The sequence below is a fragment of the Albimonas pacifica genome (genome assembly GCF_900113695.1).
In the GTDB taxonomy this organism is placed as follows: domain Bacteria; phylum Pseudomonadota; class Alphaproteobacteria; order Rhodobacterales; family Rhodobacteraceae; genus Albimonas; species Albimonas pacifica.
The window spans coordinates 1-54,963 of the sequence record NZ_FOQH01000005.1; the positions used below are offsets into that span (position 1 = coordinate 1).

Annotated in this window: 52 protein-coding genes (1 of these 52 only partly in view); 12 read left to right on the plus strand and 40 right to left on the minus strand. The window is 73.7% G+C overall.

What is annotated here, in order from left to right; genetic code table 11:
* The 7 genes from BM064_RS11100 to BM064_RS11130 form a co-directional block, all read right to left on the minus strand.
* On the minus strand, positions 1 to 260 hold a 260-nt coding region (locus BM064_RS11100), incomplete at its 3' end, for a transposase (RefSeq protein WP_092859859.1).
* A gap of 221 nt (positions 261 to 481) precedes the next feature.
* A complete protein-coding gene (locus tag BM064_RS11105; protein WP_092859860.1) occupies positions 482 to 1,642 on the minus strand; it encodes an acyl-CoA dehydrogenase family protein in 1,161 nt (386 codons plus the stop codon).
* Between the two features lie 47 nt (positions 1,643 to 1,689).
* Positions 1,690 to 2,013, minus strand: coding sequence for a Zn-ribbon domain-containing OB-fold protein (locus BM064_RS11110; RefSeq protein WP_092859861.1), 324 nt, complete (start codon positions 2,011 to 2,013; stop codon positions 1,690 to 1,692).
* Positions 2,010 to 3,155, minus strand: a complete 1,146-nt coding sequence (locus BM064_RS11115; RefSeq protein WP_092859862.1) for a thiolase family protein — start codon at positions 3,153 to 3,155, stop codon at positions 2,010 to 2,012. Before BM064_RS11115 ends, BM064_RS11110 begins: the two co-directional genes overlap by 4 nt.
* Positions 3,152 to 3,529: a MaoC family dehydratase gene (locus BM064_RS11120; protein ID WP_092859863.1), complete on the minus strand. Its 378-nt coding sequence runs from the start codon at positions 3,527 to 3,529 to the stop codon at positions 3,152 to 3,154. The genes BM064_RS11115 and BM064_RS11120 overlap by 4 nt, the downstream gene beginning before the upstream one ends.
* Before the next feature lie 11 nt (positions 3,530 to 3,540).
* Positions 3,541 to 3,981 carry a hotdog family protein gene (locus BM064_RS11125; RefSeq protein WP_092859864.1) on the minus strand — a complete coding sequence of 147 codons (441 nt, stop codon included), beginning with the start codon at positions 3,979 to 3,981 and terminating at the stop codon, positions 3,541 to 3,543.
* Positions 3,978 to 6,107, minus strand: a complete 2,130-nt coding sequence (locus tag BM064_RS11130) for an acetate--CoA ligase family protein (protein ID WP_092859865.1) — start codon at positions 6,105 to 6,107, stop codon at positions 3,978 to 3,980. Before BM064_RS11130 ends, BM064_RS11125 begins: the two co-directional genes overlap by 4 nt.
* Positions 6,108 to 6,338: 231 nt before the next feature.
* Between BM064_RS11130 and BM064_RS11135 the strand changes: the two genes are divergently transcribed.
* A complete protein-coding gene (locus BM064_RS11135; RefSeq protein ID WP_177236217.1) occupies positions 6,339 to 7,223 on the plus strand; it encodes an SMP-30/gluconolactonase/LRE family protein in 885 nt (294 codons plus the stop codon).
* A 58-nt stretch (positions 7,224 to 7,281) separates the two neighbouring features.
* On the opposite strand, the gene BM064_RS11140 is transcribed toward BM064_RS11135, so the two are convergent.
* The 7 genes from BM064_RS11140 to ssb all read right to left on the minus strand — a co-directional run bounded on the left by BM064_RS11140 (position 7,282) and on the right by ssb (position 14,729).
* Positions 7,282 to 7,908 (minus strand): hypothetical protein, encoded by a 627-nt coding sequence (locus BM064_RS11140; RefSeq protein WP_092859867.1) that lies wholly within the window; start codon positions 7,906 to 7,908, stop codon positions 7,282 to 7,284.
* 138 nt (positions 7,909 to 8,046) lie between these two features.
* Complete coding sequence (locus BM064_RS11145) at positions 8,047 to 9,351, minus strand: TRAP transporter large permease (protein WP_092859868.1); 1,305 nt, start codon at positions 9,349 to 9,351, stop codon at positions 8,047 to 8,049.
* A 733-nt stretch (positions 9,352 to 10,084) separates the two neighbouring features.
* Entirely contained in the window at positions 10,085 to 10,669 is a 585-nt protein-coding gene (locus BM064_RS11150; protein WP_092859869.1) for a TRAP transporter small permease subunit, read from the minus strand.
* Positions 10,666 to 11,751 (minus strand): C4-dicarboxylate TRAP transporter substrate-binding protein, encoded by a 1,086-nt coding sequence (locus BM064_RS11155; RefSeq protein WP_092859870.1) that lies wholly within the window; start codon positions 11,749 to 11,751, stop codon positions 10,666 to 10,668. Before BM064_RS11155 ends, BM064_RS11150 begins: the two co-directional genes overlap by 4 nt.
* Complete coding sequence (locus BM064_RS11160; RefSeq protein WP_092859871.1) at positions 11,718 to 12,494, minus strand: TetR/AcrR family transcriptional regulator; 777 nt, start codon at positions 12,492 to 12,494, stop codon at positions 11,718 to 11,720. Before BM064_RS11160 ends, BM064_RS11155 begins: the two co-directional genes overlap by 34 nt.
* Positions 12,495 to 12,927: 433 nt before the next feature.
* Complete coding sequence (locus BM064_RS11165; RefSeq protein WP_092859872.1) at positions 12,928 to 14,136, minus strand: NAD(P)/FAD-dependent oxidoreductase; 1,209 nt, start codon at positions 14,134 to 14,136, stop codon at positions 12,928 to 12,930.
* Positions 14,137 to 14,168: 32 nt separating this feature from the next.
* A complete protein-coding gene (ssb, locus tag BM064_RS11170; protein WP_092859873.1) occupies positions 14,169 to 14,729 on the minus strand; it encodes a single-stranded DNA-binding protein in 561 nt (186 codons plus the stop codon).
* 231 nt (positions 14,730 to 14,960) lie between these two features.
* Between ssb and ppk2 the strand changes: the two genes are divergently transcribed.
* The 4 genes from ppk2 to coaD all read left to right on the plus strand — a co-directional run bounded on the left by ppk2 (position 14,961) and on the right by coaD (position 20,534).
* Entirely contained in the window at positions 14,961 to 15,992 is a 1,032-nt protein-coding gene (gene ppk2, locus BM064_RS11175; protein WP_245779128.1) for a polyphosphate kinase 2, read from the plus strand.
* A gap of 295 nt (positions 15,993 to 16,287) precedes the next feature.
* Positions 16,288 to 19,167, plus strand: coding sequence for an excinuclease ABC subunit UvrA (gene uvrA / locus BM064_RS11180; RefSeq protein ID WP_092859874.1), 2,880 nt, complete (start codon positions 16,288 to 16,290; stop codon positions 19,165 to 19,167).
* A 140-nt stretch (positions 19,168 to 19,307) separates the two neighbouring features.
* Positions 19,308 to 19,742 carry a CBS domain-containing protein gene (locus tag BM064_RS11185; RefSeq protein WP_092859875.1) on the plus strand — a complete coding sequence of 145 codons (435 nt, stop codon included), beginning with the start codon at positions 19,308 to 19,310 and terminating at the stop codon, positions 19,740 to 19,742.
* A 282-nt stretch (positions 19,743 to 20,024) separates the two neighbouring features.
* Positions 20,025 to 20,534: a pantetheine-phosphate adenylyltransferase gene (gene coaD, locus BM064_RS11190; protein ID WP_092859876.1), complete on the plus strand. Its 510-nt coding sequence runs from the start codon at positions 20,025 to 20,027 to the stop codon at positions 20,532 to 20,534.
* 18 nt (positions 20,535 to 20,552) lie between these two features.
* Here the strand turns inward: coaD and BM064_RS11195 are convergent, their stop codons facing one another.
* Positions 20,553 to 22,943 carry a putative bifunctional diguanylate cyclase/phosphodiesterase gene (locus BM064_RS11195; RefSeq protein ID WP_092859877.1) on the minus strand — a complete coding sequence of 797 codons (2,391 nt, stop codon included), beginning with the start codon at positions 22,941 to 22,943 and terminating at the stop codon, positions 20,553 to 20,555.
* Positions 22,944 to 23,261: 318 nt separating this feature from the next.
* On the opposite strand from BM064_RS11195, the gene BM064_RS11200 reads away from it, so the two are divergent.
* A complete protein-coding gene (locus BM064_RS11200; RefSeq protein WP_218161035.1) occupies positions 23,262 to 23,750 on the plus strand; it encodes a peptidylprolyl isomerase in 489 nt (162 codons plus the stop codon).
* 55 nt (positions 23,751 to 23,805) lie between these two features.
* On the opposite strand, the gene BM064_RS11205 is transcribed toward BM064_RS11200, so the two are convergent.
* Positions 23,806 to 24,336, minus strand: a complete 531-nt coding sequence (locus tag BM064_RS11205) for a hypothetical protein (protein ID WP_245779129.1) — start codon at positions 24,334 to 24,336, stop codon at positions 23,806 to 23,808.
* A 574-nt stretch (positions 24,337 to 24,910) separates the two neighbouring features.
* Between BM064_RS11205 and queA the strand changes: the two genes are divergently transcribed.
* A complete protein-coding gene (gene queA / locus BM064_RS11210) occupies positions 24,911 to 25,972 on the plus strand; it encodes a tRNA preQ1(34) S-adenosylmethionine ribosyltransferase-isomerase QueA (RefSeq protein ID WP_092859879.1) in 1,062 nt (353 codons plus the stop codon).
* 78 nt (positions 25,973 to 26,050) lie between these two features.
* On the opposite strand, the gene BM064_RS11215 is transcribed toward queA, so the two are convergent.
* Entirely contained in the window at positions 26,051 to 27,430 is a 1,380-nt protein-coding gene (locus BM064_RS11215) for a calcium-binding protein (protein ID WP_177236218.1), read from the minus strand.
* Positions 27,431 to 27,767: 337 nt separating this feature from the next.
* On the opposite strand from BM064_RS11215, the gene BM064_RS11220 reads away from it, so the two are divergent.
* From BM064_RS11220 to lpdA, 3 genes are all read left to right on the plus strand, one after another.
* Positions 27,768 to 29,153 (plus strand): MFS transporter, encoded by a 1,386-nt coding sequence (locus tag BM064_RS11220; RefSeq protein ID WP_092859881.1) that lies wholly within the window; start codon positions 27,768 to 27,770, stop codon positions 29,151 to 29,153.
* A 177-nt stretch (positions 29,154 to 29,330) separates the two neighbouring features.
* Positions 29,331 to 29,909, plus strand: a complete 579-nt coding sequence (locus BM064_RS11225; protein ID WP_092859882.1) for a DUF924 family protein — start codon at positions 29,331 to 29,333, stop codon at positions 29,907 to 29,909.
* Between the two features lie 167 nt (positions 29,910 to 30,076).
* Positions 30,077 to 31,471 (plus strand): dihydrolipoyl dehydrogenase, encoded by a 1,395-nt coding sequence (gene lpdA, locus BM064_RS11230; RefSeq protein ID WP_092859883.1) that lies wholly within the window; start codon positions 30,077 to 30,079, stop codon positions 31,469 to 31,471.
* Between the two features lie 156 nt (positions 31,472 to 31,627).
* On the opposite strand, the gene BM064_RS11235 is transcribed toward lpdA, so the two are convergent.
* From BM064_RS11235 to BM064_RS11275, 9 genes are all read right to left on the minus strand, one after another.
* A complete protein-coding gene (locus BM064_RS11235; RefSeq protein WP_092859884.1) occupies positions 31,628 to 32,320 on the minus strand; it encodes a VIT1/CCC1 transporter family protein in 693 nt (230 codons plus the stop codon).
* Positions 32,321 to 32,722: 402 nt separating this feature from the next.
* Positions 32,723 to 34,759 carry a penicillin-binding protein 2 gene (gene mrdA, locus BM064_RS11240; protein ID WP_143103308.1) on the minus strand — a complete coding sequence of 679 codons (2,037 nt, stop codon included), beginning with the start codon at positions 34,757 to 34,759 and terminating at the stop codon, positions 32,723 to 32,725.
* On the minus strand, positions 34,756 to 35,331 hold the full coding sequence (locus BM064_RS11245; protein ID WP_092859885.1) for a hypothetical protein: 576 nt from the start codon (positions 35,329 to 35,331) through the stop codon (positions 34,756 to 34,758). The genes mrdA and BM064_RS11245 overlap by 4 nt, the downstream gene beginning before the upstream one ends.
* The gene (gene mreC, locus BM064_RS11250) at positions 35,328 to 36,332 is read right to left on the minus strand and encodes a rod shape-determining protein MreC (RefSeq protein ID WP_092859886.1); all 1,005 of its coding nucleotides are present in this window, start codon (positions 36,330 to 36,332) and stop codon (positions 35,328 to 35,330) included. Before mreC ends, BM064_RS11245 begins: the two co-directional genes overlap by 4 nt.
* Before the next feature lie 467 nt (positions 36,333 to 36,799).
* A complete protein-coding gene (locus BM064_RS11255; RefSeq protein WP_092859887.1) occupies positions 36,800 to 37,771 on the minus strand; it encodes a SphA family protein in 972 nt (323 codons plus the stop codon).
* A gap of 275 nt (positions 37,772 to 38,046) precedes the next feature.
* On the minus strand, positions 38,047 to 39,087 hold the full coding sequence (locus tag BM064_RS11260; RefSeq protein ID WP_092859888.1) for a rod shape-determining protein: 1,041 nt from the start codon (positions 39,085 to 39,087) through the stop codon (positions 38,047 to 38,049).
* Positions 39,088 to 39,600: 513 nt separating this feature from the next.
* Entirely contained in the window at positions 39,601 to 39,960 is a 360-nt protein-coding gene (locus BM064_RS11265; protein WP_092859889.1) for an antibiotic biosynthesis monooxygenase family protein, read from the minus strand.
* Positions 39,957 to 40,226: an NIPSNAP family protein gene (locus BM064_RS11270; RefSeq protein WP_092859890.1), complete on the minus strand. Its 270-nt coding sequence runs from the start codon at positions 40,224 to 40,226 to the stop codon at positions 39,957 to 39,959. The genes BM064_RS11265 and BM064_RS11270 overlap by 4 nt, the downstream gene beginning before the upstream one ends.
* A 153-nt stretch (positions 40,227 to 40,379) precedes the next feature.
* Positions 40,380 to 41,159 carry an IclR family transcriptional regulator gene (locus tag BM064_RS11275; RefSeq protein ID WP_092859891.1) on the minus strand — a complete coding sequence of 260 codons (780 nt, stop codon included), beginning with the start codon at positions 41,157 to 41,159 and terminating at the stop codon, positions 40,380 to 40,382.
* Between the two features lie 179 nt (positions 41,160 to 41,338).
* On the opposite strand from BM064_RS11275, the gene BM064_RS11280 reads away from it, so the two are divergent.
* Entirely contained in the window at positions 41,339 to 42,535 is a 1,197-nt protein-coding gene (locus tag BM064_RS11280; RefSeq protein WP_092859892.1) for a CaiB/BaiF CoA transferase family protein, read from the plus strand.
* Between the two features lie 23 nt (positions 42,536 to 42,558).
* Positions 42,559 to 43,725, plus strand: a complete 1,167-nt coding sequence (locus tag BM064_RS11285; protein WP_092859893.1) for an acyl-CoA dehydrogenase family protein — start codon at positions 42,559 to 42,561, stop codon at positions 43,723 to 43,725.
* Positions 43,726 to 44,043: 318 nt separating this feature from the next.
* Here the strand turns inward: BM064_RS11285 and BM064_RS11290 are convergent, their stop codons facing one another.
* The 14 genes from BM064_RS11290 to phnG all read right to left on the minus strand — a co-directional run.
* On the minus strand, positions 44,044 to 44,793 hold the full coding sequence (locus tag BM064_RS11290) for a gamma-glutamylcyclotransferase (protein WP_092859894.1): 750 nt from the start codon (positions 44,791 to 44,793) through the stop codon (positions 44,044 to 44,046).
* A 16-nt stretch (positions 44,794 to 44,809) separates the two neighbouring features.
* Positions 44,810 to 45,172 (minus strand): DMT family protein, encoded by a 363-nt coding sequence (locus tag BM064_RS11295; RefSeq protein ID WP_092859895.1) that lies wholly within the window; start codon positions 45,170 to 45,172, stop codon positions 44,810 to 44,812.
* A 67-nt stretch (positions 45,173 to 45,239) separates the two neighbouring features.
* A complete protein-coding gene (locus BM064_RS11300; protein ID WP_092859896.1) occupies positions 45,240 to 46,004 on the minus strand; it encodes a 2-keto-4-pentenoate hydratase in 765 nt (254 codons plus the stop codon).
* 29 nt (positions 46,005 to 46,033) lie between these two features.
* Positions 46,034 to 46,690, minus strand: a complete 657-nt coding sequence (locus tag BM064_RS11305) for a glutathione S-transferase family protein (protein WP_177236219.1) — start codon at positions 46,688 to 46,690, stop codon at positions 46,034 to 46,036.
* Positions 46,687 to 47,820, minus strand: a complete 1,134-nt coding sequence (locus BM064_RS11310; protein ID WP_092859898.1) for an alpha-hydroxy acid oxidase — start codon at positions 47,818 to 47,820, stop codon at positions 46,687 to 46,689. The genes BM064_RS11305 and BM064_RS11310 overlap by 4 nt, the downstream gene beginning before the upstream one ends.
* A gap of 326 nt (positions 47,821 to 48,146) precedes the next feature.
* Positions 48,147 to 49,319: an alpha-D-ribose 1-methylphosphonate 5-triphosphate diphosphatase gene (locus BM064_RS11315; protein ID WP_092859899.1), complete on the minus strand. Its 1,173-nt coding sequence runs from the start codon at positions 49,317 to 49,319 to the stop codon at positions 48,147 to 48,149.
* Positions 49,316 to 49,885 (minus strand): phosphonate metabolism protein/1,5-bisphosphokinase (PRPP-forming) PhnN, encoded by a 570-nt coding sequence (gene phnN, locus BM064_RS11320; RefSeq protein ID WP_092859900.1) that lies wholly within the window; start codon positions 49,883 to 49,885, stop codon positions 49,316 to 49,318. Before phnN ends, BM064_RS11315 begins: the two co-directional genes overlap by 4 nt.
* The gene (gene phnL, locus BM064_RS11325) at positions 49,885 to 50,586 is read right to left on the minus strand and encodes a phosphonate C-P lyase system protein PhnL (RefSeq protein WP_092859901.1); all 702 of its coding nucleotides are present in this window, start codon (positions 50,584 to 50,586) and stop codon (positions 49,885 to 49,887) included. The genes phnN and phnL overlap by 1 nt, the downstream gene beginning before the upstream one ends.
* Positions 50,587 to 50,812: 226 nt before the next feature.
* Positions 50,813 to 51,613: a phosphonate C-P lyase system protein PhnK gene (gene phnK / locus BM064_RS11330; protein ID WP_092859902.1), complete on the minus strand. Its 801-nt coding sequence runs from the start codon at positions 51,611 to 51,613 to the stop codon at positions 50,813 to 50,815.
* Positions 51,610 to 51,960 carry an NIPSNAP family protein gene (locus BM064_RS11335; RefSeq protein ID WP_092859903.1) on the minus strand — a complete coding sequence of 117 codons (351 nt, stop codon included), beginning with the start codon at positions 51,958 to 51,960 and terminating at the stop codon, positions 51,610 to 51,612. Before BM064_RS11335 ends, phnK begins: the two co-directional genes overlap by 4 nt.
* Positions 51,957 to 52,862, minus strand: a complete 906-nt coding sequence (locus tag BM064_RS11340; protein WP_092859904.1) for an alpha-D-ribose 1-methylphosphonate 5-phosphate C-P-lyase PhnJ — start codon at positions 52,860 to 52,862, stop codon at positions 51,957 to 51,959. Before BM064_RS11340 ends, BM064_RS11335 begins: the two co-directional genes overlap by 4 nt.
* Complete coding sequence (locus tag BM064_RS11345) at positions 52,859 to 53,974, minus strand: carbon-phosphorus lyase complex subunit (protein ID WP_092859905.1); 1,116 nt, start codon at positions 53,972 to 53,974, stop codon at positions 52,859 to 52,861. The genes BM064_RS11340 and BM064_RS11345 overlap by 4 nt, the downstream gene beginning before the upstream one ends.
* 3 nt (positions 53,975 to 53,977) lie before the next feature.
* Positions 53,978 to 54,577, minus strand: coding sequence for a phosphonate C-P lyase system protein PhnH (gene phnH, locus BM064_RS11350; protein ID WP_092859906.1), 600 nt, complete (start codon positions 54,575 to 54,577; stop codon positions 53,978 to 53,980).
* On the minus strand, positions 54,574 to 54,963 hold the 3' portion of the coding sequence (gene phnG, locus BM064_RS11355; RefSeq protein ID WP_425426162.1) for a phosphonate C-P lyase system protein PhnG. It continues 81 nt past the right edge of the window; only the last 390 of its 471 coding nucleotides appear in the window; the start codon falls outside the window, past its right edge — the gene reads right to left on this strand; it ends in the stop codon at positions 54,574 to 54,576. Before phnG ends, phnH begins: the two co-directional genes overlap by 4 nt.

Consider the following 54,963-nt stretch of genomic DNA (forward strand, 5'->3'; position numbering starts at 1 on the left):
TTTAGAAAGTCGATCTCCAGCGCCTGGCGACCGACCAGGCGTTCCAGCGCGGCGATCCGCGCCTCGTAGCCGGAGAGCAGCTCGGCGGCCACCTCCTCGTCGTCGAAGGCGCCCGTCTCCGCCTTCTCGACCCAGACGCGGACCAGGTTCCGCGAGAGATCGTGGCGGCGCGACAGGGCGTGCAGGGTCTCGCCGGCATGATACTCGGCGACGACTTGGCGCTTGAATTCGGTGCTGTGGCTGCGATGGCGTCTTGGCATGGACCTTCCTCATCGGAAAGCCCGCCCCCGGTCAATTCAGACCCGGCCGACCTGCCCACTCCGAGGGGCGCACTCCAACGGGCCACCCCGAAACGAACATTGGGTCCTTCCTCGCCCCCCGGGCCGGCTCGCCCGCCCTTGCGGCCGCGCGCGCGGGCCGGACCGACGACAAGGCCGCGGCCCCTGGCGGAGCCGCGGCCCGAGGCGCGCAGGCGCTGCGATCAGAAGCTGCGGGGCAGGCCCAGGACGTGCTCGGCCACGTAGCTCAGGATCAGGTTGGTCGAGATCGGGGCCACCTGGTAGAGGCGCGTCTCGCGGAACTTGCGCTCGACGTCGTATTCGGCCGCGAAGCCGAAGCCGCCGTGGAACTGGATGCAGGCGTTGGCGGCCTCCCAGCTGGCGTCGGCGGCGAGGAGCTTGGCCATGTTCGCCTGCGCGCCCATGTCGACGCCCATGTCGAAGCGCTTGGCGGCCTCGAAGCGCATCAGATCGGCGGCCGAGGTGTTCACGTAGGCCCGCGCGATCGGGAACTGCACGCCCTGGTTCTGGCCGATGGGGCGGTCGAAGACGATCCGCTCCTTCACGTAGTCGCCGACCTTGTCGATGAACCACCAGGCGTCGCCGATGCACTCGGCCGCGATCAGGGTGCGCTCGGCGTTCAGGCCGCCGAGGATGATCTTGAAGCCCTTGCCCTCTTCGCCGATCAGGTTCTCTTCGGGGATCTCGAGGTTGTCGAAGAACAGCTCGTTGGTCTCGTGGTTGACCATGTTGCGGATGGGCTTGACCTCCATCCCCTTGCCGATGGCGTCCTTCAGGTCGACCATGAACACCGACAGGCCGTCGGACTTCTTCTTGACCTCGGACAGAGGCGTCGTGCGCGCCAGCAGGATCATCAGGTCCGAGTGCTGGACCCGGCTGATCCACACCTTCTGCCCGTTGACCACATACTTGTCGCCCTTCTTCACGGCGGTGGTCTTGAGCTTGGTGGTGTCGGTGCCGGTGGTGGGCTCGGTGACGGCCATCGACTGCAGGCGCAGCTCGCCGGTGGCGATCTTGGGCAGCCAGCGGGCCTTCTGCTCGTCCGAGCCGCCGCGCAGCAGCGTGCCCATGTTGTACATCTGCCCGTGGCAGTGGCCGGCGTTGCCGCCCGAGCGGTTGATCTCTTCCATCACGATGGTGGCTTCGGTGAGGCCGAGGCCGGAGCCGCCGAACTCCTCGGGGATCATCGCGGCCAGCCAGCCGGCGTTGGTCAGCGCGTCGATGAACTCCACCGGGTAGGTGGCCTTCTCGTCATGGTTGCGGTGGTATTCCGCGGAGAACTCGGAGCACAGCGCGCGCAGGGCCTCGCGCAGGTCGGCGTGCTGGTCGGCTTCGAAGGGCATGTCGGGTCCTCGTGGCTGAGGGGCGCGGGGTCTCGCGCCGAGGGGGATCAGGCGGGTCTGAAGAGCGGGATCTGGCGGCCGGCGATCCGTTCCATCCGGCCCCGCAGGGGCGAGCCGATCTCGGCCTCGTCGGACAGATGCGCCATGATGCGCGGGCCTTCCTCAAGGTCGGCCAGCGCGATGCGATAGGGGACCAGCGCGCGGAAGGTCTCGTCCGGGGCGCGGGTCACGACGGTGGCGGAGAACAGCGTGGCGCGGCCGGAGGCCCGGAAGGCCTCGGGCTCGCCCCCGCAGGACGGGCAGCGCCGGCGCGGAAACGCCCAGGTCTTCGCGCAGGCGCGGCAGCGTTGCAGCTCGATGCCGGAACTCATGAGACGCGCTCCATCACCAGGGTGACGTGGGACGACAGCACCCCGCCGTCGCCGTGGTATATCGCGTGGGCGGGCTCGGAGGCGATGGCGCGCGCGCCGGCGCGGCCGGTCATCTGGGCCCAGGCCTCTGCCATGTGCGCCATGGCGCCCGCCACCCCGCAGTGCCCGTAGGAGAGCAGCCCCCCATGGGTGTTCAGCGGCAGCGCGCCGCTGCGCGCAAACCGCCCGCCGGCCGCATCCTGCCCGGCCTTGCCCGGGGCCGAGACCCCCAGCGCCTCCAGCAGCAGGGCGAGCGTCACGGTGAAGCTGTCGTAGACGGCCAGATAGCCCATGTCGCCGATCGTGCGCCCCGCCCGCTCCAGCGCCTTCGCCGAGGAGATGCGGGCGCCGAGCGCCAGGTCGTCGGGCGCCTCGGACAGGTGCTGGTGGGTATGCGCCTGCGCCGCCCCGATCAGCTTCAGGGACGCCCCCGGACCCGGCTCGGCCGAGAGGATCACCGCGCCGCCCCCGTCGGAGATCGGGCAGCAGTCCATCAGCTTGAGGGGCGTGGCGATGGGCTTGGAGGCCAGCACGTCGGCGACCGAGAACGGGTCCGCAAGGTGAGCGCCGGGGGTCTGCGAGGCATGACGGCGCATCAGCACGGCGAGCTCCGCGAGATCCGCCTCCGTCGCCCCCGTCTCGTGCAGGTAGCGCGCGGCGCCGAGCGCGTAATAAGCGGGGATGGTGGCCCCCAGCGGCGCCTCGCCGACGGGGTGCCCGACCTGGGCCAGGGTCTGGACGGCGGCGTCGCGGGACATGCCGGTGAGGCGGTTCTCGCCCGCCACCACCAGGACGTTGCGCGCCTCGCCCGAGCGGATCGCCATGTCGGCGACCATCAGCATGGCCGCCCCCGTGCCGCCGCCGAGCTGGACGGCGTGGGCGTAGGCGGGGCGGATGCCGAAGTCCTCGGCGAAGACCGTGGACAGCATCAGGTGCGGGTGCGTGGTGGCGTAGCCGCAGATCAGGCCGTCGATGTCGCTCCGCTCCATCCCCGCGGCGTCGAGCGCCGCCTGGGCGGCGTCGCCCATCAGGGACAGGGCGGACGAGCCCTCGATCCGTCCGAAGGGGGTGACGCAGGCCGCGCGGACGAAGCTCGCGCTCATGCGGAGGCCGCCGTGATCGTCCCCTCCAGCGTCCGGGTCCCGTCGGGCAGGGTCACCCAGATGTCGTAGGTTCCGGTCTCGGGGTCGGTCAGCTGGCCGCCGGCGGTCAGGGTCTGGCCGACGGGCATCGGGCGCGAGAAGCGGATCTTGAGGGAGGCCAGGTCGACGTCGGCGCCGAACGTGCGCTCGCAGGCCTCGATGGCGAGGTTCAGCGCCATGGTGCCGTGGGAGATGCACTGGCCGAAGATCGACTGGGCGGCGAATTCCGGGTCCACGTGGATCGGGTTGAAGTCGAAGGTCAGCTCGCCATAGGCCTGCGCCGTGTCGGGGGAGGTGGCGAGCTCCAGCGGGGCGATGGTGTCGGGAAGGGACATCGGTTCGCTCCTCACGCGGCCCAGATGGACAGGATCTCGCCCGACAGGACCTTTGCGTCCCCCCCGGACTCGGCGTCGAACATCTCGACGCCGAGCGTCAGCCAGCGGCGGTCCTTCTTGAGCTCCTTCTTCACCACGGTGAAGCGGGCGGTCAGGACGGCGCCGACCTTCGGCTTGCCGAAGAAGGTCAGGGTCTGGCCGGCGTGGACGTTCCCGGGCGGGCGGGGCTGGATGGCGCGGATGTAGGCCTCCATCATCGCCGCGACCGCGAGGCCGCGCGGGGCGGGCTCGCCCGGCTGCGCCTGCGGGCCGCCGTAGAGGCCGGCCCAGAGGGCGGCGCGCTCGTTGTTCAGCTCCACCGCGACCTCGGCCATGGGCTCGCCTTCGGGGAACTCGGCGAAGGTCCAGGGCGTGTCCTTGAGGGCGGGGCCCATCAGGTCGGTTCCGCTCATTCGTCGTCCTCTCGGTTGCGGGGCTCTATCAGGGCGTCGAGCGCCAGCACGCCCGAGGGCGTGACCAGCAGCGGGTTGATCTCCAGGCTCTCGAAGCCGTCGGGGTCGGCGGCGGCGAGCGCGGAGAGGCGGCTGATCGCCTCGGCCGCCGCGGCCACGTCCACCGGGGGCTTGCCGCGGGCGCCGTGCAGCAGGGGCGCGCCGCGCAGCCCGTTCAGGGTCTTGAGGGCCTGGGCGGGGGTCAGCGGCGCCAGCTCCACCGCCACGTCCTTCATCACCTCGGTGAAGACGCCGCCCAGCCCGATCAGCATCACCGGGCCCATCACCGGGTCGCGGCGGGCGCCCACGATCAGCTCGACGCCCTCGCCGGCCATGGGGCCGACCAGCAGCCCCTCGATGCGGGCGTGGGGGGCCCTGGCGCGCACCGTCTCGAGCATCTCGCGCGCCGCGGTCTCCATCTCCATCGGGGGGACGTTCAGGCGCACGCCGCCGACCTCGGTCTTGTGGGCGAGGTCGGGGGAGACGATCTTCAGGACGCAGGGAACGCCCAGGCGGGCGGCGGCTTCGGCGGCCTCCTGCGGATCGGCCGCCAGCGTCTCGTCGGGGATCGGCACGCCGGCGCGCGCCAGCAGGCGCTTGGCGGCGAGCTCGGAGAGGGGCCCGGCGGGCAGGGCCACGCCCTCGGGCGGCGCCGGGGGCGTCTCCTCGGGGGCGTCGAAGGCCTCGGCGAAATGGGCGAGCGCGCCCATGGCATGGATGGCGCGGGAGGGGTCCTCGAAGGTCATCATGCCCAGGGCCTCCCACGACTCCATCACCGCGGCGTCGCCCTGGCAGATCATCGCGAACGGGTGGTCGACGTCGCCGTCGAGCCCGGCCAGCAGCGCCTCGCGCAGCTTCGGCCCGACGACGGGAGAGGCGGTCCACGAGGTGAAGAAGGCCGCCGTCATGTCGTAGCCGCCCTCGCGCCGCAGCACGGCGGTGGCCGACGTGACCTTGGAGAAGTCGTTCAGCACGCCCGCGGTGATGTCCACCGGGTTGCGGGCGGAGGCGAGGGGATTGGTCTCCAGCACCGCCGCCTGCGCGGCTTCGGGCATCGGCGGCAGGGACAGCCCCACGTCCTCGGCCGCGTCCGCGATCAGCACGCCGGCGCCGCCCGAGACGGTCAGCACCCCCAGCTTGCGCCCCTTGGGCAGGGGCGCGCGGGAGGTGGCGTAGAGGATGTCGAGCATCTCCTCGGTGGTCTTCGCCCTCAGCGCCCCGAACCGGCGAAGCGCCGCATCGAAGCTCGCGTCGGAGCCTGCCAGCGAGGCGGTGTGCGAGGCCGCGGCCTGCGCCCCCACCGCCGAGCGGCCGACCTTCATCACCACCACCGGCTTGCGGGCCTTCCGCGCCGCCTCCAGCGCCCGGAACAGCGCGGGGCGGTCGTTGACGCCTTCCATGTAGACGCCGATCACGTCGATCTCGTCCGAGGCCGCCATCCAGCCGATGCACTCGGGCGCGGTCACGTCGGCCTCGTTCCCGGTCGAGACCCACTGGCGCACCCCGATGCGGCGGTCGCGGGCCATGTTCAGCAGATGCGTGCCGTAGGCGCCCGACTGGGTGACGAGGCCGACGCGCCCCGGCACGGGCATGGCCGCCTCGATCCCCGAGGTGAAGGTCGGGCAATGCCCGGTGGCGGCGTTGAACAGGCCCAGGCAGTTGGGGCCCAGAAGGCGGACGCCATGCTCGCGCCCGATGGCGAGGATCTCGTCCTGCAGCGCAGGGCCGTCGCCGCCGATCTCGGCGAAGCCGGCGGTGAAGATCACCGCGGCCTTCGCGCCCTTGGCCGCGCAGTCGCGCAGGGCCTGGGGGACGCCGGGGGCGGGGATGGCGAGCAGGGCGAAGTCGATGGGCTCGGGGATCGAGGCGACCGAGGGCCAGGCCTTCACGCCCTGGATCTCGTCGCGGTTGGGGTTCACCGGGTAGAGCGCGCCCTCGAACCCCGCGCGCAGGGCGTAGGCGATGGGCCGCCCGCCGATGCGCTGGGGGTCGGCCGAGGCGCCGATCACCGCCACCGCGCGCGGGGCGAACAGGGGGGCCAGCGATGAAAGGGGCTGGGCGGGGCGGGTCGCGCCGTCGTCCGGCATCCGTCGTCTCCTCCTATGGCCTGTCCGGCTCCGCGGGGCAGGGGCCGGCGCGGCGCTGGTCCCCCGGCCTCTGGCGGGCCGGTTCAGGGCGCGGCGGGTCGTCAAGCGCGCCGCGAATTCCGCTTGGCGAAACCGCTAGCATGAGATCGCCGCTTTGCAAAGCGCTCCCCGCCGGGTTCAATGCGCGCAGAATGCATACCGGTCAACCGGTCAGCGGGAGGAGAGAGACGCATGACCCAACACGTGCCCGAGGATGTCCAGGTCGAGGACGCGAGGGTCGAGGCCGACGGCCTCGGCTTCCCGGAGGGGCCCGTGGTCCTGCCCGACGGGGCGGTGGCCTTCGTCGACCTCGCCGACCACTGCATCCGCATCTGGGACAAGGGCGCGGCGCGGGTCCTGTGCGAGGTTCCGGGCTCTCCCAACGGGATGCGCCTGGGGCCGGACGGGGCGCTCTACGTCGCCAACAACGGCGGGCTGTGGCCGGGCAAGGGCAGGATGGACTTCGCCGATCCCCAGTATCCCGGCTGCATCCAGCGGGTGACGCTGGACGGCCGGTGGGAGGTCTTCGCCGACGGCTACGGCGACGCCTCCCCCGCCCCCAACCGCCCCAACGACCTGGTCTTCACCCCCGAGGGCGACATCGTCTTCACCAACCCCCAGAACTGGGAGATGATCGTCGAGGATCCGGCCGAGCCGTTCCGCGGCGGGCAGCTCTGCCTCGCGCGCAGGGACGGCTCGATCGAGGTCCTGGCCCAGTGCACCGGCATGCCCAACGGCATCGGCTTCCATCCCGACGGCTCGCTGGTGGCGGGGATGACGATCGCCCACCACTACCTGAGGTTCGCCTGGGCCGGCGGCGCGGCGCTGGGCGAGCCGGAGCTCTTCGTGCAGATGGACGCCCGCTTCCACCCCGACGGGATGGTGTTCCACGAGGGGCGGCTCTACGGCGCCGGCTCCGCCGGCAACCGGCTGGTGGCGGCCGAGGCGGACGGGACCGTGGCGAAGGTCCTGAACTTCGGCCGCTCGACCCAGCCCACCAACTGCTGCGTGCGCGAGGACCGGCTTTGGGTGACGCTGGGCAAGGCGGGGTCGCTGGTCTCGATCCCGCTGCCCTGAACGGCGCGGGGCGGGCCTCGCCGGCCCGCCCCCTCTTCGTCGCGCCCGCAGGCCGGTCTCAGGCGGCGCGGCGCCGGCGCAGCGCGGCGAGGCCCATGAGGCCCCCGGCCAGCAGCGCCCCCGCCGCCGGCAGCGGCACCGGCGAGGCGGCCGCGACGCCGGCGTATTCGCCCAACTCGTTGAACTCCTCGGAGAAGATCGTGAGCTGCGCCAGGTTGACCACCCCGTCGCCGCCGCAGCAGGGCGCGCCGTCGGTGTAGGGCTCGTGGCTCAGCACGGCGTCGACGGTCTGGAACTCGACCGCGGAGCCCGGCGGACCATCCGGCGAGATCATCTGGTCGCTGTAGAAGGTCAGGCCGAGGCCGCCCGCGATCTCGAAGATCAGGACGCCGGTCGCGTCGCGGTCGCCGATCAGGTCGACCTCGGTGAAGCTGAGCGCGCCGTCGAGGTAGTCGAGTTGGATCGACAGGTCGGTCATCGCCGAGAAGGGCGTGAAGCCCAGCGTCGGCGTGCCGTCCCAGCTGATCCGGCCGACGCCGACCACGTCCTCCTCCACGATCTGACCGTCGAGGACGGAATCGTAGAACAGGTCGAAGGCGGCGAGGGCGGAGGCCGAAGGGACCGAGGCGAGAAGGGCGGCGGCGGCGAGGGAGCCGGCGAGGAGAGGCGAGCGAAGCGCACGCATGTCGGAAATCCTGATGACTGATCGACGCAATACGTCGGGGAACGTCGAATCCTATCGATCGGCGGGCGCCCGCCGGTCAAGCCTCATCCTGCGGCCAACCGGCTATGACGTAACGGCATTTCGCGGGCGCCGCAGACCTCAGAGCAGGGCGGTCGCGAGCCAGGGGAAGGCGAAGACCAGCGCCATCGCCAGCACCATGGTCAGCGCGAAGGGCGCCGCGCCGATGAAGATGTCGCCCAGCGTGATGGTTCGGTCCTCGAGGTTCGACTTGATCACGAAGCAGGCGACGCCGAGCGGGGGCGTCAGCAGGCCGATCTCGACCGCGATGATGGTGACGATGCCGAACCAGACCAGATCGACGCCGAAGGTCTCGATCACCGGCAGCATCAGCGGCAGCAGGATCAAGAGGATCGAGGCGCTGTCGAGGATCGTGCCCAGCAGCACGATCATCACCAGGTAGAGGATCAGCACCCCGTCGAGGCCCAGGTTCAGCCCCTCCAGCAGCCCGTTCATCGCGCGGGGCAGGCCGGTCAGCGCCAGCAGGCGCGAATACATGTGCGCGCCGATGATCAGGAAGGTGATCGAGGCGGTGACGTGCCCGGTCTCGACCAGCATCTCCCAGAAGCCGCGCGCGGTGAGGCGGCGCTTGACGAGCGCGATCACGAGGGCGCCCAGCGCGCCGACGGCCCCGGCCTCGGTCGGCGTGAAGACGCCGCCGTAGATGCCGCCGAGCACCAGCACGATCAGGGCGAGGACGGGCAGCGACCGGGTCGCCATCTCGGCGCGCCCCATGATGCGCAGATCGGCGTTGGAGGGACGCCCGACGAAGCGGGGCGCGAAGGTGGCGAGGCCCAGGATCAGCAGCGCGTAGAGCAGCGCCAGCAGCAGCCCCGGCAGGATGCCGGCGGTGAACAGCGCCCCGATGGAGGATTCGGACAGGATCCCGAACAGGATCAGCAGCAGCGAGGGCGGGATCAGCATCCCCAGCACCGAGGAGCCCGCCACCACCCCGACCGAGAAGCGGGGCGTGTAGCCCTGGCGGATCAGCTCGGGCACCGCGATGCGGGTGAAGACGGAGGCCGAGGCGATGGAGGTGCCGTTGACCGCCGCGAACACGGCGTTGGCGAAGACGGTGGCGATGCCGAGCCCCCCGCGCAGCCTGCGGAACGCCTGGCCCGCGACGTCGAAGACGTCGCGCCCCATGCCCGAGACGCCCACCAGCACCCCCATCAGCACGAAGAGCGGGATCACCCCGAAGGAATAGCGCGCCACCGAATCCAGCGCCGCCTGGCCGAGCAGCGCCCCCGCCACCGCGATCCTGCCCTTCACCAGCCACACGCCCAGGAAGCTGACCGCCATCAGGCAGATCGAGACATGCATCCCCGTCTGGATCAGCACCAGGATCAGCAGGATGGAGGCGAGGCCGATCTCGACGTTGCTCATGGGCGGCATTTCCGGACGTGCGGCGGAGGGAGAGGGACGGGGGATCGTGCGGGCAGGCCTCGCCGGGAGCGCCCGGGGGCGGGCCTCCCGCCGCGGCGACGGAGACCGCCTCTGCGTCGGCCGCGGGTCGCGTCCGGCTCGCCCGGGCGGGCCCTGCGACGCGCCTGCTGCAGGCCCCGCGCGGCGAACTCCGGCGCGGCTCGCCCGCGGCCGCGGGGAGGCGCCGCGGCAGGCGTCCCGCCCGGCGCGAGCGGCGCGCCCGCGGCGCCGGGCCGGCGCCGCGCCCGGGGGAGGCGTTTCCGGGGGCGGGGGGCGGAACGGACGCCGCAGGCGGGGCCCGGCCGCAGGCCGGGCGCGCGGCGCGCGCCGCGCTCTGCAGGATCCGCCCCGGAGGGGTCTGCCCGGGGGCGTGCCGCCTCGGCCCGCCGCGGGAGACGGCGCCCCCCGGCGCCGGCCTCGCCGCGCGCCGCGGGCCTGACGCCCGCCCCGAGCCGAGCGCCGGACGCGGCGCCTCCGGGCGCCGGCTGCGCCGGCCGCGCCGCGTCGGGCCGAGCGCGGGGGGAAGCCGCCGCGCCCGCGGCGCGGGGCGGGCGGGGCGCCGGGTGGCAGGGGCGCCCGGCGGGCGCAGGCGATCCGGGGCGCCCGCCGGGCGCAGGAGAGCCGGGGCGCCCGGCGGGCGCAGGGGGGACGCGGCGCCCGGCCGGCGCCGCGGCTCGGAGCGGGCGGGGCGGGGTCACGGGGCGCGGCCCAGCCGGGCGGCGCGGGCGTGGGCGGCGGCGAGCAGCAGGAACTGCAGCGCCGCCAGCACCGCTCCGGCCAGCACGCAGACCGCGAAGGGCCAGGCGGGAAGCTGCAGGATGCCGTAGAGCCCCACAGTCTCGTCGTCGGCGATCGAGTCCACGATCTTGGGCCAGACGTAGCGCACCAGCACCGCCAGCATCGCCGCGCCCGCGAGATGGTGGACCGCATCCAGCGCATCCGCCCACCGCGGGCTGCGCCGGCGCAGGCGACCGATCAGCATGTCGGAGCGGATCGAGCGCCCCTCGCCCACCGCATGGGCGAGCTGCAGGAACACGATCGAGACGATCCCCGCCGAGACGATCTCCGCTGTCGCGGGGAAGGGCTTTCCGAAGAAATACCGCCCCCCCACGTCGAGGTTGATGATCGTCATGATCGCCACCGTCCCCAGCGTGCCCGCCACCGCCAGCGCCGAGGAGACCCGGCCGAGCCATCGCGCCGCCGCCCAGGGACGGGGCGGGAGGGCGTCGGGGCCCGCGCTCTCCTCGACCGCGGCGGCCTGCCCGGCCGCCTGGCTCATTCCTGCGACCAGTCGCGGGCGTGCTCGATCCCCGCCTCGCGGCTCAGGCGCATGTAGGTCTCGAGCGTCTTCGTCCCCGACAGCCCCTTGGCGTCGAGGGCCTTCGCCCACTCCATCGCCACGTTGGGCATCTTCTCGGCGTAGGCCTTGCGCTGGGCGTCGGGGAACTCGGAGACCGTGGCGCCGGCCGCGGCGGCGGCCTCCAGGCTCTGGGCGCCGGAGGTGTAGTAGGCCTCCGCCACCACGTCCATGTAGGACTGCGCGGCCGCCTCGATCGCCTCCTTCACCGGGTCGGGGAGCGTGTCCCACACGTCGAGGTTCACGGTCAGGGCCGAGCCGTACTGCGCCCCGAAGTTCACCTTGGCGATGTAGGGGGCGACCTCGTGGAACTTGTAGGGGGCGACGGCGGTCTCGAAGGTGACGATGCCCTCGATCAGGCCGGTCGACATCGAGTTGTAGAAGGTGGGCAGGGCCAGGGCCACCGGGATCGCCTCGCCCCCCTTCAGCCAGTTCAGCGCGAGGCCGGCGGTGCCGATCTTGCGCCCGTCCATGTCGGCCAGCGTCTCGACGGGGAAGCTGGTCAGCAGGTGGTAGGCGTCGATGCCCACGGGGGCCAGCACCCGCTGGTTGTGGTCGGCCCAGGCCTGGTCGAGCTCGGGCAGCTCCTCGTGCAGCCGTTCGATCACCTCCATCAGCTTCGGCAGATCGGCGGTGCCGAAGGGGGTGACGTAGGTGATCTGCTCCAGCGGCAGCTTGTCCGCCTCGAACAGGTGGGGGACGTAGCCGAGGTCGGCGATGCCGTCCTCCACCGCCTCGAGCACGCCGTTGTAGTCGGCGACCGAGCCCGCGTAGGCCTGCGTCCACTCGATCTGGTAGTCGCCCTGCTCGGCGAGGATCCGGTCCACCTCGGGGATGAAATGGTCGCGCAGCAGCGCCACCCCCATCGCCACCGGCGCGTGGCCGGCGACGATGGTCAGCGGGATCGTCTCCTGCGCCGCGGCGGGCAGGGAGAGCGCGAGGACGGAGGCGGAGCCGAGGATCGCGGCTCTCAGGGCGGCGCGGGGCCGCGCGGGGCTGGGCATGAGGGTTCCTCCCGGTCGACGTTTTCGTCTGTCTCTGGATCGCGGCCCCGGGGGCCGTCGCTGTTGGCGGAGAGCCCGGCGAGGGCCTCCGCGGTCGGTCGCTCGAAGGCCGAGGCGAGGAAGCCCGCGAGCTCGGCGCGCAGCGCCTCGCGGTCGGCGGGGTCGCAGGCGCCCGCCGACAGGCGCTTCATGCGGCTCTCGGGCCCGGTGTCGGCCACCGCCATCAGGATCGCGCCCACCATCAGGTGATAGCGCCAGGTGACCTCGGCGCGGGTCAGGTGGGGCGCGGCGCGGCGCAGGGCCTCGATATAGGCCGCGGCGAGCCCGTCGAGCTCCTCGCGCACCACCGCGTGGGTCCAGGGGCTGGGCTGGACCTTGTGCGAGAGCACCAGGTGCGAGAGCAGGTCGCCGGTGCGCGGGGTCATGTAGGGGTCGAGGAACGTGTCCACGACCTCGACCGGCCGCGCCGGGCGGCCCCGCGCGGCTGCGGCGGCCTCGACCTCGGCCAGCCGCGCCAGGCGCGAGCGGGCGGTGCGGCGGGCGACGCCGCGGAACACCTCGATGGCGAGGTTGTCCTTGTTGCCGAAATGATAGTTGACGGCCGCCATGTTCGCGCCGGCCAGCGCGGTGACCGCGCGCATGGTGGCGCCGGCGACGCCGCGCTCGGCGAAGAGCTGCTCGGCGGCGGCGAGGATGCGCTGGCGGGTGCCCGGCGCGTCGCTGGCGGACTGAATCGAACGCATGTTTCAAATACGCGTTGCGGGGGGTGCGGTGTCAACAGGAATGACGCGAAGGGCAGGGAGCAGGGGCGCAGGCGCCCTGCGGGCGGGCTTGGCGGGGGCACCGGGGGTCGGGGCGCCTGGGTTGGCGAGGGGCGGGAGCCTCCGGCGGGCTCCGGACTCACCCAAGAACAAGCCCCGCGCCTGGTCTCCGGATCCGTCCATCGCGTCCGATGCCTGAGCGACTCGCCCCCTCCGGTCAAGGACAAGCCCGCGCAAGCGCGGGTCGCTTCGCGATCCTTGACCGGAGGGGGCGAGTCGCTCTGATCGGCATCCGCGATGGACGGCTCCGGAGAACAGGCGCTTTGCGAGGGTTGCCGGCGCGCGCGGCCGGAGGCGCGCCCGGGGGACGTCGGGCGCGGCGCGGGGGGCCTGCGGCGGAGAAAGGGGGGGGGCGCTAGAGGGTCTTGAGGTCGGCGGCGGGGTCGGCCAGGGCCTCCGGGGCGGGGGAATGGCCGGACTCGAGCCAGCGCTTGCCGCTCATGTAGGCGCGCGGGTCGTTCATCGCGTCGACGGCGATCAGCTCGGCGTCGCGGTAGTACCAGTGCGAGATCGCGCCCTCGCGCGCGCCGGGGCGGGTCACGATGCGGGTCCAGTCCTTCGCCAGGCCCGCGATTTGCAGCTTCACGTCGTACTGGTCGGACCAGAACCACGGCATCGGGTCGTAGGCGGTCGCGGCGCCCAGCATCGCGCGGGCCGCGGCGGCGCCCTGGTCGATGGCGTTGGGCACCGACTCGAGCCGCACGCGGACGCCGCGCCAGGGGAAGGAGGCGCAGTCGCCCGCGGCAAAGAGGTCGGGGACCGAGGTCCGGCAGGCGGCGTCCACCGCGACGCCGTTCTCGATCGCGCAGCCCGCCGCCTCGGCGAGCTCGGCGTTGGGCTGCACGCCGATGCCGACCACCGCGAAGTCGACGTCGAGCGTCTCGCCGTCCGCGAGGACCGCGCGCGCGAGGCGGCCGTCCTCGCCCTCCAGCCGCGCCAGGCCCACGCCCTCGCGCAGGTCGACGCCGTGGGCGCGGTGCAGGGCCGCGAACCAGGCCGCCGTCTCGGCGCAGGCGACGCGGCCCAGGATCCGCGGCGCCGCCTCGATCAGCGTGACCGCGAGGCCGAGCTTGGCGGCCACCGCGGCGGCCTCCAGCCCGATGTAGCCGCCGCCGACCACCAGCAGCCGGCGGCCCGGTTCGAAGGCCGCGCGCATCGCGTCGACGTCGGCGAGCGTGCGCACCGCATGCACCCCTGCAAGCCCGCCGCCCATCTCGGGCGGCAGCAGGCGGGGCCGGGCGCCGGTGGCGAAGGCGAGCTTGTCGAAGGGCAGGGTCTCGCCGTCGGCGAGCGTCGCGACCTTCGCCGACGGGTCGACGGAGGCGACGCGGGCCTGCGCGCGCACCTCGATGCCGCGCTCGGCGAAGAAGGCCTCGGGGCGCAGCAGCAGCCGGTCCCGGGTCATCTCGCCGAGCAGGTATTTCTTGGAGAGCGGCGGGCGCTGGTAGGGGGCCGCGCCCTCGTCGCCCAGCAGGGTCACGGGGCCGTCGTAGCCCTCGGCGCGCAGGGTCTCGACCAGGGAGGCGCCGGCCTGGCCGGCGCCCACGACGATGATGCCGCTCACGACGCTCTCCTCGAAGGTTTCGGACCGGGGGATCAGAACGGGATGTCGTCGTCCATGTCCGAGGCGCCGCCGCCGCCGCCGCCGAAGCCGCCGCCCCCGCCGGACCGGCCGCCGCCGCCCCCGCCGAAGCCGCCGCCGGAGCCGCCCGCGCCGCCGCCGCCGCCGTAGCTGCCGCCGCCGCCGCCGAAGTCGTCGCCGCCGCGGTCGCCGCCGAAGCCGCCCCCGCCGCCGCCCTGGCCGCCGGCCGGGTCGAGGAAGGTCAGCTCGCCCCGGAAGGGACGGATCACCACCTCGGTCGTGTAGCGGTCCTGGCCGGACTGGTCCTGCCACTTGCGGGTCTCGAGCTGGCCTTCGATGTAGACCTTCGAGCCCTTCTTCAGGAAGCGCTCGGCGTTGTTGGCCAGCGCCTCGTTGAAGATGGCGACCGAGTGCCACTCGGTCCGCTCGCGACGCTCGCCGGTGTTCTTGTCCCGCCAGGTCTCGGAGGTGGCGATGCGCAGGTTGCACACCTTGCCCCCGTTCGCGAACGTCCGAACCTCCGGGTCGCGCCCGAGATTGCCGATCAGGATGACCTTGTTGACGCTGCCCGCCATGTCCCTCGCTCTCCGTCCGTCCGGGGCCGTCGCCCCGGTCCGCGTCTTCCCGCCTTTGGTTCCTCGATCCCGCGCCCGTGCACGCATTCGAGTCGAATCCGGGTTAGCCGGACGTTAACGGCGTGCGGCCCAAGAGGCCATGGGCGGCGGGGACGGTTGACCTCGCGGACCGCGGATGACGTCATGGAACCGTCGCAGCCCGCCCCTGCGGCGCGAGAGGGAGCCACGCGCATGGCCGACGAGCCCGACCCCCAGGCCCCCGGACCCGACGCCGCCGAGGCGGCGGCCGCGGAGGCGCCCGGGCCCGCCCGCCGGCCGCGGCCCCGGGCGGCGCCCAGGCGCCTCGCGCAGGCGGAAGCGCCGGAGGGGCCGGTCCCGCCCGAGCGCCGCCCGACCCTCGCCGAACGCCGCCACGACCCCGAGGAGATCCGCCGCGCCTTCGAGAGCGGCGCCTTCCCCTACCGCACCCGGATGCGCCGCCCCGTCTACGAGGCGCGCAAGGCCGAGCTGCAGGTGGAGCTGCTGAAGGTCCAGCGCTGGGCCAAGGAGACGGGCGAGCGCATCGTGATCCTGTTCGAGGGCCGCGACGCCGCCGGCAAGGGCGGCACGATCAAGCGGTTCATGGAGCATCTCAACCCCCGCGGCGCCCGCGTGGTGGCGCTGGAGAAGCCCACCGAGACCGAGCGCGGCCAGTGGTACTTCCAGCGCTACGTGAAGGAGCTGCCCACGGCCGGCGAGATCGTGCTCTTCGACCGCTCCTGGTACAACCGGGCCGGGGTGGAGCGGGTGATGGGGTTCTGCACGCCTTCCGAATACCTCGAGTTCATGCGCCAGGCGCCGGAGCTGGAGCGGATGCTGACCCGCTCGGGCCTGCGGCTCTTCAAGTACTGGTTCTCGGTGACGCGGGAGGAGCAGCGCAGGCGCTTCAAGGCCCGCGGCACCGATCCGCTGAAGCAGTGGAAGCTGAGCCCCATCGATCTCGCCAGCCTCGACAAGTGGGACGCCTACACCGAGGCGAAGGAGGCGATGTTCTTCTACACCGACACCGCCGACGCGCCCTGGACGATCGTGAAGTCCGACGACAAGAAGCGCGCGCGGATCAACTGCATGCAGGACCTGCTGTCGCGGCTGCCCTACGCGGGCAAGGACCCCGCCGTGGTGCGCGCGCCCGATCCGCTGATCGTGGGCCGCTCGGCCCATGTCCTGCAGCGGGCCGACCACCTCCTGACGCACGAGGCGGGGCCGGGCGACGGTGCCGGCTGAGGGCCGCCCCGGGGCGTATGAGCGAGACCGCCGCCGCGATCTTCGACCTCCGAGACGAGGGGGGCGCCGATCGGCTGCGCGCCGGCCCGAGCCGGCCCGGGAACCTCGTCGTGCGAGGGCGTCGCGCCCGTTCCGGCCCGCCCCCCTGCTGCCACCGTGCTGTCAGCAGCGACCAGCCGCCGCGCCGCCTTGCGGGGGCGTTCTCGGTTTGTTTACACTCTGCAGGACTCGGCATCCGCCCCCCGCGCGTTATCTAGAGCGCTTCCGGGCGCGGCGACGAGAAGGGGCGGGAGCCATGACCGAACTCAAGACCATCTCGATCCGGGGCGCGCGCGAGCACAACCTCAAGTCCATCGACGTGGACCTGCCGCGCGACAAGCTGGTGGTGATCACCGGGCTCTCGGGCTCGGGCAAGTCCTCGCTCGCCTTCGACACGATCTACGCCGAGGGCCAGCGGCGCTATGTCGAGAGCCTGTCGGCCTACGCCCGCCAGTTCCTCGACATGATGAACAAGCCGGACGTGGACCATATCTCGGGCCTCTCGCCGGCGATCTCGATCGAGCAGAAGACGACCTCGAAGAACCCGCGCTCCACCGTCGGCACGGTCACCGAGATCTACGACTACCTGCGCCTGCTGTTCGCCCGCGCCGGCACGCCCTATTCGCCCGTCACCGGCAAGCCGATCGAGGCGCAGCAGGTCTCGGACATGGTCGACCGGGTGATGGCGATGGAGGAGGGGACGCGCGCCTACCTCCTCGCCCCCATCGTGCGCGACCGCAAGGGCGAATACCGCAAGGAATTCGCCGAGCTGAAGAAGCAGGGGTTCCAGCGGGTCAAGGTCGACGGCCAGTTCTACGAGCTGGACGAGCCGCCGGTGCTGGACAAGAAGTTCCGCCACGACATCGACGTGGTGGTCGACCGCATCGTGGTCCGCGAGGGGCTGGAGCAGCGGCTGGCGGATTCGTTCTCGACCGCGCTCGGCCTCGCCGACGGCATCGCGGTGATCGAGACCGCCGTGCGCGCCGAGGACGGCGAGGCGGCCCCCGAGCCCGAGCGCCACGTCTTCTCCGAGAAATTCGCCTGCCCGGTCAGCGGCTTCACGATCTCCGAGATCGAGCCGCGCCTGTTCTCGTTCAACGCCCCCTTCGGCGCCTGCCCGAGCTGCGACGGCCTGGGCGTGGAGTTGTTCTTCGACGACCGCCTGGTGGTGCCGGACGAGAATCTCTCGGTCTGGGACGGGGCCATCGCGCCCTGGGCGAAATCCAAGAGCCCCTACTTCAAGCAGACCATCGAAGCGCTTGGAAAACATTACAATTTCGACTTCCGCACCCCCTGGCGCGACCTGCCGGAAAGCGTGCGCGAGACCTTCCTGCGCGGCTCCGGCAAGGAGGAGATCGCCTTCCGCTACGACGAGGGCGGCCGGGTCTACACGCTGTCCCGCCCCTTCGAGGGCGTGATCCCCAACATGCAGCGTCGCTGGCGGGAGACGGACTCGAACTGGGTGCGCGAGGAATTCGAGCGCTACCAGAACAACCGCCCCTGCGGCGTCTGCGGCGGCGCCCGCCTGAAGCCCGAGGCGCTGGCGGTCAAGATCGCCGGCAACCACATCGGCGAGGTGGCGGAACGCTCGATCCGCGAGGCGCTGGCCTGGGTCGAGGCGGCGCCCGACAGCCTGTCGGTCCAGAAGAACGAGATCGCCAGGGCCATTCTCAAGGAAATCCGTGAACGCCTTGGTTTCCTTGTGAATGTCGGCCTCGACTACCTGACGCTGTCTCGCGGCTCCGGCACCCTGTCGGGCGGCGAGAGCCAGCGCATCCGCCTCGCCTCGCAGATCGGCTCGGGGCTGACGGGGGTGCTCTACGTCCTCGACGAGCCGTCCATCGGCCTGCACCAGCGCGACAACGGGCGGCTTCTGCAGACGCTGAAGAACCTGCGCGACCAGGGCAACACCGTCATCGTGGTCGAACATGACGAGGAGGCGATCCGCGAGGCCGACTACGTGCTCGACATCGGCCCCGGCGCCGGCGTCCACGGCGGCGAGATCATCGCCGAGGGCACGCCCGCCGACATCGCCGCCGCGCCGAATTCCATCACCGGCCAATACCTTGTCGGCACGCGCGAAATCGCGATCCCGCCCGAGCGTCGCCCCGGCAACGGCAAGTCGATCAGGATCGAGGAGGCGGTGGGCAACAATCTCAAGGGCGTCGACGCCGAGTTCCCGCTCGGCTGCTTCCTCTGCGTCACCGGCGTCTCCGGCGGCGGCAAGTCCACGCTGACCATCGAGACCCTGTTCAAGACCGCCTCGATGCGCCTCAACGGAGCCAAGCAGACGCCAGCGCCCTGCAAGGGCCTGACGGGGCTGGAGCATCTCGACAAGGTGGTGGACATCGACCAGTCGCCGATCGGCCGGACTCCGCGTTCGAATCCAGCGACTTACACCGGGGCCTTCACCCATATCCGCGACTGGTTCGCGGGTCTGCCCGAGGCGAAGACCCGCGGCTACAAGCCCGGCCGCTTCTCCTTCAACGTCAAGGGCGGCCGCTGCGAAGCCTGCCAGGGCGACGGCGTCATCAAGATCGAGATGCACTTCCTCCCCGACGTCTACGTCGAGTGCGAGACCTGCCACGGCAAGCGCTACAACCGCGAGACGCTGGAAGTTCTCTACAAAGGCAAGAGCATAGCCGACGTTCTTGACATGACGGTCGAAGACGCCCAGCAGTTCTTCAAGGCCGTCCCCGCGATCCGAGAGAAGATGGACACCCTGATGCAGGTGGGGCTGAGCTACGTGAAGGTCGGCCAGCAGGCGACGACCCTCTCGGGCGGCGAGGCGCAGCGGGTGAAGCTCGCCAAGGAGCTCTCGCGCCGGGCCACGGGGCGGACCCTCTACATCCTCGACGAGCCGACCACCGGCCTGCATTTCGAGGACGTGCGCAAGCTGCTCGAGGTGCTGCATCACCTGGTCGAGCAGGGCAACTCCGTGGTGGTGATCGAGCACAACCTCGACGTCATCAAGACCGCCGACTGGCTGATCGACATCGGCCCCGAGGGCGGCGACGGCGGCGGCGAGATCGTGGCGGTCGGAACCCCCGAGGACGTGGCGAAGGAGCCCCGCTCCCACACCGGCCGCTACCTGCGCGAGATCCTGGGCGCCAAGGGCCGCGTCGCCGCCGAGTGACCGGACGCGCGGCGGGCCTGCGGACCCGCCGCGCGCCCTCCCCCCGATCCGGCCGCGCCCGCCCCCGCGTTGGCGCTTGACGCGAGGGGCGCGGACGCTCAGGCTCGTTCTCCCAGAGGGAGATTTCCGGGAGGAAAACCATGACCGTGGCACGAATCCTGCGCCAGAAGGGATCCGGCGAGATCGCCTCGATCGCCCCCTCCAAGAGCGTCGCCGACGCCGCCGCGATGCTCTCCGAGAAGCGGATCGGCGCGCTGATCGTCTCGGGCGACGGGCGCAAGGTGGACGGCATCCTCTCCGAGCGCGACGTGGTGCGCTGGCTGGGGCGCGAGGGCGCGGGCTGCCTCAGCCGCGTGGTCGCCGACGTGATGACCGCCAAGGTGATGACCTGCACGCCCTCGGACGACGTGCAGGAGATCATGCAGCGCATGACCGAGGGCCGCTTCCGCCACATGCCGGTGCTCGAGGAGGGCAAGCTGGTCGGGGTGATCTCGATCGGCGACGTGGTGAAGTACCGGATGGGCCAGCTCGAGCACGAGACCGAGGCGCTGGCCGACATGATCAAGGGCTACTGAGGCCCGGCCCGCGCGACTGACCGGCGGCCGATTCTCGCGGGCGCGCGGCGCCCCCGCCCCGACCGCCGGCAGGTTGCGCGCCCAGGCCCCCGCCCGAGGGCGCGGAGGCCCCCCAGCAGGGGAAATCCCGCCGGTTTCCCTTGGGTTCCCCTTGCGTGACCTTGACCCTGCGGTCGCGATGGTGTCGCTTGCCCGCCGATCGCCGCGAGAAACGCGGCGGCGCGGGCGACGGGCCTGCCGCGCCTCGCGGCCGGACCGGGCGCGGGAAGCGCGGGGAGGAATATGACGGCTGCGAAGCATCGCACGGGGCTCTACCCCGGCACGTTCGATCCGGTCACCAACGGCCATCTCGACATCATCCGGCGGGCGGCGACGCTGGTCGACAAGCTGGTCATCGGCGTCGCGATCAATCGCGACAAGGGCCCGCTGTTCACGCTCGAGGAGCGGACCGCGATGATCGAGGCGCAGACCGCCCCGATCTCCCGCGAGACCGGCGCCGAGATCGTGGCCGAGCCCTTCGAGAACCTGCTGATCCACTTCGCCGAGCAGGTGGGCGCCCAGGTGATCATCCGCGGCCTGCGCGCCGTCTCGGACTTCGAGTACGAGTTCCAGATGGTCGGCATGAACCGCGCCATGAACGACAAGGTCGAGACCCTGTTCCTGATGGCCGACGCCCATCACCAGGCGATCGCCTCGAAGCTGGTCAAGGAGATCGCGCGTCTGGGCGGCGACGTCTCCAACTTCGTGCCGGCCGAGATCGAGGCGCGGCTGCTGGACCGGCTGGGCCGCTGAGCGCGCGCCGCCCGGAGCTCATGCCCGGGCGGCCTTCAAGGCCGGCTGCGGATCGTCGTCGGGTGCCTCCGCCGGACGGCGGCCGCGGCGGTCCGGCTCCTCGGGGCGTGGCGCCTCTGCCGGGTCGTGGCTGGCTGCGAAGTCGCGCAGCGGCGGGCGCGGGCCCACGGCGCGCTCCTCGTCTGCGTCGGCTTCCCAGCGCATCACCTCGCGCAGGTCGGCCTCGGGCATCGCGCGGCCGAAGTGATATCCCTGCAGCGTGTCGCAGCCCAGCTCGGCCATCGCCGCCGCCTGCACGGGGGTCTCGATCCCCTCGGCGGTGACCTTCATGCCCAGGCGCCGGCCAAGCGCGACGATGCCGCCGATCATGCCCCGCGCCCGCGCCGGATGGGCGTCGAAGGCGAGCACGAAGCTGCGGTCGAGCTTCAGCCGGTCGAAGCGGAACCGCCAGAGGTAGGCGAGGCTGGAATAGCCCGCCCCGAAGTCGTCCATCGCGATCGACACGCCCAGGGCGCGGAGCTGGGCGAGCTGCCGCTCCACCGCCTCGGAGTCGGAGATCAGCATCGACTCGGTCACCTCCAGCTCCAGCCGCCGGGGCGCGAGCCCGGAGGCGGCGAGCGCCGAGCGGACCGTGTCCACCAGCCGCCCGTCGCGGAACTGGGCGACCGAGAGGTTCACCGACACCGCCATCCGCCCCGGCCAGCCGGCCGCGACCGAGGTCGCCTCGTGCAGGGCCCAGGCCCCGAGCGCGCCGATCTGGTCCATGTCCTCGGCGGCGGGGATGAACTCGGCCGGCGGGATCGGCCGGCCCTGCGCGTCGCGCAGGCGCATCAGCGCCTCGAAGCCGCGGGTGGTCCCGTCGCGGGAGCGGACCAGCGGCTGGTAATGCAGCGAGAAGCGGCCGTGGGCGACGCCCTCGCGGATCGCCGTCTCGACCTCGCGGCGGCGCTGGACGCGGGCCTCCATCTCCGGGGCGAAGACGCAGATGCGCCCGGGGCCGGCGGCGCGGGCCTCCCGCTGGGCGATCTCGGCCCGGCGCAGGGCGGCCTCGACGCGGGTCTCCCCCGGGGGCAGCAGGCAGGCGCCGATCGAGGCGCTGAGCGTCAACGGCCGCCCCTCGGCGTCGGCGCGGGGCGTCGCGACATGGGACGACAGCCGCGCCAGGATCGCGGGCAGGTCGCCCGGGTCGGCCAGGCGCAGGACGGCGGCGAAGTCGTCGGGCCCGACGCGCGAGAGCAGATCCTCGGTCCGCAGGCCGGCGCGGAGCTGGGCGGCGGAGGCGCGCAGCACCTCGTCGCCCATCTCCGGCCCGTGCAGCTCGTTCACCACGCGGAACCGGTCGAGGTCGACGGCGAGCACCGCCAGCCGCGCCCCGTCGCGGGCCGCAGCCCGTGCGGCCCGGGCGGCGGCCTCGGCGAAGCCGGCGCGGTTGGGCAGGCCGGTCAGCGCGTCGAGGGAGGCGGCGCGGATCACCCGCGCCTCCGCCTGCTCGCGCCGCCGTCGGGCGCCGAGCCAGGCGAAGGCGGGGCCGGCGAAGGCCAGCGCCCCCGCCGCGGCCAGCGCGACGCCGGCCAGCGCCTGCACCCGTTCGACCCGCGCGGCGAAGGCGGCGACGTCGACGTAGACCTCGGCATAGCCCGCCACCTCGCCGGCGGGGTCGTGGACGGGCAGGAACACCTCCGCCACGCGCAGCGGCCCGCCGGGCATCGAGGCGGCGGCGTCGAGCTCCACCACCCGCTCCCCGGCGGCGAGGCGCGCCCAGACCCCGGGCGAGCGCAGGGGCAGGGGCCCCGGTTCGGGCGGCAGGGCCCCGTGGGCGTCGCGGAGCACGGGCGGCGCGGGCTCCAGCCGTGCGAGGGTGCGGCCGCGCCAGCGCCAGGCGGAGGCGACGGGCGCGCCCTGGGGATCGAACAGGCGGAAGCCATAGGCGTCGGCGCGGGCGCCGGTCTCGCGCAGGGGGTCGAGGTCGGCCTCGTGCAGGCGGCCGGCGCGCAGGTGGCGGGGCAGGGCGGGCGCAGCCTCGGTCATCGCGGCCGACCAGCTCTCGACCAGGCGCAGGGCGTGGATGCGCACAGTCTGCTCGCTCGACCAGGCCATCGCCGCGCCGACGCCAAGCGCCAGCAGCAGCGCCCCGACCGCGACCAGGACCGGCGCGCGGAGGCGGCCCGCCATCCGCCCGAGGCCCGCCGGCGCCTCCGCCGCGGCCCCGGCGGGCGGGGCGTCGCGCGCGCCGCGGCGCGGGCCGGCGTCCGGGCCCCGGGGGGCGGCGCCGCGCGTCACGCCCGGCGCTGCGCCCGAGAGCGCCGCGGCGGCCGCCCGCGCGGGCCGCGGCGCGGCGGCGCGGCGCGCCCGTCGCGACGCCGAGCGGCGCAGCCGCCCGATGATGCCCGCAAGACGCGCGTCCGCCATTCGCGCCCTCCCATCGGCGGGCTCCGCCCGGGTCGGGGGAGCCTCCGTCCACGGCAGGCATGGGGCCGGCCGCGTCTGCGATCCCTAGCGCGGGAAACGTTTCCGAGCGCTTAATCGCTCCCCCTGCGGTTGCGCCGCGGCGCGCCCGGCCCCTGCTCCCGCCGGCTTCATTTGACCCCGATCCGCATCCGCGCTACGCCCCCTGACCGGCCTCGCCCCGCAAGGGCGTCCGCCGCCGCGTCCCAGGCTGGGAGGAGCCCTTCAAGGATGAGACGTCTGTTCGCCGCGCTGCTCGCGCTGACCCTTTCCGCGCCGCTGATGGAGGCCCACGCCGTGGAGCTGCAAGACCCCGAGAACACCCTGGTGATCGAGCTGAAGGACGGCCCGGTCTACATCCAGCTCCTGCCCCAGGTGGCGCCCAAGCATGTCGAGCGGATCAAGACGCTCGCCCGCGAGGGCTTCTACGACGGCATCGTCTTCCACCGGGTGATCGAGGGCTTCATGGCCCAGACCGGCGATCCGACCGGCACCGGCCGGGGCGGCTCCGACTACGACGACCTGCCGGCCGAGTTCTCCAACGTCCCGTTCGAGCGGGGCACGGTGGGCATGGCCCGCTCGCAGAGCCCGAACTCGGGCAACTCCCAGTTCTTCATCATGTTCGCGCCGGGCAGCTTCCTGAACGGCCAGTACACGGTGTGGGGCCAGGTGATCGACGGCATGGACAAGGTCGACGCCATCACCCGCGGCGAGCCGCCGCGCACTCCCGACAAGATGGTCGACGTCTACATCGCCGCCGACAAGCAGTGACCGGAAGCCCCCCTCGCGGGGGCTTCTCGCTTTCGGGGCCCCGCGCCGGCGGCCGTCAGCCGCCGGCCCCCGCCGTCCGGCGCAGGGCCCAGGCGCAGACGAGGGCGAACAGCACGTGCCCGGCCAGCGCCACCCAGGCGATGCCGGCGAAACCCAGGAAGAACGGGTTGCCGTTCACCCAACTCGCCATGATCCCGATCGCGAAGATCCACAGCGCCACGCCCCAGAGCGCGGCGGCGGCGAGCTCGGGCAGGCCCGCGCGCCGGGCGAGCGGGCGGGCGATCATCAGCCAGCCCAGCGGGTAGGCGACCAGCCCGGCGAGGTAGTGCAGCAGGTGCGCGCCCCCGGCCGAGTCCCAGCCGAACACGGTCTGCAGCGTCTGGCGCGCCAGCGGCACGGGGGCGAGCGCGGCGCCCCCCAGCAGCGGGCTGATCGCCTGTCCGTAGAGGTCGAAGGCGATGGTCGCCGCCGCCCCCGCCCCCAGCACGCTCAGCGCCGCACGGGCGGGATCGGCCGCCAGCGCCGCGGGGGCGAGCGGATCGGCGACGGCGGCCTCGGAGGCGGCGGGGCTGTCTGCGGCGGTCATCGGAAATCTCCCTCTTGGGTCGTGACGCCGACGCGGCGTCGAGGAGGTCCATCTGGCGCCGCCCCGCGCCCGGCGCAGCCCGAATTTCATCCGTATGACGGGATGGTCATCCGCCGCGACGGCGCCCGCCCCGCCCGTGATCCATCCGTGATCGCCCCCGCCCCTCGCCCCAGGGCGCGCCGCGACGCCTGCCCCCCGCGCCTCCCGGGAGCGCCTGTTCTCCGGAGCCGTCCATCGCGGATGCCGCAAGAGCGACTCGGCGGGAGCGGTCAAGGATCGCGAAGCGACCGCGCCCCGCGCGGCTTGTCCTTGACCGCTCCCGCCGAGTCGCTCAGGCATCGGACGCGATGGACGGATCCGGAGGACAGGCGCGGGCGCTTTGTTCTCGGGTGAGTCCGGAGCCCGCCGGAGGCTCTCCCCTCCCCGATCCCTCGCCCCCATCCCGTCCGCGCCCCCGCCAAGCCCGCCCGCAGGGCGCCTGCGTCCCCGGTCGCGAGCCCCTCCGTGCTCTTGACCTCGCCTGCCGCCGGGGCCAGAGGGGCGCGGACCCACCCGACGACCTTCCGAGGCCCCGATGCGCGTCGACGACTTCGATTTCGACCTGCCCGAAGAGCTCATCGCCCTGCGCCCGGTGCGCCCGCGCAGCTCGGCGCGGATGCTGCACGCGCAGGGCGGCGCGATCTCCGACCGGCATGTCCATGACCTCCCCTCGCTGCTGCGCCCCGGCGACCTGCTGGTCTTCAACGACACCCGCGTGATCCCCGCGCGCCTGTTCGGCGAGCGTCGTCGCCCCTCCCCCGACGGGTCGGGCGTCGCGAAGGTCGAGGCGACGCTCCTCTCGCGCGAGGCCCCCGACGCGTGGGAGGCGCTGGCCCGTCCCGCCAAGCGCCTGCGCGAGGGCGACCGGCTGGTCTTCGGCCCGCCGGAGGCGGAGCTCGGCGCGACCGTCGCGGCGAAGGGCGAGGCGGGAGCGGTGCGGCTGGTCTTCGACGTGGCCGGCCCAGCGCTCGACGCCGCCATCGCCGCGGCCGGGGTGATGCCGCTGCCCCCCTACATCGCCCACCGTCGCCCCGCCGACGAGAAGGACGCCGAGGACTACCAGACCGTCTTCGCCGAGCGTCCGGGCGCCGTCGCCGCCCCCACCGCCTCGCTGCATTTCGATGCGCCCCTGCTGGCGGCGCTGGAGGCGGCGGGCGTGCGCTCGACCCGGCTGACCCTGCATGTGGGGGCCGGCACCTTCCTGCCGGTGAAGGTCGAGGACGTGGAGAACCACCGCATGCACTCGGAATGGGGCGAGGTCCCCGAAAGCGCGGCCGAGGCGGTGAACGAGACCCGCGCCGCCGGCGGCCGGGTGATCCCGGTCGGCACCACGGCGCTGCGCCTGCTGGAGACGGCGGGCACCGAAGACCGGCGGCTGGAGCCCTGGGTCGGCGACACCGACATCTTCATCCGCCCCGGCCACCGCTTCCGCGTCGCCGACGGGCTGATGACCAATTTCCACCTGCCGCGCTCGACCCTGCTGATGCTGGTCTCGGCGCTGGTGGGGGTCGAGCCGGCCCGCGCGATCTACGCCCATGCCATCGCCGGGCGCTACCGCTTCTATTCCTACGGGGACTCGTCGCTGCTGTTTCCCTGAGAGGGCGCGTGGCGCGGTCGCGAAGAAGGGCCCGCCGGCGTCGCCGGCGGGCCCTTCCGCTTGCGGCCGGCGCGCCGCTCAGGCGGCGATGATCATGTCGATCTCGATATTGAAGACGCCGGCGCCGCCTTCGACCAGGATCGACTGGCCGCCGCCGACGGCGACCTCGATCAGCACGTCCGAGCCGATCTCGGTGGCGGTGACCAGGGACCGGTCCACGCCGCCGAGCAGGACGATGCCGTCCTGGTTGAACTCGAAGTCGGTGACCACGTCGTCGCCGAAGTTTCCGGCGAAGAAGAAGTTGTCCACCGCCGCGTCGCCGCCGCCGCTGCGCAGGTTGCCCGAGAGCACGTCGTCCCCGGCGCCGCCGAAGATGAAGTCGGCGCCCGCGCCGCCGCGCATCATGTCGTCGCCGGCCCCGCCGAAGAGCTGGTCGATCTCCTCGCCGGCCACCACCGTGTCGTCGCCCGCGCCGCCGTAGGCGTAGTTCACCCCGTTGCCGGCCTTGACCAGGTCGTCGCCGGCGCCGCCCTCGAGGTGGTCCGAGCCGCCGCCGCCGTAGACCCCGTCGGCGCCCTTGCCGCCGTAGATCTCGTCGCCCGCGGCCCCGCCCTTGAGGCGGTCGTCGCCGGCGTTGCCGTAGATCTCGTCGCGCTCGCTGCCGCCGAGCGCCCGGTCGTCGCCGTCGCCGCCGTAGATCAGGTCGCCGCCGTCGGCGCCGACCATGCGGTCGTCGCCGCCGTCGCCGCGCAGCTCGTCGGCGCCGCGGCCGCCCTTGACCAGGTCCTTGCCGCCGCCGCCATGGAGCGCGTCGCGGTCGTCGCCGCCGCGCATGTCGTCGGCGCCGGCGCCGCCGAAGATCAGGTCGTCCCCGGCGCCGCCCAGCAGGTCGTCGGCGCCCTTGCCGCCCTGGATCAGGTCGTCGTCGTCGCCGCCGTCGAGATGGTCGGAGCCGGTCCCGCCGCGCAGCGTGTCCTCGCCCTCGAGCCCGTAGAACCAGTCGTCGCCGGCCTTGCCGATGGCGATGTCGTCGAAGGAGCCGTTGATGTAGAAATCCTCGAACCGGTCGCCGATGAACTTGTACTGCAGCGGGATCAGCAGCAGCGAGTCGAAGGTCACGTCGGGATTCGAGGCGAGGTCGTTCATCCGCGCCAGCGGGTTGTTCAGCCCCTCGAAGGTCCAGCGGTTCTCGGGCGCCTCCTTCTCGAAGGCGGTCCAGGAGGTGACGATGCCGGTCATGCGCCCGGTCGTCGGATCGACGCCGAAGCCGGTTCCGGTCAGCGTCTGCTTGAAGGTGACGCCGGCGTCGAAGCCGCCCTTGAAGGTCAGCACGGCCTTGGTGTCGGACTTGATCCTGTATTCGGCCGTGTTGAGGGCCAGGCCGTTCACGAAGTTCGGCCCGAACCAGTGGTTCTGAATGGTCACCGTGACGGTGGACAGGGGATAGGCGGGATCCATGACTCGCTCCTCCGGCGGGAGCTTCGCCGCGCGCCGCTGCTGGCCGCGATCCCTCGGCGTCGTCTGGCCCCCCGGACGCCGCCCCCACCGGAACCGCATTGGCGGCGCCGAATTCATGGGGTGCAATGAAATTCCATTCATCGAATGCGACGGGGGCGAGGTCGGCCCGCGGGCGCTGCGTCACGACCTCTGTCGTCTGAAAGCGACCTGCGCGCGTCGCGGATGGCAAAGACCGGGGCGAGACCTCCGCGCAGGTTGCGCCCGCCGCATGTCCGGGCGAGTCTCGGGCCCCGGCGCGGCCTGCGCCGCGCCGCCGCCGTCTCGCCTGGAGGATCCGATGCTCAGCCTGCTTTCCAACACCTGGGCGCTGCTCTTCGGCATGCTGCTGCTGATGATGGGCAACGGCATGCAGGGCTCGCTGCTGGGCATCCGCGGCGCGATCGAGGGATTCTCGGCCGGCGAGATGTCGCTGGTGATGTCGGGCTACTTCCTGGGCTTCCTGATCATGTCGCGCGCCGCGCCGGGGATGATCCGGCGGGTGGGGCACGTGCGGGTCTTCGCGGCGATGGGCTCGATCATCTCGGCCGTCTTCATCCTCTACGCCGCGATCCCCAACGTCTGGGCCTGGGGGCTGATGCGCGTGGTCGTGGGCACCTGCTTCGCCGCCGTCTACGTGGTGGCCGAGAGCTGGTTCAACGACAGCGCCACCAACGAGAACCGGGGCAAGGCGCTGTCGCTCTACATGACCACGCAGATGCTGGGGGTGATCTCGGCGCAGGCGCTGCTCAACCTCGCCGATCCCGGCGGCTACGACCTCTTCGTGCTGATCTCGGTGGCGGTGTCGCTGAGCTTCGCGCCGATCCTCTTGTCGGTCTCCCCCGCGCCGGTGCACCAGACCACCAAGCCGATGAGCCTGCGGTCGCTGTTCTCGGCCTCGCCGCTGGGGGTGGTGGGGACGGTGTTCCTGGGCGCGGTGTTCTCGGCGATCTTCGGCATGGCCTCGGTCTACGGCACCGCCAAGGGGCTGTCGGTGGCCCAGATCTCGATCTTCGTGGCGCTGATCTACGTGGGCGGGCTGGTCAGCCAGTTCCCGGTGGGGTGGCTCTCGGACCGGATGGACCGCCGCCGGCTGATCCTGATCATGACCGCGATGGGGTCCGCCGGCGCGCTGGCGGGCGCCGTGGCGGGCGAGGTCGTGTGGGTGGTGCTGGCCATGGCCGCGGTGATCGGGGGCATCGCCAACCCGCTCTATTCGCTGCTGATCGCCCACACCAACGACTATCTCGAGGCCGAGGACCGGGCCGCCGCCTCCGGGGGGCTGCTGTTCCTCAACGGCGTCGGCGCGGTGGGCGGGCCGCTGGCGGTGGGCGCGCTGATGGAGACCTTCGGGCCCTGGGCCTTCTTCGGCTTCGTGCTGGCGATGTTCGCCGCGATCGCGGTCTACGCGGCCTGGCGGATGACGCGCCGCCCGTCGATCGCGCCCGACGAGACCTTCGCCACGCCCCTGGTTCCGCCCGGCGCGACCCCGGTCGCGGCCGACTACGCCATCGAGCTCGCCGGCGAGAAGACCGAGGCCCAGCAGGCCGAGGCCGAGGCCGCCGCCGAAGCCGCCGCCGAAGCCGGCGCCGGGGCGTCGCCGGAGGAGCCCGCCCCGGCCGAGGTTGCGGAGACGGCGGAGGGCGAGCCCTCCCCCGACCCCGACCCCCGCTTCCGCTCGGTCTGAGGGCGCCGGAGCCCGGGGGCCCGGCCGCGGGCCGGGCCTCCGCCCGCGCCCGGCGTTCCGCGATCCGCCGCGCGCCGGCGCCGCTCTGGTCCGGCATCGGCCGGCCCTCCTCGCGCTCTTGCTCCCGGGGCTGCGGCGGTCGATCCTCCGCGGCGATCGCCAGCATCGGAGAGCGCCATGACCCCCACCCCCGCCCAGGTCCTCGACTTCTGGTTCGAAGAGCTCGGCCCCTCCGGCTGGTTCGGGGGCGGGCCGGCCGTGGACGACGCGATCCGCGCGCGTTTCGCACGGACCTGGCGGGCCGCCCGCGGCGGCGCGTTCGAGAGCTGGCAGGCCACGCCCGAGGGCACGCTGGCGCTGCTGCTGGTGCTCGACCAGTTTCCGCGCAACATGCACCGGGGCTCGGCGCTGGCCTTCGCCACCGACCCCCGCGGGCTGCGGACGGCGCGGCGGGCGCTGGCGCGCGGACAGGACCTGGCCGTCCCGGAGGAGGCGCGGCGCTTCTTCTACCTCCCCTTCTGCCATTCCGAGCGGATGCCCGACCAGGACCTCTCCGTCGGCCTCTTCGTGCGCCGGCTGGGGGTGAAGGACCGGCGGGTGAACCGCGCCCACGCGCTCGCCCACCGCGCGGTGATCGAGCGCTTCGGCCGCTTCCCCTTCCGCAACGCCGCCCTGGGGCGCGAGAGCACGCCCGGGGAGGCCGCCTGGCTCGAGGACGTGGGCTACATGGGCGAGGTGCGCCGCTTCGGCGGCTGAGCGGCGCGGCGGGGGGCGTCGTTCAGGCGGGCCGCGTGCAGGGGCGGGACAGCATCCGGTCCCGCGCGCGGCGCACTTCGCAACAAGCTTGCCGGGGTTTCGCTTTTCCGCCCGCCTGCGCTTAGGGTAAGCGGGACCAGACCGAAACCGCATGGGAGGCAAGCGCCATGGCCGGGGACAAGTTCGACGTCGTCGTTATCGGGGCGGGACCCGGGGGCTACGTCGCCGCCATCCGCTGCGCCCAGCTCGGGCTGAAGACCGCCGTGGTCGAGCGCGAGCACCTCGGCGGCATCTGCCTCAACTGGGGCTGCATCCCCACCAAGGCGCTGCTGCGCTCCTCCGAGGTCTTCCACCTGTTCCACCGGGCGAAGGAGTTCGGGCTCTCGGTCGAGAACCCGTCCTTCGATCTGGATGCGGTGGTCAAGCGCTCGCGCAAGGTCGCGGGGCAGCTCACCTCGGGCGTCGGCCACCTGATGAAGAAGAACAAGATCGAGGTGGTGATGGGCGAGGCGAAGCTCGCCGGCAAGGGCCGCGTCGCCGTGAAGGGCGAGAAGGGCGAGCGCACGCTGGAGGCGAAGGACATCATCCTCGCCACCGGCGCGCGGGCGCGGGAGCTGCCCGGCCTCGAGGCCGACGGCGACCTGGTGTGGACCTACAAGCACGCCCTGCTGCCCAAGCGGATGCCGAAGAAGCTGCTGGTCATCGGGTCGGGCGCCATCGGCATCGAGTTCGCGAGCTTCTACAACACGCTGGGCGCCGAGACGACGGTGGTCGAGGTCATGGACCGCATCCTCCCCGTCGAGGACGAGGAGATCGCGACCTTCGCCCGCAAGGCTTTCGAAAAGCAGGGGATGAAGATCCTCGAAGGGACCAAGGTCGCCAAGCTGGATCGGGCGAAGGGCAAGGTCGTCGCCCATATCGAGACCGACGGCAAGACCGAGACGCAGGAGTTCGACACGGTGATCTCGGCCGTGGGCATCGTCGGCAACGTCGAGGGCCTGGGCCTGGAGGAGGCCGGCGTGAAGGTCGAGCGCACCCATGTGGTCACCGACAAGCTCTGCCGCACCGGGGTCGAGGGCCTGTGGGCCATCGGGGACATCGCCGGCGCGCCCTGGCTCGCCCACAAGGCGATGCACGAGGGCGTGATGGTGGCCGAGCTGATCAAGGGCGAGGACGCCCACGCGACCGATCCGCTGAACATCGCCGGCTGCACCTACTGCCACCCGCAGATCGCCTCGGTCGGGCTGACGGAGGCGAAGGCCAAGGCGGCGGGGCATGAGGTCAAGGTCGGCCGCTTCCCCTTCATCGGCAACGGCAAGGCCATCGCGCTGGGCGAGCCGGAGGGGCTGATCAAGACCGTCTTCGACGCGAAGACCGGCGAGCTGCTGGGCGCCCACATGGTCGGCGCGGAAGTGACCGAGCTGATCCAGGGCTACGTGGTGGGCAAGACGCTCGAGACCACCGAGGCCGAGCTGATCGCGACCGTGTTCCCCCATCCCACGCTGTCGGAGATGATGCACGAGGGCGTTCTGGCGGCCTACGGCAAGACCCTGCACTTCTAGGGGTCAGCCCGGGGCCGGGGTCGGGGGCGGCTCTCTCGTCCGCTCCGCGGCCGAAACGCCCGCCCGCCGACCCCGTCGCGGGATCGCGGCGGGCCGGGGGGCGGGCGCCGGGCGCCCGCCCTGCGTCGCGGACCCGGCCGCGCCCCGGGGCGCGGCTCAGCGGAACAGCAGGCCGACGATGAAGGCGACCGCGCCGCAGGCCGCGCCGACGCCGAGCGTCTCGGCGAGGCACATCGCCAGGCGCTCGCCGGTGGCCCGCCAGCGCACGGCGCCCAGCGCGGCGAGCGCCGCGAGCGAGGCGGTCAGCGACAGCGCTACGGCGCGCTCGTCCGGCACGCCCAGCAGGTAGGGCGCCAGCGGCGCGGTTCCGAAGATCACGAAGCTCGCGAAGGTGGCCAGCGCGCCGCGCACCGGGCGCTCGGCCCGGCCGGCGGGCTCGGGGCCCAGCGCGCCGGCCGCGAACTCGGCGCGCAGCTCGGGCGCGCGGGAGAGGATCGCGGACATCGCCTCGGCGTCTTCGGGCGGCAGGCCGCGGGCGGCGAGGGCTGCGCGGTCGGCGGCGCGGGCGGCCTCGGCCGGCGTCGCGGACTGACGGCGGCGGCGCGCCGCGGCGGCCGCCCGGGCCGAGCGCGCCGAGAGGAACGCGCCCAGCCCCATGGCGGTGGCGTCGGCGAAGAGGTTCGCGAGCCCGAACAGCAGCACCGCCGCCGCGCCGATGCCGGGGGCCGCGCCCTCGGCGCCCGCCCCGGCGAAGCCCGCGACGATGGCGAAGGTGGTGACGATGCCGTCGTTGCCTCCGTAGACGACTTCGCGCAGCACCGCCGCCAGCCGTCCGCCCCCCTGCGCCATGCCTGCCGTCCCGCCTGGTTGCGCCCGCGGCCAGCCTCGCGCGCGGGCGCGCCGGCCGCAACTGCGGGCAGGGTCGCAGACGCGGGCGCCGCGCGACGTCGGGCGCGGCGGAGGGATGGGATCCGACCCCGGCCGCCCGCGCCCCCGGCCCGCGCCGGGCGCGAGGCCGGGCGGGGCGCGGCGCCCGCCGCCCCGGAGGCTCGCCCGCCCCGCGCGCCCGCCGGCGAGGCGGAGCCCGCGGAGCCGTCGCCAGGAGCGCCCCCGCTCGGCCGCGGGCGCACGCGCCGGGCTGCGCCGCCGGCGCCGGGCAGGGGCCCCCTCGCCCCATGCGCCGACGGCGGGACGCGCCGCGGGCGGCACGGGGGCCGCGGGCGGGACGCTCGACGCGGCGCCTCCGCCTCCTCAGGCGCGGCGGCCGGAGGCGGGGGCGGAGGGATCGACGGGGGAGGTCGCGGGGGTCGGCGAGGGGCCGGCAGGCGCCTCGGGCGCCGCGCCGGTGGTCGGGGGCGCTTCGGGGGCCGCGTCTTCGGGGCGGGGCGCGGGGGGACGGATCCGGCGCTCCATCTCCGCCTCGCGCTCGCCGGGCGGATAGGCCGAGAGCGGGGGCTCGCCCCCCCACAGCGCGCGCATGATCACGTCGCGGGCGATCGGCGCGGCGGTCGAGCTGCCGCCCCCGCCGTGCTCGACCACGGTCGAAACCGCGTAGCGCGGCGCATCGTAGGGCGCGTAGCCCACGAACAGCGCGTGGTCGCGCCGGTTCCAGGGCAGGTCCTCGTTGCGGAACACGCCCGCCGCGCGCTCGGCCGCCGTGATCCGGCGCACCTGCGAGGTGCCGGTCTTGCCCGCGAACTCCACCCCGTCGGCGTAGATCCGGCTCTTGCGCGCGGTCCCGCGGGAGGCGTTCATCACCGACCACATCCCCTCGCGCACCAGGCGCAGGTGGGTCGCGTTCACCTCCAGCGGCGGCGCCTCGGGGTCGGGCAGGGGACGGCCGCCCTGGCCGCGGATCATCCGCGGCGCCACCGCCTTGCCCGAGGCGATCCGCGCCGTCATCACCGCAAGCTGCATCGGCGAGGCCAGCACGTAGCCCTGGCCGATGCCGGCGTTGAGCGTGTCGCCCACCTGCCAGCTCTGGTCATACGACGCCCGCTTCCAGTCCTTGGTCGGGGCCAGCCCCTCGGACACCGCGGGCACCGGCAGGTCGGGGCGCACCCCCACCCCCAGCCGGCGGGCCATGTCGGAGATCGCGTCGATCCCCACCCGGCGCGCGATCTCGTAGAAGAACACGTCGCAGGACTGGCTCAGCGCCTCGCGCAGGTCGAGGTGCCCGTGGCCGCCGCGCCGCCAGCAGTGGAAATAGCTCTCGCCCAGCTGGTAGCGCCCGTTGCAGAACACGCTCTCGCCCGCGTCGATCACGCCCTTCTCCAGCGCCGCCAGCGCCACCACCATCTTGTAGGTCGAGCCCGGCGGGTAGACGCCCGCCACGGTCTTGTTCGACAGCGGCCGGTAGGGGTCGTTGAGCAGCGCCGACCAGTTCTTCGAGCTGATGCCGAAGACGAACTGGTTGGGCTCGAACCCCGGCGAGGAGGCCGAGGCCAGCACGTCCCCCGTCGCGATCTCGATCACCGCGACCGAGGCGCTCTCGCCCCCCAGCCGCTCCATCACGTAGCGCTGCAGGTCGAGGTCGATGGTCAGCTGCAGGTCGGCGCCGGGCTGGCCTTCCTCGCGGCTCAGCTCGCGCACCTTGCGGCCGCGGGCGTTGACCTCGATGCGGCTGAGGCCGGCGGCGCCGCGCAGCACGTCCTCGGCCCGCGTCTCGACCCCGGTCTTGCCGATCTGGAAGTCGGGGATCTGGAGCAGCGGGGTGGCGCCGCCGTCGGCCTCCAGCTCGCGCTCGTTCACCCGGCCGACGTAGCCCACGGTGTGGGCGAGCGAGGGCCCGTGCGGATAGAAGCGGGTCTGGCCGACCTCGACGTCGATGCCGGGCAGGGCGGGGGCGTTGGCGTTGACCCGGGCGAAATCCTCCCAGCTCAGGTGCTCGGCGACCGGGATCGGCACGAAGGCGGGTTTGCGCGTCATCTCGCGCAGGATCCGCTCGCGGTCGTGATCGGGGATCTCGATCAGGCGAGAGAGACGGTCGAGCACCGCCTCGACGTCGCCGGCCTGCTCGCGCACCAGGGTGACGCGGTAGTTCTGGCGGTTGACGGCGAGCGGCTGGCCGCGGCGGTCGAAGATCTGGCCGCGGGCGGGCGGGATCAGGCGGATGTTGATCCGGTTCTCCTCGGCCAGCAGCCGGTAGCGCTGGGCGTCGTCGACCTGCAGCTTGCGCATCCGCCAGGCGAGCGCGCCCATCACCCCGCCCTGCAGGGCGAAGAGGATCGCCGCGCGCCGGGTCAGCCGGGCCGAGCGGGGGACGGGGGCGGGGCGCCAGCGGCTCATGACGCGCTCCGGCCGAAGGGACGGGGCAGGCGGCGGGCCTCGTCGTCCTGGCGCGGGCTCGCGCCGATGCGCAGGCCGTAGCGCAGCACGCCCGCCACCAGCGGGATCGCCAGCACCGTGGCGACCAGGTGCGGAACCAGCGCCGAGAGCGCCGGCGGATGGCCCAGCGAGACGCCCAGCAGCAGCCACTGCAGCCCCAGCACGCCCGCATAGCCCAGCGAGGCCCAGACCCAGTCGCCCCAGACCGAGCGGGGCGGCGGCAGCTCGCGCGCGCGCCAGCGCAGCGCCTCGGTCGCGAGCAGGACCGAGAGCGCGCCCGCGCCCAGCGGCCCGCCCAGCAGCGCGTCGCGCAGGATCGCCAGCAGGGCCACCAGCCCCAGCGGCGCCGCCTGCGGCTTGCGCAGCACGAAGAAGGCGAGCACGCACCACGCGAGGTCGGGGACCGGCCCGTCCGGCAGCGGCCCCATCGGCGCCGCCTGCACCAGCAGCGCCCCCAGAACCAGCGCCGCCAGCGCCGCCATCGCGGCGAGGCGGCGCGCGGCCGCCACGGGCCCGACGACCGGCGCGCTCATCGCGACGCCGACGCGACGGGGTTCTCCGTCGCGTCTCCGGCCGAGGCCTCGGGGGAGGGGGCGTCGAGGGGCGCGGCCGCCCCGCTCTCGTCTTCGATCTCCTCGCCGTCGACGGCCTCGGGCTCGCCGTCGGGCAGGGGGCCGTTGCGGATCAGGCCGCCGGGGCGGTCGATGGTCGTGTCGGGGCGGTAGCGCAGGATGCGCACGAACTCGAGCCGCTCGAGGTCCGCCGCCAGCCGCGCGCGCGGCGTGCCGTCCGGTCCCACCACGGCGATGCCCACCGCGAGGTCGGGCGGGAACACCTGCCCGTCGCCGGAGGTCACGATCCGGTCGCCGGGGCGCACCCCCTCGGGATCCTCGAGGAAGTCGAGCCGGGGCGCCCGCGCCCCGTCGCCCGAGAGGATCGCGCGCCGCCCCGAGGGCCGGATCAGCACCGGGATCCGCGAGGAATAGTCGGTGACGTAGAGCACCCGCGAGGCCCGCCGCCCCAGCCCGACGACGCGGCCGACCAGGCCCGAGCCGTCCATCACCGCCGCCCCGTCCTCGACCCCGTCGCGGGCGCCGACGTTGGCGAGGCCGGTGGCCAGGAACGGCCCGCCCGAATCCCCGATCATCTCGCCGGTGACGAAACCCAGCGTGGGGGCGAGGCGCACGTGGTTCAGGGCGCGCAGGCGGGCGTTCTCCTGCTCGAGCTGGAGCGCGGATTCGCGCCAGGCGCGCAGGCGCTGGATCTCGCGGCGCAGGGCGTCGTTCTGCTCGTAGACGCGCACGAAGTTCTCGAAATCGACGGTCGCCTCGGAGAGGAAGTCGAGCGGGCCCGAGACCTGCTCGACCAGCGGTCCCAGCGCGTCGACCACGCCCATGCGCATCCGCTCGGCGCGCGGGCTGTCGATGCGCCAGAACACGAAGACCGCCAGCAGGCCCACGCAGAGGCACGCCAGCAGGATGCGCCGCAGCGCGCGCGCCGCCCCGCCTTCCGCGATGCCGTCTTCCCTGGCCATGCCTGCGTCGCAACTCCTGATCGGCGCCTCGGCGCCCGGGTCCTGCCGGCGCCCCTGCGCCGGGGTTTCTGCGCGGCGCCTCCGCGCCGGGCCGGGCGGTTCCGCGCAGGTCCTGCCCGCCGTCGTCGCGCGCCCGTCCCGGTTCCGTCGGCGGTCCGCGTCCAGCGCCCTTCCCCGGCCGGCCCCCAGACTGGGCCCGCCGGTCGGGCCGGTCAACGCGCGCGGCGGCCGCGCCGCGCGCGGTCCCGCCTGATGGCTCCCCATACACCCAAGCACCCCGGGCTCCAACCGCGACTCGCGCGCGCGAGGGGCGGTGCGACAGGGATGGGCGGGGGGCGAAAGACGGGGCCTCGACGCCGGCGCAAAGGCGGGACGACGGCCGGGACGAGGGGCGGAGGCGAGCGCCTCCGGGCAGGGCCGTGCGGCCCGCCCGGGGGCTCGCCGGTCGTCGTCCCGCGGCCTCGCGCTCAGAAGGTCCAGGCGGCGGTGAAGGAGACGTAGTCGGAGTCGAAGCGGTTCCGCGCCTCGACGTCGTGCATCCACTTGCCCATCAGGCTCAGCCGCCCCCCTGCCGCCGCGGGCGACCACAGGAAGCCCAGGCCCAGGCCCAGCGAGCTGGAGCGGAAGTCGCCCAGCCGCGCGCCCGCGCCCGAGTCGCCCTCGACCTGCTGGTACCAGTAGCCGCGCAGGCCCAGGGCGAAGGTCTCGGACAGGAACTGGTTGGCGGTGAAATCCACGTGGAACTCGGCGCCGGTGCGGTAGTCGGTGGCCTCGTTCTCGGTGTTGAGCATCAGGCCGGGCGCGATTGAGATCTCGCGCCCCGCCGCCGGGTCGAACCAGGTGATCGCGGCGGCGGTGTCGAAGCTCCAGTAGTTGCGGCCGAGGTTGATCGCGCGGCCGCGCGAATAGCCGCCGGTGGGGGCGATGATCGTCTCGGAGAGCTCCAGCGAGATCTCGCCGAAATTCCAGTTGAGCTGCACCGGCACGAAGGCCGCGTCGGAGAGGTCGAAGCGGTCGCCCGAGCGGTCGATGCGCCCGCCCGCAGGCCCCACGGCGCTGGCGGAGAGGTCGGCGCGTCCGAAGGGGACCAGCGCCGCGACGGTCCAGGTGGCGCCCAGGACCGGCGTCTCGAAGGTGTAGGCGCCGGCGGCGAGGTCGAGGACCAGGTCGAGGTCGAGCCCCACCCGCGCCTGTCCCCCCAGCACCGCGCGCCCCACGCTCCCGCTCTGCACCCAGAGCGTGTTGGCGACGACCAGGCCCGGGCTCGGCGGGACCGCGAGCAGCAGGTCGCCGGTGGCGCCGGGCAGGTAGTGGCTGGAGGCGCCCTCGGCGCCGAGGGCGGGCCCGGCGGCGAGCGCCGGGATCGCGAGCGCTGCGGCCAGCGCCGCGGCGGCGCGGGCGCCCGCGCGCTCCGGGGCGCGCCTGCGTGACGTGGACATGACGTTCCTCCCTGCTCCTCTCGGGCGGCGACGCGCACGCCGACTCGCCGCCGTGGCGCACAGCTTACGCGGGAACCGGCGCCAGGGCGCGCGGATCCTCAGGTTGCGTGGATTTCCGCGCAGAGGCGATCGGAAAGGAAGGCCGGCGCAGGGGGCGGCCGGGGGCGGAGCGGGAGGCGCCTGGGCGTCCGCGCCCGCGCCCGGCTCCGGCGCCCCGGAAACGCGAAAGGCGCCCCGGGGGGCGCCTTTGCGTCGGCTCGCGGAGGGAGGCGCCCTCAGCGGTCGTAGTTGAGGATGTGGAGCAGGTCCTTCTCATGCTCCAGCGCCTTGCCGGTGCCGAGCGCCACGCAGGACAGCGGCTCCTCGGCGGTGGTGATGGCGAGGCCGGTCTGCTCGCGCAGCGCGAGGTCGAGGTCGCCCAGCAGCGCGCCGCCGCCCGTCAGCATCACGCCGCGGTCGACGATGTCGGCGGCGAGGTCCGGGGGGGTGGCCTCGAGGGCGGACATCACCGCCTCCTTGATCTGCATCACCGGCTCGGCCAGGGCCTCGGCGATCTGGCCCTGGGTGACCTCGATCTCCTTGGGGATGCCGTTCAGCAGGTCGCGGCCCCGGATCTCGATGGCCCGCCCGCGCCCGTCGTCGGGCATCCGCGCGGTGCCGATGGTGCACTTGATCCGCTCGGCGGTGCTCTCGCCGATCAGGATGTTCTGCTGGCGGCGCAGGTAGGAGATGATCGCCTCGTCCATCTTGTCCCCGCCCACCCGGATCGAGCGGGCGTAGACGATGTCGCCGAGGCTCAGCACCGCCACCTCGGTGGTGCCGCCGCCGATGTCGACGACCATCGAGCCGGTCGCCTCGGTGATCGGCATGCCGGCGCCGATGGCCGCGGCGATCGGCTCGGGGATCAGGGCGGCCTTGCGGGCGCCGGCGGCCATCACGGATTCGCGGATCGCGCGTTCCTCGACCGGCGTGGCGCCGTAGGGCACGCAGACGATGATCTTGGGCGAGGCGAAGGAGCCGCGCCGGTGCACCTTGCGGATGAAGTGCTTGATCATCTCCTCGGCCACGTCGAAGTCGGCGATGACGCCGTCGCGCATCGGCCGGATCGCCTGGATCGAGCCGGGGGTGCGGCCGAGCATCAGCTTGGCGTCCTCGCCGACGGCGAGAACCTCCTTCTTGCCGTTCTTGGTGGCGAAGGCGACCACCGAAGGCTCGTTGAGGACGATCCCGCGCCCCTTCACGTAGACCAGCGTGTTCGCGGTCCCGAGGTCTATGGCCATGTCGGCCGAGAACATCCCGAAGAGGCTGCTCAGCATCTTCCAATCCTGTTGTGGGGCCGGGCCGGGGGCGTGTCCCGGCGCCGGCGCCGCGGTCTGCGGCCAGAAAGCCCTCGAGCGGGCGCGACGTTTCGATTCGGCCGGCGTGGCGCGGAAAATATGGGGGCGGGGGCGCCAAGCCAACCCCGCGCCCCGGAGGCCCGTCGCCGCGGCGGCGGCGCAGACGCGCCCGCAGCCGCGTCGCCGCCGCTTTCGCGCCCCCCGGCAGCGGCGAAGCGTCGCTCGCCCGGGCCGGGGCCGCCGGCGCAGGCGCCGCGTCGGACCGCGCGCCCGCGGCGGGCGTCCGGCCCGCGGCGCGGCCCCGCGTCGCGGCCCCGGGGCGGCGCCGCGGGGCGAGGTCCGCCGGCCGGCCGCGCCCCGCCCCGGGCGGACCGCCCGCCACGCGCCGCGGGCGCGGGGCCTCCCCCGGGCGCGCGGGGCGACGCGGCGCCTCCGCCCGGGACCGAGGGACGCAAGGCGCGGCGCGGTCCGGGATCCCGGCGGCAGCGGCGCTCAGCCGGCCTCCGTTGCGTCATGCGCCGCCAGGCTGTCCTTCGGGGCCTGGGCGCGGTCCTCCATACCGTAGTCGCGGATCACGCCGGCGACCCGCAGGCGATAGTCCTCGAAGAACGCCCGGCGCCCTGCGGTCTGCGCCGCGCGGTGCCGCTCGAGTCTGCGCCAGCGCTCGAGCGCGGCCTCGTCCTCCCAGAAGCTCAGCGACAGCAGCTTGCCGGGGGTCGTGAGGCTTTCGAACCGCTCGACCGAGACGAATCCCTCGACCTCGTCCAGCAGCGGCCGCAGGTCGGCGGCGAGGTCGAGATAGGGCCCCCTGCGGTCGGCCTTCGGCTGCACTTCGAAGATCACGGCGATCATGGCGCCTCCTTGCGCGCGGGGGCGGAGGCGCGGCGCGCCTCCGCCCGGATGAACGGCTCCGCCGGGGCGAAGGCGAAGGCCTCGCGGCCCGGCGGATCCTCCCGCAGCCGGGCGCGGCAGGCGTCGCCGGCCGCGAGGCTCGGCGGCGAGTATACGCCGTCGGCCGCCGTCGCGCTGCCCTCGTTCGGGGCGAAACCGCCGACCGGGCCGGCGCGGCGGCGCGCGGTGGCCGCGCCCGGCAGGCGGGCGCCGGCGGCGGAGGCCACGTTGCGGCCGGCCCCCCGGCCCGGCGCCGCGGCGCGGGCCGGGGAAGCGCCGCGTCGGGCCTCGCGCCGGCGGGTCCTGCGGCGCCCGCGGCGCGGGGCGGGCGGCGGCGCGCGGGGCGAGGGGCGCCCGGGGCGGGGCGGGCGCGGGGCCTCTCAGGTCAGCACGTGCATCGCGGTCAGGGTGCGCGCGGCATGGTCCGCGCCGAAGGCCTCGGCGACGGCGCGATGGAGCAGGCGGGCGTGGGCCTCCTCCTTCTCCGCCACCCGGAACAGGGGGCCCGCGACGGTCAGCGAGAACACCCGCCCCTCCACCGCCACCGGGATCGAGACCCCGCCCAGGTCCGCCGACCAGTAGGAGGCCGAGCGGAACCAGCCCCGCGCCCGGCCCGCCGCGATCTGGGCGCGGACCTCCGCGAGGTCGCGCGCCGCCGCGGGGCCGCGGACCTCGAACCCCGCCTTGCGCAGGATCGCCTCGCGGTCGCGCTCGGGCATCTGGCTCAGCAGCGCCTGGCCCGAGGCGGTCAGGTGGATCGGCACCCGCGCCCCCTGGCGGGCGGCGTAGCGGATCCCGGCCTCGGACTCGGCCACCTCCAGGAACACCGCGTGCTGGCCCGAGGGGGCGCTCGCCCAGGCGGTCTCGCCGGTCTGCGCCGAGATCCGGCGCACCAGCGCCGCGAGGCGCTCGGGCGCGGGCTCGCCCTCGGCGATCTCCCCCGCCAGCGCCTGCCAGCGGGGCGTGGGATAGTAGCCGCCCCGCGCGCGGGGCTCGTAGAGCCAGCCGCCCTCGGCGAGCGTCGCCAGGAGATTGAACGTCGAGGAGCGCGGCCAGCCGAAATGACCCGCCACGTCGGCCAGCGTGGCCGGACGCTTGCGGGCGGCGAAGAACTCCAGCAACGCCAGCGCGTTCTCGACCTGCCGCACGGTGGCGGGCATCGGCGCTCCTCCCGGTCCGCCTGCACGATCCGCCGCTCCCTGCCGGCCGGTCGATTGACGGCGGGCGGGCGGCTGGCTATCCCTTGTCCCGGATCATGAAAGATTTGTCCATCACCCTGAACAAATGGGGCGCCGCGGCGAGGCCGGGGCGGGACGAACGGGGAAGGAGACGCCCGACGATGGGACCGCTCGCAGGCCTGCGCATCCTCGACCTGACCTCGGTGCTGATGGGGCCCTACGCCACCCAGGTGCTGGGCGAGATGGGCGCCGACGTGATCAAGGTCGAGGCGCCCGACGGCGACGTGACCCGCCAGATCGGCCCGCAGCGGAACCCCGGCATGGGGCCGGTGTTCCTCAACGCCAACCGGGGCAAACGCTCGGTGGCGATGGACCTCAAGGCGCCGGGCGCGGCGCAGGCGCTGCTGCGCCTGGCGAAGACCGCCGACGTGCTGGTGACCAACGTGCGGCCGCGCGCCATGGCGCGCCTCGGCCTCGGCCCCGAGGCGCTGGCCGAGGCCAATCCCCGCCTGATCCAGGCCGCGCTGGTGGGCTTCGACCAGCAGGGGCCCTACGCCGACCGGCCGGCCTACGACGACCTGATCCAGGGGGCGGCGGGGATCCCGCACGCCTTCGAGCGCTCGGGCCGGGCGCCGGCCTACATCCCCACCGCCGCCGCCGACCGGATCGTCGGGCTGGCCGCGGTCAACGCGATCCTGGCGGCGGTGATCGAGCGGGAGCGTTCGGGCCTCGGCCAGCGGGTCGAGATCCCGATGTTCGAAACCATGGCCGCCATGGTGATGGGCGACCACATGGGGGGGCTGGTCTACGACCCGCCCCACGGCCCCTCGGGCTACCCCCGCCACCTGTCCCCGGACCGCCGCCCCTATGCGACGGCCGACGGCTGGATCTGCGCGCTGGTCTACACCGACGCCCACTGGCGGCGGTTCTTCGCCGCCATCGGCCGCCCGGAGATGCCCGACGCCGACGCGCGCTACGCGACCTTCCCCGCCCGCATGGCCAACATCAACCTGGTCTACGCCGAGCTCTCGGCGATCCTGCAGACCCGCACCACCGAGGACTGGCTCGCCCTCTTCCAGGAGGCCGACATCCCCGCGATGCCGATGCACACGTTCGAGAGCCTGCTCGAGGACCCGCATCTCGCCGCCACCGGCTTCTTCCGGCGCGAGGAGCACCCGACCGAGGGCCCGATCCTGGGCATGGCCGTGCCCGCGCGCTTCTCGCGCACCCCGGCCGCGCCCGACCGCCCCGCCCCGGCGCTGGGCCGCGACGGCGAGACGGTGCTGGCCGAGGCCGGGTTCTCGGCCGACGAGATCGCGGCGCTGGCCGAGGCCGGCGCCCTGCGCCGCCCCGCCTGACGCCTGTTCCCAAGGAGGATCCCATGGACTTCGCCCTCACCGACGACCAGGCCCAGATCAAGGACGCGATCGCGCGGATCTGCGCCCGCTTCGACGACGCCTACTGGCTGAAGCGCGACCGCGAGGGCGGGTTCCCGACCGACTTCTACGACGCGCTCGCCGCCGAGGGCTGGCTGGGGATCTGCACCAAGGAGGCGCAGGGCGGCGCGGGGCTGGGGGTGACCGAGGCCTCGATCATGATGCGCGAGATCGCGGAGTCGGGGGCGGGGCTCTCGGGCGCCTCGGCGGTGCACATCAACATTTTCGGCTTGAAGCCGGTCGACGTGTTCGGGACGGAAGAGCAGAAGGACCGGATGATCCGGCCGATGGCCGAGGGGCGGGCGAAGGCCTGCTTCGGGGTGACCGAGCCGAACACCGGGCTGAACACCACCCAGCTGAAGCTGCGGGCCGAGAAGCGGGGCGACCGCTACGTGGTGAACGGGCAGAAGGTGTGGATCTCGACCGCGCAGGTGGCCGACAACATCCTGCTGCTGGCGCGCACCACGCCGCTCGACGAGGTGAAGAACCCCACCGAGGGCCTGTCGCTGTTCTACACCCCCTTCGACCGCGAGCGCATCAAGGTCAACGAGATCGAGAAGATGGGCCGCAAGGCGGTCGATTCGAACGAGCTGTTCTTCGAGGATTTCGAGATCCCCGAGGCCGACCGCATCGGCGAGGAGGGCAAGGGCTTCCGCTACATCCTCGACGGGATGAACCCCGAGCGGATCCTGATCGCGGCCGAGGCGGTGGGGCTGGGCTTCGCGGCCCTGCGCAAGGCGACGGCCTATGCCAGGGAGCGGATCGTCTTCAACCGGCCCATCGGCCGGAACCAGGCGATCCAGCATCCGCTGGCGCAGAAATACGCCGCGTTGGAAGCGGCCTGGTGGGTGACGATGAAGGCGGCGTGGGAATACGACAACGGCATGCCCTGCGGCGCCTCGGCCAACATGGCGAAGTATCTCGCCGGCGAGGCCGGCTTCGACGCCTGCCAGCAGGCGGTGATGACCCATGGCGGCTTCGGCTACGCCCGCGAGTACCACGTCGAGCGCTACCTGCGCGAAAGCCTGATCCCACGCATCGCGCCGGTCTCGCCGCAGCTCGCGCTGTGCTTCATCGCCGAGCGGGTGCTGGGGCTGCCGAAGTCCTACTGACGCCGGCCGTTCCGCCGGGGACGCGGGCGCCCCGGCGCGTCCGCTGCGCGGCCGCGACCGCCCCGCCCTGCGTCCCCTTCGGCGGCGAGGCGGGGCGCCTCGGGCGGCCATCCGACTGCGCGTTTCAAGACCTCGCCAGGACCGCCGGCGGAGCGGGGGCTCGCCCTCGCTCCGGCGCCGCCGAGCTTGCGCTCATCGAAGAACCGCCGGATCGGGTCTGGAAACGGCCTCGCACGTCCCCGCCCGGGACGGGGGCGCAGGGCGGGCCAGCCGCGGCCGCGCAGCGGACGCGCTGGGGCGTCCGCGCCCCGTCGGGGTCTACTCGGCCGCGGTCTCCCGGGCGGCCTCGCGGACCATGGCGAGGAGCTCCATCATCTCGGGGTCCTCGATGCCCAGCGCGTGGAGGCTGTCGAGCAGGTTCTCGAGATACTCGCGGTTGGTGCCCAGGCGGCCCTCGGCGGTGGCGATGCGGCGGGCGCGCTCGGGGCGGGGCAGGAATACGAAGCGGTCGTTGGCGCGGTCGGCGAGAAAGCAGATCGCCTCGACCTCGCCCTGCGGGGTCTCGACCGGCAGGAAGGCGGGGATGTAGGCCCCGGTGATCATCTCGCGCATCCACATGATCCGCGTCTCCTCGTCGGCGATGCCGCCGGGCAGGCGCATGGCGACGCCCTCGCAGGCATGGCCGGGGTCGGCGTCGAGCGCGGCCATCAGGCCCGGACATTCGGGGGAGCCGCGGCCCCCCTCGAGATGCATGCAGAAGCTGCGGCGGAAGCCCTGCAGCCGGGCGCGGCGGAACTCGGCCACCCGCACCGCGGGGTCCCAGATCAGCGAGCCGTAGCCGAAGATCCACAGGTCCTCGCCCTCGCGCCCGCGCAGCAGGTCGCGGCGCGAGGCCTCGCGCTGCGCCTCCGACCAGCGCCAGGCGACGGGATCGCGGCCGGCCTCGGCCTCGACCGCGTCGAGCTCGCCGATCCAGGCCTCCATCCGCCGGAAACGCGAGGTCATCGGGTCCTGCACCCGGCCGCGCAGGGCGGGCATGTGGCGGTAGGCGTCGTCGGAGATGCTCATTCGCGCGACCCTGCCCTCATGGCTTGAGGAACACAAGCGCCGCCCCGCCCACGATCAGGGCGAACCCGAGAAGCTGGGAGGGGGCCAGCGCCTCCTTCAGATAGGTCGAGGAGAAGACCACGAACACCGCGAAGGTGATCGCTTCCTGCATCGTCTTGAGCTGGGCGGCCGAATAGACGGCGTGGCCGATGCGGTTCGCGGGCACCGCCAGCCAGTATTCGAAGAAGGCGATCCCCCAACTGACGAGCACCACGCCCCACAGCGGCGCAGAGGCGAACTTGAGGTGCCCGTACCAGGCGAAGGTCATGAACACGTTGGAGGCCACCAGCATCAGCGGCGGCAGCACCCAGGGCCAGATCGAGGGGGAGACGGCGGGCATGTCGGTCCGAGAAGCGGCGGGAGGGACGCCCCCGCCGCGCGCGCCGCGCCCCCGCGGCGGGGAGCGCTCAGGCTATCGTGAATTCCGCGGCCCCGAGGGCGCCGAGATCGAAACGCATCGTCGCAGGGGCGGGGATCGGCGTGGGCGGCAGGTGGGCGCCGAGCAGCAGCACCTCGCCGGCCTTCAGCGTCTGGCCGAGCGCGTTGAACCGGTTCGCCAGGAACGCCACCGCCGTGAGCGGGTCCATCGGCGCGGCCCCCGCCTTGTCGAGCATCGTCTCGCCGTTGCAGGTCACCACCGAGCGCAGCGCCGAGGGGTCCACGTCGTGAGGCGGCAGGCCCGGTCCGCCGATGACGATGCCGCGGTTGTTGATGTTCTGCGACAGGATCGAGAAGGGCGCGGCCTTGCCCATGCCGCGGGGATCCAGCAGCTCGAAGGCCGGGGCCAGCCGCTCGACCGCCTCGATGACCGAGGCGCGGTCGTGGCCGTGCTCGCGGGGCGCGATGTCGGCCTTCAGGATCGCGCAGATCTCGGGCTCGATGGCGAAGGTGTGGAAGTCGGCGGCGGCGAGCGTCGCGGGGGATCTCCGCACCAGGTCGGCACAGATGCAGGCGGCGCCCGGCTCGCTCAGGCCCATCGCGTCCATCTGGGCGGCGGTGTTCCAGGCGATCTTGCGCCCGCCGATCCCGCCATGGGCGGCGGCGAGCTTCTCGACCACCCGCGCCTGCAGGGCGTAGGCCTCGACCAGGCTCTGCGGCGCCGAGGCGCCGAGGTCGTCGAAAGGCGCGCGGGCCATGATCGCGTCGGCGATGCGGGCGGCTTGATCGGTCATCTGTGGGGCCTCCGGTTGGGCGAGGGCGGTCAGGCGCGGCGGAAGCCCGCCATCCAGTCCTCCATCGCCTCGGCGTGGATCGTGAGCGAGCGGGCGACGGCGGGCAGGGTCGAGACCTGGGCGCACCAGTCCTCGATCCGCGGCGGCAGGACCAGGGGGCGGTCCATCTCCGCCCCCAGCATCGCGCCCATCTGCAGGGTGCAGGGATAGGCGAGGTCGGCGAGCGTCACGCCCTCGCCCGCCAGCACCGCGGCGGCGGCGTCGAGCTGGTCGAGCCGCTCCAGCGCCGCCTCGACGCCCGCGCAGGCGGCCTCGACCGCCTCGGGCTCCGCCCGCCAGTCGCGCTTGACCAGCGGGAACAGGGCGCGGACGGCGGCCTCGACGCGGGTGTCGTGGAAACCGAGCAGGGCGCGGACGCGCGCGCGGGCGAAGGGCTCGGAGGGCATCAGCGGCGGCTCGGGGGCGATCTCGTCCAGGAACTCCATCATGGCGTTGGAATCGTGCAGCGGAACGCCGTCCACCACCATGCCCGGCACCGAGCCCGCGGGAACCAGCCGGCGATACTCGTCCGAGCCGTAGCCGCCCGGCGGCGGGACCTCCTCGAACGGCAGGCCCTTGAGGTCGAGCACGATGCGGACCTTGGCCACGAAGGCCGAGACGCCGATGCCGTAGAGGGTGATGATCACGCCAGCCGCTCCTTCAGCTCGTCGAGGCGATGGCAGCCGAGCTGGGACATCACGTTCGACAGCTCGTCGCGCAGGATGAACTCCGCGTGGCCCGCGCCCGGCGCGCCCAGCGCCGCGACGCCCCACACGAAGCCCCGGCCGAGAAAGCACATCTTCGCCCCCAGGGCCACCGCCCGGGCGACGTCGGCGCCGGACGCGATGCCGCTGTCGAAGATGATTTCGGTGCGCTCCCCCACCGCCGCGACGATGCCGGGCAGCGCGTCGATGGCGGCGCAGCCGATGTCCACCTGCCGGCCGCCGTGGTTGGAGACCCAGACCGCGTCGACCCCGATCTCGACCATCTTCTCGGCGTCCTCGGGGTGCAGCACGCCCTTGACGATGAAGGTTCCGGGCCAGAGGTCGCGGATCTCGGCCACCGCCTCGGGCGTCAGGTCGTGGCCGAGGTTCTTAGCGGTGAACTCGGCCATGGTCTTCATGTCGCCCGCCGGCACGTAGGGGGCGAGGGTCCGCATGGTCGGCACGCCGCGCCGCCAGGTGGCCAGCGCCCAGCTCGGGCGGCTCAGCACGTCGGCGATCAGCCGCGGCGTGGTCTTGGGCGGCATGCCCACGCCCGCGCGCCGCTGGCGTTCCCGGCGGGACGAGCGCGGGATGTCCACCGTCAGCACCAGCGCCTTGGCGCCCGCGTCATGGGCGCGGCGGATCAGGTCCTTGCGCGCCGCCTCCTGGGTGGGGGCGTAGAGCTGGAACCAGAAGTCCGGGTTGACCCGGGCGATGTCCTCGAGGCTTTCGCCCGCCACGGTCGAGAGGCAGTAGGGGATGCCCCGCTCGGCCGCCATGGCGGCCAGCGCCTTCTCGATGCCGGGCCACATCAGGCTCTGCAGCCCCACGGGGGCCACGCCGATGGGGGCGGTCCAGGTGCGGCCGAGCAGGGGGGCCGAGGTGTCGGGCGTGCGGGCGGCGCGCATCATCCGCGGCACCATGGTCACGGCGTCCATGCGCTCGCGGTTGCGCTTCAGCGCGGTCTCGGCGCCGGTGCCGCTGTCCAGGAACTCCCACGCCACGCGGGGCATCCGTCGGCGCGCGCGGCGACGCAGGTCTTCCATCGAGACCAGTTTTTCCAGATTGGCCATGGTGTCCTCCCGCGCGCAGCAAGCCCGGCGGGAGGGGCCGCGTCAAGCCGGTCGGAAGGTAAGGCGACGCGCGGCCCGGCGCCGGCGGCCGGGGTCCCGCGAGGCGGAAACGCCGGGGGCGTCCCGGGCTCGACCCGGGGCCTTCGCCGTGCCGATCCGGGCACGGCGGGCCGTGAGGCGGGCGGCGGGCAGGAGGCCCCGGGTCAAGCCCGGGGCGGAGGCGGCTGCGGCAGGCCGGCGAGGGGCGCGCGGGAGGCAGGAGACCCTGGGGCGAGCCCGGGGCCCCCTTGGTGAGGCGGTCGCGGCGGCCGGCGGGGGGCGGGGCGTCAGACCCGGCGCCCCTCCACCCACAGGCCCCGCACCACGGGCGCGGCATGGGCGGTGCGCACCCGCACCAGGTCGGCGCGCAGGCCGGGGGCGATCTCGCCGCGGTCGGTCAGGCCGGTCGCCTGCGCCGGGGCGCGGGTGACCGTCGCGAAGCCCCTGGCGATGTCCCCGGTCATCTCGCCCAGCTTCACCGCCGCCATCAGCAGCGAGGCGGGCACGTAGTCCGAGCTGAGGATGTCGAGCAGCCCCTCTGCCGCCAGATCCGCCGCCGCGACGTTGCCGGAGTGGGAGCCGCCCCGCAGCAGGTTGGGCGCGCCCATCATCACCGCGATGCCGTGGTCGCGGCAGGCGCGGGCGGCCTCCAGCGTGGTGGGGAACTCGGCGATGCGGGCGCCGTGGCGGGCCGAGGCCTCGACATGGGCCACGTCGGTGTCGTCGTGGCTGGCCAGCGTCGCGCCCCAGGCGCGGGCGGCGGCGACGGCCTCGGTCTCGTGCGGAGTGGAGACGCGCAGGCTCAGCTCGCCCAGGAACTGCATGTATTCGTCGAACTCGGCCTGGGTCCGGCCGTGCTTGCCCATGTGGTATTTCTTCAGCTGGGCGATGTCGCGGAACTGCCGGAAGCCGGGGGTGTGGTCCATCAGCGAGACGATGCGGACCTCGTCCTGGGGGGTGAACTCGGCCAGCTCCTCGACCAGGGTCTCGGAGCAGATCTCGGCGCGCAGGTGGAGGAGGTGCGAGATGCGCAGCGCGCCCTGGCGCTTGAGGGCGTTGATCGCGTCGGTCGCCTCGCGGGCGTACTTGCCATACGCGGCCTTCTCGAAGCTGGCGACCGAGCCCACGCGGATCGCGTCGAAGACGGTGGCGATGCCGGTGGAGGCGAGCTCGGCGTCATGGGCGATGACGGCGGCCTCGCGCGGCCAGTCGACGCCGGGGCGGGGCTGGCAGTGACGTTCGAGGTTGTCGGTGTGCAGCTCGATCAGGCCGGGGGCGAGGAGGTCGCCCTCGAGGTCCTCGCCGGCGCGGGTCCGGCCGGGGTCGATCTCGGCGATGCGGCCGTCGCGGATCACGACGGAGCCGGCGATCACCTCGTCGGCCAGCACCAGGCGGGCGTTGGTCAGCACGGTCTCGCGGGCGGAGGCGGCGGCGCGCGCGGGGGCTTCGGCGAGGGTCATGCGGGGCTCCGGGTCAAGGGGGCTTCGGCGCGGGGCGCGGGGGCGAGGGCGGCGAGGAAGGCCGCCGTGGCGGCGTCGAGCGCGCCGCTGTTGTCGATGGTGCGCACGTCCGGGCCCTGGGGCAGGGCGGGGGGCGCGCGGCGCAGGCGGGCTTCGATCTCGCCTTCCGTCTCGCGGCCGCGGCGGGCGATGCGGCGGGCGCGGATCTCGGGGTCGGCGGTCAGGGCGAGGATGCGCACGGGGGCGAAGCGGTTGCGCGCCTCGGCCGTCACGGCGCGGGAGACGTTGATCATCACGTGCCGGCCGGCGGCGAGCGCGGTCTCGACCGCCGCGGGGATGCCGTAGGCGAGCCCGTGGGCGCGCCAGTGCAGGGCGAAGTCGCCGAGCGCCGCGCGGCGGGCGAAATCGGCCTCCGAGACCGGCTCGTGGTCCTCGCCGGGGCCGGCGGGGCGGGTGATGGTGCGGGTCGGGAACAGCAGGTCGGGGCGCGCGGCGCGCGCGGCGGCGATCAGCGTGTCCTTGCCCACGCCCGACGGGCCCACGACCAGGTGCAGGGTGCCGCGCATCAGGCGGGCTCCGCCACGGGGTCGGGGGCGCGGGGGGCGAAGGCGGAGACGTCGACCTCGCGGTCGCAGACCTCGGCGCGGGCGGCGGCGTCGTGGAAGATGCCCAGGATCGCGGCGCCTCGCGCCTTCGCCTCGCGGATCAGGTCGAGGACCACGGCGCGGTTGACCGGGTCGAGGGAGGCGGTGGGCTCGTCGAGGAGCAGGGCGGGGTACGCGTGGGCGAAGCCGCGGGCGATGTTCACCCGCTGCTGCTCGCCGCCCGAGAAGGTCATCGGCGAGAGGGTCCAGAGCCGCCGGGGCACGTTGAGCCGGGCGAGGAGGTCGGCCGCGCGCGCCTCGGCCTCGGCGCGGGGGCGGCCCAGCGCGAGGAGGGGGTCGGCGACCACCTCGAGCGTGGGCACGCGGGGCACGACGCGCAGGAACTGGGAGACGTAGCCCAGCGTCTCGCGGCGCAGCGCGATGATCTCTCGGGGCGCGGCGCGGGCGACGTCGAGCGCGCCCACCCGGATCGAGCCGGAGGCGGCGAGGTAGTTGCCCCAGACCATGCGCAGGAGCGTCGACTTGCCCGCGCCGGAGGGGCCGGCGAGGGCCACGCACTCGCCGGGGGCCACGTGGAAGTCGGCGCCCTCGACGACGGGCAGCACCTGGCCGCCCTGCTGGTGGAGGGTGAAGGTCTTGGAGACGGAGCGGAGCTCGATCATCGGGGGGTCCTCGGGTCGGTCGGGACGGGACTCGCTTGCCCTTCGGGCTGCGCATCGCCCGCCCGCCGACCCCGCCGCGGCAGGCGGACGGCCGGCGTCGGGAGCGGGGTCGGCGGGCGGGCGGTGCCGGCGCGAAGCGTCCGGCAAGTCCCGTCCCGACCGATCCCGCGGTGGCGCGACGGCGCAGGAAGCGTTTCGGCGCAAGGCGCTATCTTTCGGGTACTGCTCATGCCTGGAGCACCGAGCTGACCAGCAGCTGCGTGTAGGGATGCTGGGGATCGTCGAGCACCTGGTCGGTCAGCCCGGTCTCGACCACCCGCCCGCCCTTCATCACCATCAGCCGGTCCGCCAGCAGCCGCACCACCGCGAGGTCGTGGGTCACGATGATCGCCGAGAGCCCCAGCTCCCGCACCAGCCCGCGGATCAGGTCCAGCAGCCGCGCCTGGACGGAGACGTCGAGACCCCCCGTCGGCTCGTCCATGAACACCAGCCGCGGCCCGGTCACCAGATTGCGCGCGATCTGCAGGCGCTGCTGCATGCCGCCCGAGAAGGCTGCGGGGCGGTCGTCGATCCGCTCGGGCGCGATCTCGACCTTGCCCAGCCAGTCCGTCGCGCTCTCGCGGATCGCGCCGTAGTGGCGCGCGCCGACGGCCATCAGGCGCTCGCCGACGTTGGCGCCGGCCGAGACGGTCATGCGCAGCCCGTCGCGCGGGTTCTGGTGCACGAAGGCCCAGTCGGTGCGCATCAGCATCCGCCGCCGCGGCTCGGACAGCGCGCGCACGTCGACCGTCCCGAGGTCGCGGGTCGCGTAGCGCACCCGGCCCGCGTCCGGATCCATCTGGCCGGAGATGCACGACAGCAGCGTCGACTTGCCCGAGCCGCTCTCGCCCACGATGCCCATGACCTCGCCGGGCCAGAGCTCGAAGGAGACGTCCTCGCAGCCGATCCGCGCGCCGTAGCGGCGGGTCAGGCCCTCGACGGTGAAGAGCGGCGCGGCCGGGGCCGGGGCCAGGGGGGCGTCGCTCATGATCTCGGCTCCAGGGCGGCGGAATAGTCGACGGGGACCAGGATCCGGTCGAGGTTGCCGAGCACCATCGGGCCATGCTCGGCCGAGGTGCGCGTCTTGATCTCGGCCCATTCCTCCTGGGCCATGAAGGCGGCCCACTTCGCCTGCATCTCCGCCTCGTCCCGCCAGGCGAGGAGGTAGACGAAGTTCAGCTCGTCCTCTCCCAGCGGCCGGCGGTCCTCCTCCCACATCGCCAGGATGCGGAAGTCGAGCGCCCGCATCAGCCGGGCGGCGTGGTCGCGGAAGCGGGCGTGGAACGCCTCGCGCGCGGCGGGGTCGATGCGGTAGACGCGCAGCTGGTTGATCATGCCGGGGCTCCGTGGGGCGCGGCTGCGGGGGCGGAGGCGCCGACGTGGCCCGCCTCGATCCGGCCGCGGCAGTGGTCGGTGTCCGAGCACACGAACATGCGCCCGCCCGCGTCGTCCACGATCACCTCGTCGAGGTAGACCCCGCGCGCGTCGCAGAGCGCGCAGGCCTCCCTGGCGCCGCCGGGATCGAAGGGGTGGTCCTCGAAGTCGAGGCTGACCACCTCGGTCCAGGGCGGGATCGCGTAGATCCGCTGCTCGCGCCCGGCGCCGAACAGCTGCAGGGCGGGCGAGTTCGACATCTTGGGGTTGTCGAATTTTGGAATGGGCGAGGGGTCCATGACATACCGCCCTTCCACCTTCACCGGATACGCATACGAGGTCGCGATATGGCCGTGCCGCGCGATGTCCTCGTAGAGCTTCACGTGCATCAGCCCGTATTCCTCGAGCGCGTGCATCTTGCGGGTCTCGGTCTCGCGCGGCTCGAGGTAGCGCAGCGGCTCGGGGATCGGCACCTGGTAGACGAGGATCTGGCCCTCGGTCAGCGGCGTCTCGGGGATGCGGTGGCGGGTCTGGATGAGGGTCGCCTCGGCCGTCGCCTCGGTGGTGGCGACGCCCGCGACCCGCTGGAAGAATTTTCGAATGGAGACCGCGTTGGTGGTGTCGTCGGCGCCCTGGTCGATGACTTTCAGCGTGTCCTCGGGGGTGAGGGTCGCCGCCGTCACCTGCACGCCGCCGGTGCCCCAGCCGTAGGGCATGGGCATCTCGCGGCTGGCGAAGGGGACCTGGTAGCCGGGGATCGCCACCGCCTTCAGCAGCGCCCGGCGGATCATCCGCTTGGTCTGCTCGTCGAGGTAGGCGAAGTTGTAGTCGGGGTCGGCCCGGGTGGGAGCGGCGGCTGTCATTGGGCGGCCTCCTTCGCGGCCTGCGCCTCGGCCCGGGCTTGCGCCTGCGCGGCCTCGGCCTCGCGGCGGAGCTGGCGGATCAGCTCCAGCTCGGCCTGGAAGTCGACGTAGTGGGGCAGCTTGATGTGCTCCAGGAAGCCGGTGGCCTGGATGTTGTCGCAGTGGGAGAGGACGAATTCCTCGTCCTGGGCGGGGGCGCCGACGTCGTCCTCGCCGAGCTCCTTCCAGCGCATCGCCCGGTCGACGAGGGCCATCGAGATCGCCTTGCGCTCGCAATGGCCCAGCGTCAGGCCGTAGCCGCGGGTGAACTGCGGGGGCTCGGTGCGCGAGCCGGCGAACTGGTTGACCGTCTCGCATTCGGTCAGCTCGACCTCGCCGATCTCGACCGCGAAGCCGAGCTCGGGGATCTCGGCCTCGACCGCGACCATCCCCACGCGCAGCTCGCCCACGAAGGGGTGGTTGCGGCCGTAGCCGCGCTGGGTGGAGTAGGCGAGCGACAGGGTGAACCCCTCGTCGGCGCGCGCCAGCGCCTGCAGGCGCAGGGCGCGGTCGGCGGGGAAGGCGAGCGGCTGGCGGGTGAGGTCGGAGGGGGTCTCGCCGCCCTCGGGTTCCGATTGCAGCAGGCCCTCGGCGTCGAGGAACTCGGCGATGTGGGGCGTGCGCTCGGCGAGCGGGGGGGCGGTGGGGGCCTCGGGCGCCTCGCCCTCGGCGGCCAATGCAAAATCTATCAGGCGGTGGGTGTAGTCGAAGGTCGGGCCCAGCACCTGGCCGCCGGGGGCGTCCTTGAAGGTCGCCGAGACGCGGCGGGAGACGGCCATCTCGGAGGTTTCCAGCGGGACCGAATGGCCGAACCTCGGCAGGGTGGTGCGGTAGGCGCGAACCAAAAAGATCGCCTCGATCAGGTCGCCGCGGGCCTGCTTGATCGCGAGCGCCGCGAGGTCGGGATCGTGGAGCGAGCCCTCGGCCATCACCCGGTTGACGGCGAGCGTCATCTGCTCGCGGATCTGGGCGAGGCTGAGCTCGGGGACCGAGACGTCGCCGCGGCGCGCCTCCGCCAGCCAGGCGTGGGCGTTGTCGATCGCCCGCTCGCCGCCCTTCACGGCCACATACATCGCTCAGACCTCCCGGAGGCGGGTGGAGCGGGGGAGGGCGGCGAGCCGCCCCTCCGCCGCCAGGAACAGGTCGCGGCCCTGGGGGAAGAGCGCGCGGTTGGGCGCGGCCAGCGCCAGGATCTCCGCACGGGAGGAGCCGAGGGCGAGGCGCGCGGTCCCGCGGATGCCGGGGCCGGTCAGCTCGGCCTCGGCGCCCTCGAAGGCGTCGAGCAGCACGACCAGCGTGGTGGAGCGGTCGGGGTATTCGGGCGTCCCGATCGCGAAGCGGTCGAGCTCGGCGAGCAGGGAGGCGGGCGAGCCGAAGGCGAAGGCGGCCGCCTCGGGCGCCGCGTTCAGGGGCGCGTTGCAGTGGAAGCGCAGCCAGGCCTCGACGGGGCCGGCGCGCAGCTCGGGGGCGAGCCAGACCGGCGTCTCGGCGTCCACCAGCGTCAGGGCCAGCGCGCCGGCGGCGGGCGGCAGGGGCGCGGGCGGGCGGGCGCCGCCTGCGTGCTGCAGGGTCCCGGGGCGGGACATCGCGTCGAGGGCGGCGCGGAAGGCGCGCGAGGCCTCGGCGGGCGCGTCGGCGAAGGCGCCGTCCAGCGCCTCGGCGGCGAAAGCGGTCATCCGTCCTCTCCCCGGACCATGGTGAAGAACTCGACCTTCGTCGCGGCGGCGCGGGCGGCGCGGGCCTCGGCCCGTGCGCCCGCCTCCTCGCGCAGGGGGCTGAGGATCGCGGTCTCGACCTCGCGCGCCGCCCCGGTCTGCATCAGGGCGTCGGCGAGGGCCGCCAGCGTCGCCTTGCGCTTGTCGCGGCCCTGCACCCAGGCGTGGCCGACCTCGCCCGAGGCCAGGCGCAGGGCGCCGCGGGTCACGGTCATCTCGCCGAGATTGAACGGCGCGCCGACCGCTCCCGCCCGTCCGCGCAGCATCACCGCGCCGGATTCGGGCCGGCGCAGCCACTCGTAGCCGCCGGGTTCCTCGGGGGAGGGGAGGGCGGAGGCCTCCCACAA

Bases quoted from the DNA above. Each gene is read 5' to 3' on its own strand.
- BM064_RS11105 (WP_092859860.1), bottom strand. From the start codon at position 1,642: ATGCCCTTCGAAGCCGACCAGCACGCCGACCTGCGCGAGGCCCTGCGC.
- BM064_RS11110 (WP_092859861.1), bottom strand. From the start codon at position 2,013: ATGAGTTCCGGCATCGAGCTGCAACGCTGCCGCGCCTGCGCGAAGACC.
- BM064_RS11115 (WP_092859862.1), bottom strand. From the start codon at position 3,155: ATGAGCGCGAGCTTCGTCCGCGCGGCCTGCGTCACCCCCTTCGGACGG.
- BM064_RS11120 (WP_092859863.1), bottom strand. From the start codon at position 3,529: ATGTCCCTTCCCGACACCATCGCCCCGCTGGAGCTCGCCACCTCCCCC.
- BM064_RS11125 (WP_092859864.1), bottom strand. From the start codon at position 3,981: ATGAGCGGAACCGACCTGATGGGCCCCGCCCTCAAGGACACGCCCTGG.
- BM064_RS11130 (WP_092859865.1), bottom strand. From the start codon at position 6,107: ATGCCGGACGACGGCGCGACCCGCCCCGCCCAGCCCCTTTCATCGCTG.
- BM064_RS11135 (WP_177236217.1), top strand. From the start codon at position 6,339: ATGACCCAACACGTGCCCGAGGATGTCCAGGTCGAGGACGCGAGGGTC.
- BM064_RS11140 (WP_092859867.1), bottom strand. From the start codon at position 7,908: ATGCGTGCGCTTCGCTCGCCTCTCCTCGCCGGCTCCCTCGCCGCCGCC.
- BM064_RS11145 (WP_092859868.1), bottom strand. From the start codon at position 9,351: ATGAGCAACGTCGAGATCGGCCTCGCCTCCATCCTGCTGATCCTGGTG.
- BM064_RS11150 (WP_092859869.1), bottom strand. From the start codon at position 10,669: ATGAGCCAGGCGGCCGGGCAGGCCGCCGCGGTCGAGGAGAGCGCGGGC.
- BM064_RS11155 (WP_092859870.1), bottom strand. From the start codon at position 11,751: ATGCCCAGCCCCGCGCGGCCCCGCGCCGCCCTGAGAGCCGCGATCCTC.
- BM064_RS11160 (WP_092859871.1), bottom strand. From the start codon at position 12,494: ATGCGTTCGATTCAGTCCGCCAGCGACGCGCCGGGCACCCGCCAGCGC.
- ssb (WP_092859873.1), bottom strand. From the start codon at position 14,729: ATGGCGGGCAGCGTCAACAAGGTCATCCTGATCGGCAATCTCGGGCGC.
- ppk2 (WP_245779128.1), top strand. From the start codon at position 14,961: ATGGCCGACGAGCCCGACCCCCAGGCCCCCGGACCCGACGCCGCCGAG.
- uvrA (WP_092859874.1), top strand. From the start codon at position 16,288: ATGACCGAACTCAAGACCATCTCGATCCGGGGCGCGCGCGAGCACAAC.
- BM064_RS11185 (WP_092859875.1), top strand. From the start codon at position 19,308: ATGACCGTGGCACGAATCCTGCGCCAGAAGGGATCCGGCGAGATCGCC.
- coaD (WP_092859876.1), top strand. From the start codon at position 20,025: ATGACGGCTGCGAAGCATCGCACGGGGCTCTACCCCGGCACGTTCGAT.
- BM064_RS11195 (WP_092859877.1), bottom strand. From the start codon at position 22,943: ATGGCGGACGCGCGTCTTGCGGGCATCATCGGGCGGCTGCGCCGCTCG.
- BM064_RS11200 (WP_218161035.1), top strand. From the start codon at position 23,262: ATGGAGGCCCACGCCGTGGAGCTGCAAGACCCCGAGAACACCCTGGTG.
- BM064_RS11205 (WP_245779129.1), bottom strand. From the start codon at position 24,336: ATGACCGCCGCAGACAGCCCCGCCGCCTCCGAGGCCGCCGTCGCCGAT.
- queA (WP_092859879.1), top strand. From the start codon at position 24,911: ATGCGCGTCGACGACTTCGATTTCGACCTGCCCGAAGAGCTCATCGCC.
- BM064_RS11215 (WP_177236218.1), bottom strand. From the start codon at position 27,430: ATGGATCCCGCCTATCCCCTGTCCACCGTCACGGTGACCATTCAGAAC.
- BM064_RS11220 (WP_092859881.1), top strand. From the start codon at position 27,768: ATGCTCAGCCTGCTTTCCAACACCTGGGCGCTGCTCTTCGGCATGCTG.
- BM064_RS11225 (WP_092859882.1), top strand. From the start codon at position 29,331: ATGACCCCCACCCCCGCCCAGGTCCTCGACTTCTGGTTCGAAGAGCTC.
- lpdA (WP_092859883.1), top strand. From the start codon at position 30,077: ATGGCCGGGGACAAGTTCGACGTCGTCGTTATCGGGGCGGGACCCGGG.
- BM064_RS11235 (WP_092859884.1), bottom strand. From the start codon at position 32,320: ATGGCGCAGGGGGGCGGACGGCTGGCGGCGGTGCTGCGCGAAGTCGTC.
- mrdA (WP_143103308.1), bottom strand. From the start codon at position 34,759: ATGAGCCGCTGGCGCCCCGCCCCCGTCCCCCGCTCGGCCCGGCTGACC.
- BM064_RS11245 (WP_092859885.1), bottom strand. From the start codon at position 35,331: ATGAGCGCGCCGGTCGTCGGGCCCGTGGCGGCCGCGCGCCGCCTCGCC.
- mreC (WP_092859886.1), bottom strand. From the start codon at position 36,332: ATGGCCAGGGAAGACGGCATCGCGGAAGGCGGGGCGGCGCGCGCGCTG.
- BM064_RS11255 (WP_092859887.1), bottom strand. From the start codon at position 37,771: ATGTCCACGTCACGCAGGCGCGCCCCGGAGCGCGCGGGCGCCCGCGCC.
- BM064_RS11260 (WP_092859888.1), bottom strand. From the start codon at position 39,087: ATGCTGAGCAGCCTCTTCGGGATGTTCTCGGCCGACATGGCCATAGAC.
- BM064_RS11265 (WP_092859889.1), bottom strand. From the start codon at position 39,960: ATGATCGCCGTGATCTTCGAAGTGCAGCCGAAGGCCGACCGCAGGGGG.
- BM064_RS11275 (WP_092859891.1), bottom strand. From the start codon at position 41,159: ATGCCCGCCACCGTGCGGCAGGTCGAGAACGCGCTGGCGTTGCTGGAG.
- BM064_RS11280 (WP_092859892.1), top strand. From the start codon at position 41,339: ATGGGACCGCTCGCAGGCCTGCGCATCCTCGACCTGACCTCGGTGCTG.
- BM064_RS11285 (WP_092859893.1), top strand. From the start codon at position 42,559: ATGGACTTCGCCCTCACCGACGACCAGGCCCAGATCAAGGACGCGATC.
- BM064_RS11290 (WP_092859894.1), bottom strand. From the start codon at position 44,793: ATGAGCATCTCCGACGACGCCTACCGCCACATGCCCGCCCTGCGCGGC.
- BM064_RS11295 (WP_092859895.1), bottom strand. From the start codon at position 45,172: ATGCCCGCCGTCTCCCCCTCGATCTGGCCCTGGGTGCTGCCGCCGCTG.
- BM064_RS11300 (WP_092859896.1), bottom strand. From the start codon at position 46,004: ATGACCGATCAAGCCGCCCGCATCGCCGACGCGATCATGGCCCGCGCG.
- BM064_RS11310 (WP_092859898.1), bottom strand. From the start codon at position 47,820: ATGGCCAATCTGGAAAAACTGGTCTCGATGGAAGACCTGCGTCGCCGC.
- BM064_RS11315 (WP_092859899.1), bottom strand. From the start codon at position 49,319: ATGACCCTCGCCGAAGCCCCCGCGCGCGCCGCCGCCTCCGCCCGCGAG.
- phnN (WP_092859900.1), bottom strand. From the start codon at position 49,885: ATGCGCGGCACCCTGCACCTGGTCGTGGGCCCGTCGGGCGTGGGCAAG.
- phnL (WP_092859901.1), bottom strand. From the start codon at position 50,586: ATGATCGAGCTCCGCTCCGTCTCCAAGACCTTCACCCTCCACCAGCAG.
- phnK (WP_092859902.1), bottom strand. From the start codon at position 51,613: ATGAGCGACGCCCCCCTGGCCCCGGCCCCGGCCGCGCCGCTCTTCACC.
- BM064_RS11335 (WP_092859903.1), bottom strand. From the start codon at position 51,960: ATGATCAACCAGCTGCGCGTCTACCGCATCGACCCCGCCGCGCGCGAG.
- BM064_RS11340 (WP_092859904.1), bottom strand. From the start codon at position 52,862: ATGACAGCCGCCGCTCCCACCCGGGCCGACCCCGACTACAACTTCGCC.
- BM064_RS11345 (WP_092859905.1), bottom strand. From the start codon at position 53,974: ATGTATGTGGCCGTGAAGGGCGGCGAGCGGGCGATCGACAACGCCCAC.
- phnH (WP_092859906.1), bottom strand. From the start codon at position 54,577: ATGACCGCTTTCGCCGCCGAGGCGCTGGACGGCGCCTTCGCCGACGCG.